Source organism: Bifidobacterium anseris, from assembly GCF_002860345.1.
Taxonomy (GTDB): Bacteria; Actinomycetota; Actinomycetes; order Actinomycetales; family Bifidobacteriaceae; genus Bifidobacterium; species Bifidobacterium anseris.
In genome coordinates this window covers 1-57,671 of the sequence record NZ_NMYC01000006.1, presented here as the reverse complement: position 1 = coordinate 57,671, position 57,671 = coordinate 1, and the positions used below count along the sequence as shown (strand labels likewise).

Sequence of the window (57,671 nt, the reverse complement as noted above, 5' to 3'; positions counted from 1 at the left end):
CCAACAGCGACGTGACGTCGATGACGGCAGACGGACGGCTGCCGTGGACGATTGACGTCGATTACGCGCTCAACGGACCGAACGTCGACGCTTCCGCGCTCACGAACGCCAAAGGCACCGTGCAGATCCATGTGCGCGTCGCGCCGGACATGCGCGTCGACGAGGCCGCGCGCCGCTATGCGCGGCGGCTGCGGCCATTCGTGACCTTCACGTTGCCGGCGCAAGGCGTCAAGGACGTGAGCGCCGACGAAGGCGTCGCGATCAGTCGGCACGGCGACGCGATCGTCGTCTCGGCGACGGCCGCGCCCGGCACAACGCTCGATACGCGAGTCTTCGTTGAGGCGACGAAATTCTCGATGGGCGACATCGCCGTCGCCGCATTGTCCGCTGATTCGACGGCCGCCTACGGCGACGGCCTGCGCGCGCTCGGTGCACAGTCGGCGACGCTCACCGCGGCAATCAACAATGATGACGACCGCGACGACGACAATGCGAACGCTGCGTTCCTCGCGACGCTGACGCAGCTGCGCGATCAGGAACGCACGCTCGCCAAGCAGCAGATCGCCAAACTCAAGAAGGCACATCAACAGGCCTTCCACGACTACATGGCCGCCTACGTCGGCTCGTACACGAATCATCTATCCGGATCGATCGGCACGAAGACGCAGATGACGGCGCTGATGGGCACGGCCGGCGAACTCAAAGGGGACACGCCGCTCGCGCACGCTGTCACCGGGCTGGCGGCGGCCGTCAACAACGTCTCCGACGCCTATCAGCACATCGGTGCCGCCGACGAAGTCGACAGGATCATCACGCGCATCCGGCAGCAGGGCACCGGCGGATTGGTCGACGAACTCAAGCGGACGGCCGGCGAACAGGCGCGCATCGGCGCGCAGATGTACGCGGACGGCCAAGGGCAGCTGTCGCGCGCGATGATTCCGTATTCGATGGCGTACACCGATGTCTATACCTCCGAACTCAACGACCTGACCGGCGGCGACCTCGCGCGCGCAGGCACGGCGTCCGCCGAGGCGATCGCGGCGACGAACGCGCGCAACGGCTCCGGCACGCTCGGCGACGACATGGCCGGCGTCGACGCGGCGATGGCGACGCTCGCCTCGGCGCGCGAACACACCGGCGCGGCGAACGCGGCCGAGCAGATACTGCAGCGGTTCCCCGACGAACTCGCCGACGGCGGCAGCTCCGGCGGCGTCGCGGACGTGCGCATGCAGCTGCAGCCGGTTTTGCGCGATTCACCGCTGATGCAGGCGGCTTATGAACAGTGGCTGCGCAATCCACTCGGCGGTCAGGCGCGTGCGCGGCGCGCGGCGCGCATCGCCGACGCCGAAAAACGGCAGCAGGCGGCACACGGCGCGAAGGACATGTCGACGCTTGTGACGCCGTCGGCCAACGATGCGTCGGCAGAGATCTCGAAATACGCCGGATCGGTGACCTCGTCGCTTGGCGGTGACGGCGGCGGCGATAAATTCGCTGGCGGCGACGGCGACGCATCGCACAAGCAGGCGGCGTCGAAGGCGATCTCCGCGGACGGGTGGATGGCGCTCGTCGACGCGAATCCGTGGGAGCGCGAGTTCCTCGCCGCCGACACGCAGCCGGTCATCGACGAGACGGTGCGCATCGCGTCGGTCAGGTCGGCGCTCGACGCAACGGCCGACGACCTCGCGAAGGGCGGCGCGCTCGCCGGCGAAGTCACGGGAACGCCCGATGCGCTCGGCACGCGCTTCCTGATCGTGCACGCGGCGAGCTGATGGCGAACGTCCCCGCTGCGGTTGGTGACTGAGCGCACAGGCGGACCGCATCAGCGGCACAACAACGGGAAAGCCCCGGACCTGTTGGGTCCGGGGCTTTCTGCATGCGGCTGATCGGAATCGTCACTGCTTCGGCTTCTTGGCCGGCGGTTCGCCGAGCTCGCTGTCGGCGACGACGATCGTCTCCTCCTCGGTCGTTGCGGCCGGGGCGTCGGCGTTCTCAGCGGGCTGCTTCGGGCGTGCGTACTTTTCCATCAGGTCGCCCGCCTTGCGCAGCGTGATCCGTCCGGTCACGCGCGCCGCTTCAGCAATGTCGCCGAGCGCCGGCGTGAGCGCGTCGCGCATCTCGTCGCTGACATTGAGCATGACGGACAGGATCGGCGTCTTCATCGAGACCTTCGCCTTCGACTTGATGCCGCGCAGCGCCGTGAGCGCATGGCCCGCCTGCGCGAGCAGATCCGGCGATGCCTTGAACGCGGCGGCCGCATAGGGCAGCGGCTTCGGCCACGGCGCGCGGTGCACCGAACCTTCGCCGGCATGCATCCAGCTCCACACTTCTTCGGTCGTGTACGGCAGGAACGGCGCCAGCAGACGCGTGAAGGCGTCCAGACCGAGGCCGAGCGTCGTACGCGCCGACTTGACGGCCTGTGGGCTCGGCGTGTTGCCGGTCGATTCGGCGGTGCCGTAGGCGCGGTTCTTGACGAGTTCGATGTAGTCGTCGCAGAACTGCCAGAAGAAGTCCTCGATCGTTTCGAGCGCTTTCGAATGCTCGTAGTTCTCGAGCGATTCGGTCGCGTCCAGCACGACCTTCGCCATCTTCGCCATTGCGGCGCGATCGAGCGGTTCGGTGACGTCCTGCGGATTCCACGTGGCCGTCGCCGCCTCGCCGACATGATGCTGCTCGTCCTCGCGACCGATCGCGAGCGCGAACTTCGTTGCGTTGAGCAGCTTGATCGCGAGCCTGCGGCCGATTTTCATCTGGCCTTCGTCGTAGGTCGCGTCGAGGCCGAGGCGTGCCGAGGCCGCCCAGTAGCGCACGGCGTCGGCGCCGAACTTCTTGATCGGTTCGTTCGGGACGACGACGTTGCCCTTCGACTTCGACATCTTCTTGTGGTCGGGGTCGAGGATCCATCCGGAGAGCGTCGCGTTCGCCCACGGCAGGCAATGGTTTTCAAGGTCGGCGCGGTCGATTGTGCTGAACAGCCACGTGCGGATGATGTCCTGTCCCTGCGGGCGCAGATCCATCGGGAACGTCGACTTGAAGAACGATTCATTCTCTTCGCCCGGTTCCGCCCACTTCGTGACGATCTGCGGCGTCAGCGACGAGGTCGCCCACGTGTCCATGATGTCCGGCTCGGCCATGAAGCCGTTCGGCTGGTTGCGCTGTTCCTCGCTGTAGCCTTCCGGCACGTCGATCGACGGGTCGATCGGCAGACGGTCCTCGCTCGGTGTCAGCGGGTTCGCATAGTCGGGCTCGCCGTTCTCGTCGAGCGCGTACCACAGCGGGAACGGGACGCCGAAGAAGCGCTGACGCGAGATCAGCCAGTCGCCGTTGAGGCCGTGCACCCAGTTCTCGTAGCGCACGCGCATGAAGTCGGGGTAGAAGTTGAGTTCCTTGCCACGTTCGATGAGTTCGGCGTTGAGACGCTTGTTCGTGCCGCCGTTCTCGAGGTACCACTGGCGCGAGGTGACGATTTCGAGCGGCTTGTCGCCCTTCTCGTAGAAGTTCGTCATACGCATCGTCGGCTTCGGCTCGCCGTCCATGTCGCCGGCGGCCTGCAGCTGTTCGACGACCTCCTTGCGCGCCGAGAACGTCGTCTTTCCTTCGATCGCCTCGAAGTAGGCGCGGCCCTGCTCGTCGCGGATCCAGTCCGGCGTGTCCATGATGATGCGGCCGTTGCGCTGGATGATCGAACGGGTCGGCAGATGCAGGTCACGCCACCATTCGACGTCGGTCATGTCGCCGAAGGTGCAGCACATCGCGATGCCGGCGCCCTTGTCCATTTCGGCGGCCGGGTGCGCGAGGATCGGCACTTCGACGTGGTAGAGCGGCGACGTCACCATCTTGCCGAAGTACGGCTTGTAGCGTTCGTCGTCCGGGTGCGCGATGAGCGCGACGCATGCGGAGAGCAGTTCGGGGCGCGTCGTCTCGATGTAGATCGGCGTGCCGTCCTCGAAGCGGAACGCGATGCGGTGGTAGAAGCCCGGGTATTCGCGCGATTCGAGCTCGGCCTGTGCGACGGCCGTCTGGAACGTGACGTCCCACAGGCCCGGCGCGTCCTTCTGATAGGCTTCGCCGCGCGCGAGGTTGCGCAGGAACGCTTTCTGCGCGACACGGCGCGGATGCTCGCCGATCGTGTGGTAGGTCTGCGACCAGTCGATTGACAGGCCGAGGCTGCGCCACAGGTCTTCGAAGAGCTTTTCGTCCTGCGCGGTGAGCTTCTCGCACAGTTCGATGAAGTTGCGCCGCGAGCACGGCACCTGATCCTTCGCCTGCAGCTTCTTGCCTTCGGTGCCTTCGAACGGCGGCTTGAAATCGGGGTCGTAGGGCAGCGATGTGTCGACGCGCACGCCGTAGTAGTTCTGCACGCGGCGTTCGGTCGGCAGGCCGTTGTCGTCCCAACCCATCGGGTAGAGGACTTCGAAGCCGTTCATGCGCTTGTAGCGTGCGATGATGTCGGTGTGCGTGTACGAGAACACGTGGCCGACGTGCAGATGGCCGGAGACGGTGGGCGGCGGCGTGTCGATCGAATAGACGGCGCTGCGCTCGCCGGGATTGTGGAAGGTGTAGGTGCCGTCTTCGTCCCAGACGGCGCGCCACTTGTCCTCAAGACCGTCCACGCCTACGCGGTCGGGGAGGGGGGTGAGATTGGCGCTGATGGAGATGTCTTCGCTATCAGTCATAACCGTCAGTGTAAAAAGCGTCTATGACATCATCGCCGCCGCGCATACGGCTCGCCGCTTGCGTTTCGCGGTGTGCTGAACCGTGCGGCGAGACGTGTGATTTCGTCGATGTTTCCGGCTGTGCCGGCGGCTGTCTCGTCAGCCGCGCGACGTCAGCCCGGCGAGCGGCAGCCGCCACGACGAATTCTGCGCCGCGACGCCGCTGACCGCGCGTTTCGCGACGACGAAATCCTTGTTCTCGTACAGCCATGCGCTCGCCGCGTCCTGGCTGACGACGCGGTCGAAGTCGCGCATGCGCTCGCGGTACTCGTTGTAGTCGGTCTTGGCGAGCGCATCCTCGTAGATGCGCTGCGCCTCGCCGTTCTGATAATGGAACATCGGCGATCCGTCGACGAAGTTGCGGTAGTCGTCGATTCCCTCAAGCGTGACGAGCGCGCAGTCGTAGTCGCCGCCGGCGACGCGTTTCGTCAGCTCGTCCGTATCGACGACCTCAAGCGTCGCCGGCATCGACAGCACATCGTTGAAGGTCGCCGTGATCTGTTCGCCGACCGCGCGATGCGTCTCATCGGTGAGCACGGTGAACTCATGGAAATACGCGTAGGGGAAGTAGGCGCGCATCGACGCTGCCTTCGCCTCGTCGTAGGGGAACAGGTCGTTCAGATCGACGTAACCCGGCTGCAGCTGCCCGATCGGCCCCGACAGCTGCGCCGCCGACTCCGGCTGCGTTTTCGCGATGCCGGCCGCGTCGATCGCGTAGCGCGTGAGCTGCCGCACCTGCACATCAGAGAACGGGCTCTCCTGCGCGCTGTTGAGCGCGAGCAGCGTCTGGCGCATCCCCAACCCGTCGTCGACGCGCAGCCCGTCGTGCTTCGCGAGCCGCCGCGCCGTCGCCGCCTCACGCGGCAGCGCGACGTCGAGATTGCCCGCCTCAGCCGCGTCGGCGAGCGCCGCCTCGTCCTTGTAATACGCGAGGCGGATGCGCGCCGCCGCCGCCTTGCGCCCCCAGTAGTGGTCGTTACGCGTCAGCGTAATCGACGATCCGTCGCTGGTCGCGACGTCGAAGGGGCCCGAACCGTAGGCGTGGCGCGCGTAGTCGTCGCCGGCGCGCTGCGCCGCGCGCACGTTGTAGACGATGCCGGCGCGTCCGGTGAGCGCCCACAGCAGCCGCGGATTCGGCTTGTGCAGATCGATTGTGAACTGCGAGTCGCTCGTGTTGCGCACGGTGGCGACGTCGCCGAGTTCCTCGTAGCCGACATGCTGATCGGTGATCGTGCGCTGCAGCGACGCGACGACGGCGCTCGCGTCGAGCGCGCTGCCGTCGGCGAAGGTCAGTCCGTCGCGCAGGATGAATGAATAATGCAGCCCGTCGGTCGACGGCACCCAGCGCGCGACGAGGTTCGAGGCGATGGAGACGTCGTCGCCTGTCGTCAGCAGTGTCTCGTAGACGTTGCCGACGAGCGCCTGCTCGACGCCGCGCTCGTCGTTCGTGCGGATGTCGAGCGATGTCGGCTGGTCGGTCAGGCCGACCGTGTATTCGCGTGAGCGGCCGCTCCATGGCGTCGCGCCGCCGTCGCGTCCTCGCATGAAGAAGAACGCTGCGACGATGGCTGCGACGGCGATGATCGCGGCGAACACGATCCATGGCGCGACGCGCGCGCCGCGGGATTCCCGGGTATGCATGAGTGTGCAGTATATCGGTAGACGACTACTGTGGTATGGGTTTGTCCGTGGCGGCTTTGCGTGTGGCGGTCGACGACGTTCGTTTCGTCGATGACGATGATTTGCGTGTCGTCGATTTCGTCGTGCGCTTCGTCGATTTCGCCGATGTCGTCGTGCGCTTCGCCGGCCGCCGTGTGCCGGTGCGCGCCGCGGGCATATCGAGGAAGTCTGTGGCACTCGGGCACGAGTCATTGAGCGGGCACCATGCGCATTGCGGCGCGCGCGCCGTGCACAATGTGCGCCCGAAGATGATGAGGCGGTGCGACAGATCGGTCCACTCTTCGGGCGGGAACGCGGCCGTCACATCATGTTCGATGTCCTCGGGGGCGATTTCGTCGCTGTCACGCCAGCCGAGCCGTCCGGTGACGCGAATGACATGCGTGTCCACCGGGAATCCCGGAATGTGGAACGCGTTGCCGAGCACGACGTTCGCGGTCTTGCGGCCAACGCCGGGCAGCGACGTCAGCTCCTCCATCGTATGCGGCACGCCGCCGCCGAAGCGCGTCACAAGCACCTGCGCAAGCTCGATGATGTGTTTGCTTTTCATTCGGTAGAAGCCCAGCGTGCGGATGATCGATTCTACATCGGCGATGTTCGCCTGCGCGAGTGCATCCGCGTTTGGATACTGCGCGAACAGTGCCGGCGTGACGCTGTTGACGCGCCGGTCGGTCGTCTGTGCGCTGAGCACCGTCGCGACGATCAGTTCGAAGGGCGTCGTGTAGTCGAGCTGGCATTTCGTGACCGGAATGAATTCGCACAGCTGATCGTATTCGCGGTGCATGCGCGTGACGCGTGCACGTTTCGATTCCCGTTTCGCGACCATCGCCGCACCTCCCGTCCAACGCGTCGCCGGCGGCGGCGCCGATAGTCCCGAGCCTACACTGGCTGTGGACGCGGAGCGAAGAAATCAAAAAAATAAAATGTGGCGGGGGAGCGCTGCTCGGCGTTGCTGCGGCGCTCAGTGTCGCCTCGACGAGCCGTGGCCGGCGGCTTCCTGCGCCTGCTCGCGTTCCTCGTCCTCCTCGGGCGGGTCGAAGCGGTAGCCGACGTTGCGCACGGTGCCGATGACGTGCTCGTATTCGCCGCCGAGCTTGGCGCGCAGGCGACGGATGTGCACGTCGACGGTGCGCGTGCCGCCGTAATAGTCGTAGCCCCACACCTCCTGCAGCAACTGCGCGCGTGTGAATACGCGCCCCGGGTGCTGCACGAGATACTTGAGCAGCTCGAACTCCTTGTAGGCGAGATCAATCGGGATACCGCGCAGGTTCGCCGTGTAGCCGTTCGTATCGACGACGAGGTCGCCGGAACGGATCAGGCCGTCCTCCTGCTCATCGGAGGCCTGCGCGGCGCCGATGGCGGTGACGACGGTCGCGGCGCCGCGTTCGGCGACGAGCCGCAGTCGTCCTTCGACCTCGGCGGGCGAGGCGGTGGAGACGACGACGTCGGTGACGCCCCATTCAGCCGTGACGACGGTGAAGCCGCCTTCGGTGAGAATCAGGACGATCGGCGTCGACAGTCCGGAAGCGTGAATGAGACGGCACAGCGTCTTCGCGGTGGCGAGGTCGTCGCGGCCGTCGAGGAACAGAATCGTGTTCTCCGGCATCTTGACGAGGCTCGCGGCGTCCATCGGCAGCACGCGCACACGGTGGGAGAGCAACGCAAGCGAGGGCAGCACGGAAGCCGGATCGTGCGAGAAGGTCATCAGTGTCAGATCCGTCACAATGTGCCCCTTATTTCGGATGGTCTCATGTGGTCGTGCGCCTTCGGCGCGCTGCCTCATATTGTAACGACAGGCACCGTACCAACGGGTGAAGCGTTCCAGCATGAGAGCGGCGCGCGGCCATAAGCGCGTGTGCGAGGCGAACGCGGGGCGAATGTGCGCGGCGGCGACTAGATTGGTCATCGATTGACGACAGCTGTGCGTCCGTCGCGCCGAAGCGACCGCGGCGCGCGTACAAGACGACTCGAGGTGAGAAGCCATGACCGATCTGAACAACGTCGACGTCCCACAGGGCGGCGCGCCGCTGACGCGGCCCGTCGTCCGGCCGCTGCTGGTGCAGGTGGCCGCGTACGTCGTCCTCGTGGCCGTCTCCTGCCTGCCCGGCAGCGAGAATGTCGGCTCCGTCGCCTATTCGCTGCTGCTGTTTGTCGTCGGCGTCCTCATCATGCTGTCGGCGTTCTTCACGCCGCTGCGCGACGGCTTGCCCGGCCGCATCACGGCGTGCGCGCTTGGCTGTTGTTCGATGATCTGCGCGGCGACGCCGTTCCTCGGCGAACTCGTCTTCGGCGTGCACCCCGACGTCATCGAAGGATCGATCTATCTGTCCGCCTCCGCATGGCTCGCCGGCTGCGCGACGCTGCTCGTCGTACTGCTCGTCGTCTCCTTCGCCCGTCAGATGGCGCGCAATCCGCGCACGAACATGATCGTGCAGATGTCGCATATGGTCATGGACGGCGTGTGCTGCATCGCCGCTGCTGGCTGGTGCTTCCTGCCGATGCTGATGCACGCCGGCGACGTGCGGCCGCTCGCGCGCGCCCTGGCGCTCGCCGCTGTGGCCGTCGTCGCCATCGCGCTCGGCGCCGTGTCGTGCCTGTGGTCGCGCGATGTGCGCCCGTTCGACGACGCGCGTTCGCCGTGGATCGGCATGGGCATGATGCCGGTGATGCTCACCGGAGCCGCCGTTGGTATCGCGGTCTTGGTACTGTTGCTCGTGTGATGGCGGCACAGGGCGCCGTCGCTCTCTCTAGAATAAGAACGATGAACCCCCGCCGTGGATGGCGGGGGTTCACCTTTTACTGATCATTGACGCGGTTGCGGTGCCGTCATGTGTCGCTCAGGGCGGCACGCGGACGGCGGAAAATCAGCGAATCAGGAAATCAGTTGTTGAGATCGGCGTCGTGCTCGGCCTTCTCCTTGGCGGCGAGGCGTTCGCGCGCAGCCTTGATTTCCTTGTCCGCGGTCGCAGCGTCCGCCCAGTAGTCGCCCGGCATGACTTCCTTGCCCGGTTCGAGCGCCTTGTACTGCTCGAAGAAGTGCTTGATCTCGGCCTTGTGGAACTCGGAGACGTCGGAGATGTCCTTGATGCTGTCGTAGCGCACGTCGTTCGGCACGCACAGCACCTTGTCGTCGCCGCCTTCTTCGTCCACCATGTGGTACAGGCCGACGGCGCGGCACTCGATGACGCAGCCCGGGAACACCGAATCCGGGATCATGACGAGCGCGTCGAGCGGATCGCCGTCCTCGCCGAGCGTGCCGTCGATGTAGCCGTAGTCATCCGGATAGCCCATCGCCGTGAACAGCGTGCGGTCGAGGAAGACGCGGCCCGAGGCCTGGTCGACTTCGTACTTGTTCTTCGAGCCGCGCGGGATCTCCACAACGACGTTGAAAGTTTCTGCCATGGTAGTTCTCCTTGGTTGATGAGTGTTGAAACCCGCTACCACCATACACCGCGCGCGTCCGAGCGGCGCATGTGCACGCCGTGCACGAACAGCGGCGACGACGTTGCGCCGATGTCCCGCGGCGGCGGCGAAAACGACGATGAGAGACCGCTGCGGCGATCTCCCATCAGTATTGATATTGATTGTCGACTCAATCATCCGTTATCGGTATCGCATCCGCCGGCGTGCATGTGACGCCGGCGGCGACGCTCAGTATTCGACGCTGAGGATGTGCGCGACGTCCGCCCACGGCGCGAGCGCGACGAAGTTGTCCCAGCTCCAGTCGAATTCGCGGCCAGTCAGCTGGTCCTTGACGCGGTACGTGCCGTCGGTCGGCAGGCCGAGTGCCGTGAGATCGACGTGCACGCTCGACTGCTGCTCGTGGTAGCCGTCGAGGTTGACGACGACGATGAGCGTGTCCGGCTTGCCGGTGCCGGTGTATTCGGCCGGCGTCTGGCGTGCGAAGGCGAGGATGCTCGGGTTCGCGCTCGGCAGTACCGTGAGGTTGTGGTAGCTGCGCGTCGCTGGATGCGTGCGGCGGATCGCGTTGAGCGATGTGACGAGTTCGGCGATGCCGTAGTCGTCGCTCTTGTCCCAGTCGCGCACGCGGATCGCGTCGAATTCGCTGACGGCCGGCTGTTCGGCGCCGTCGCGCTGCGTGTTCTCGACGAGTTCGTAGCCGTTGTACACGCCCCACGTCGGCGAGCCCATCGCGGCGAGCACGGCGCGCACCGCGTAGCCGGCGATGCCGTTGTCGCGCAAATAGTTGCTCAGCGAATCCGGCGTCGTCGGCCAGAACGCGTTGTGCTGCCAGAACGCGTCGTCCGAGTTCGTGGCCGTCAGGAAGGCGTCCACTTCCTCCTTCGTGTTGCGCCACGCGAAGGTGCCGTAGGACTGCGTGAAACCGGCGCAGGCGAGCGCGCGCGTCATCGACGGGCGGTCGCCATCCTCGGCGAGGAACAGCACCTGCGGATGCGCCTTGACGACATCGGCGATGACGTCCTGCCAGAAGCGTGTCGGCGTCGCTTCGGGCGCGCCGACGCGGAAGGCGGTGACGCCGAGGGTGATCCAGAAGTCGAGCACTTCGGCGGCCGCCTTCTCGATGCCGGTGAAGTCGTTGTCGTAGTCGATCGTGCCGTCGGCGCGGAACCACTGCGGATGCTCGGCCTTCCACGCATGGTCGGCGGCGAAGGCGAGCGTGAAGTCGAGCGCGACCTCGAGGCCGAGCTCATGGGCGCGGTTGATGAAGGCGCGCAGGTCGTCGACGGTGCCGAGGGCCGGGTCGATGGCCGCGTGGTCGGTGACGATGCCGGCGGCGTCGGTCGGCAGGATCTGCGGCAGATAGACGATGCCGAAGCCTTCCGCCTTTGCGCGTTCGAGACCCTGCGCCGCCGTATGCAGATCGCCCGGCGTGACGGTGCCGTCCTCATGCTTGACGGCGCCTTCGGAACGCGGGAAGAACTGGTACCACGAGCTGAAGCTCGACTTCGGACGTTCGACGCGCAGCGGACGGTCGGCGCTCGCCGTCAGGCCGTCGCGCAGCGGATTCGTGCGGTGCAGCGTGAGGATCTCGTCGGCGTGTGCGATCGCGATGCGGTCGGCGGCGTCGACGGTCGTGTCGAGCATCTCCTTGGCGGTGTCGCGCAGCATCTTGCGCTGCTGCGCGTCGAGCGCGGCGTCGCGGGTTCCAGCCCAACGGTTCAGGATCTCGGCACCGTCCTGCGCGAGGGCGTTCGAAGCCGGCTCCTCGTCAGCGCGCTCGAGCCAGTCGGCGAAGGTGTCGGCCCATCCTTCGACGGCGAACTTCCAGTTACCGAGCTGCTTGGCCATCTCGGCGAAGCTCTCGTCCCACGGTGCGATGTCGGTGTACTCGCCGGCCTGCAGCGTGACGGCATACGATTCGAGGTCGGCGTTCGCGAGCGCCATCGGCTTGCGCGCCATGATGCGGCCGCGCTGGCTCTTGAGGACGCCGGTGGCGCCGACATGGCCGGTGCCTTCCATGAAAACGCGGGCCGTCACCGTGAACGGCTCGCCGAGTTCGACGCGTGGCGCGAAGGCGCCGTCGGCGCTCGCGGGGGTGATGTTCGTGATCGCGATGCGGCCGAACTGGCCGGGTTCCTTGGTCGCGATCGGAAGTGCAGGCGCATCCCCCGTGAACTGCGGCTGCTTCTTCGTCGCGCGCGGCTTGCGCGTGCGGGAGGTCGTGCTGGTCGTTGTTTCCTGAGTGTGTTGTGCTTCTCTCATGCCCCTCATTGTATGGACATGCTGTGAACAGGGGGCGGATTTGGTCACATCGGTGAAACATCCTGTATCACGGGCGTCCAAAGCACAATCACGGCGCATTGTCATATCGGGCGTGATCCGATGTGGGAATGTGGATGGATTCGCGCGCGCATGCACTGATGTGGATGGCATGTGGATAAAGCACAGTGTGGATAACAGTCCGTGTCGTCCCCAAATGGCCGCCGAGCCTGCCTTCCGGTCACAACGCCCGGTTGTGCTTGCGCCTCCGAAGCGGCCGGTGCCAAGCTCGAGCCAGCCGTCGCAACGGCGGCGATCAGCATGCACCAACGGAAGGAACTGCAATGACGCGATTCACATCGATCCTGCATCGCGCGGCCGCCACCGTGGCGGCCTGCGCGGCGGTCCTCGCGCCGGTCGCGGTCGCTGACGCGGCCGAAGGCGAGAAGCTCACCGAGGCGAGCCCCTACAACTTCACGTATTTCAACGGAGGCGTCCTGTACGAGATCGGCCCCGTGGGCCATGACGGCGCGGGACTCGACTACTACTGCATCCAGCAGGACAAGAACACGAACTACACGGTCGGCGCGGCGACGACGATGCAGGATTCGCTCAACGCGCGCAAGGCGGCCGTGCTCATCAGCCGCTACCCGCACACCGAGGTCAAGCAGGACGTCACGCACGCGGCGATCGCCGTCATCCTGCATGATTTCTTCGACACGAGCACCGGACCGCAGGGGTGGCCGTCGTCGCGCGCGAGCCTCAAAAAGCGCTATCCGCAGATCTTCACGCGCGTCGACGAACTGCTTGCTGAAGCCGACGCGCTGACGCCGGCGAAGCTCAACACGAAGCTGTCCTATGACGAAGGACGGCGCAACGGCGACGTGACCGTCTCAATCGACAACGCGCGCGGCGCGCCGGTGTCCGGCATCGGCTACACGCTGACGCTCGACGGGCCGGCCGTGTTCGCCGACGGCTCGCGCACCTGGCGTGGCGTCTCCAGCGACAAGGCCGCCGTCATCCGATGGGTGTCGACCGGCGACGGCGACGTGCGCGTCTCCGGATCGGCGAAGGCGCCGTCGGTCGACGTCATCACGTCGTCGCAGCGACTCGTCCGCGTCGGCGAAGGACAGGCGAAGGCCTTCGACGGAATCCGATTCCCGGCGAAGAAGACCTTCACGCCGACGATCCGCACCGTGACGACGCCGACGCTCATCGAAGCGGGCGTTCGCGTCACCGACGCCGTCGCCGTCGGCATGGCCGGCCCCGACGACGTCTGGCCGCGCGGCGAGACGCTCACCGTCGACGGCTGGTACTTCGACGGCCTGAACGCCGACGCCGTCACGCGGCGCATCGAACGGCACGACGGCGAGCGCGCCGACGACTTCGTCAAGCGCGTCGCGACGACGCTCGGCCATCAACCCGTCGCGACCGCGCGGCTGAGCTTCGACGCCCCCGGCGAACAGACGGCCGTCGCGCGCGACGCCGACGGCGACTACCATGCGACGGCCACGAGCGGCTTCGGCACATGGCTGTGGGCGGCGCGCCGCGACAGGCAGCACGGCTCGATGGGCGAATACCTCGCGCAGGACATCGTCACCGCGATCGTCGACGGCACCGAAACGAACGTCACGCGCCGCGACACCGTCGAAGTGCGCTCCGAAGCACATGAACACACGGCGCACATCGGCTCGCAGCTCATGGACACGATCTGGGTCAGTGGATTCCCCGACGACCACGGCAGCTGGAAGGGCGACGAGACGATCGGCGTCGGTGCCGACGAGGAACACGCGCAGGTGAGCGTCTGGTGGGCCGGCGACGGCGATGGTGGCGACGACGAGCAGTGGCGTCCGGCAGGGGACAAGCAGCCGCAGCCCGACGAGCACCACCGCCTCATCGGCGTCTGGGACTACGCGGCCGTCAACGGCGAACTGCGCGTCGGCGGGGGTGCGCCCGACGCGCACGGCGAGCCGGTCGACATCGTCGCCGAAGAGCCGGGCTGGTACGTCTTCGTCTGGAACTTCGCCGGCGACGATCGCGTCGCGCCCGCGGCGAGCTCGTACGCGGACAGCTGGGAACGCGTGCGCGTGCACGCGGAACCGGAGCCGGCGCTGACGCTGACGACGCAGGTCGACCATGCGAAGGTCAAGGTCGGCGAGCCGTTCCACGACGTCGCGACCGTACACGGCAACGTGCCCGAAGGCGCCGTCGTCGTCTTCGAGGCCTACGAGGCTGTCGACGAGGATGCGCAGCCCGGTAGGAACCGGCTGCTGCTCTCCGGTGCGCGGCAGCCGCTCGACCCGACGCTCGAGACGCAGCAGGCGACGAGCGATGAGGCGCGTTCGCCGACGGCCGGCCTCGTGTACTGGAAGGCGACGTTGCTCAGCCTCGACGGCGACATCCTCGCGACGCACGAGATCGGCGCGCCCGGAGAGGTCGTCGAGGTCGTCGAAGAGCCGCCGGCGTCCAGCCGCGCGCAGCCAAAGGAGCAGCATACGCGCAATCCGAGGCCGGCGCTCGCGGCGACCGGCGCGTCCGCGGCGGCGCCGTTGACGGTGACATGCATCCTGTGCGCGGCCGCGGGCGTCGCCGCAATCAGGATGCGCCATGATGCGAAGTGGCCGCCGCGCAAGCATTGAGCACAAGCGCCGAGCGCGCAGCCCGATGGCGGCCGCGGCTTCATACCGCGGCCGTCACGGCGCCTGCACGCTGTCGGATGGAATCGCCACCGGCACTCGCCGCAGGCTGTACGATACCGATGTACAACGGCGGCCGCGCCGGACGCGGCCAACGGCGTGGAGGAGATCAGGCAGTGAGCACAGGGCATCCGCAGCGCAAGACGGACAGCGACGCGCAGCTGGCGCCCACGTCGAAGTGGGTCCTGCGGTTCAACGTTGGGCAGGCGGCCCGACATCTGCTCTATGCGCTCGTGTGCGGCATACTGTGCGGATTCGGATCGATCACGCTGTGCATCGTCGTCGACGGCGCGCGGCATGTCTTCGAACGCCTGCCGTGGCTCATCTGGCTGCTGCCGGTCATCGGCATCGCGCAACTGCTGCTGTACCGCTGGTGGAAGCTGCCGCTCGATCTGACGACGGACGCCGTCATCGAACGGATGCGCGGCGGCCACGAGATCAGCGGACTGCTCGCGCCGGGCATCCTCATCGCGAACGCGATGACAATCCTCGCCGGCGGCACCGTCGGCAAGGAGGCCGGCGCGATGCAGATGGGCGCGAGCCTCGGCACAACGATCGCGCGGCCCCTCAGGCTGCACAACGTCGTGCGTCGACCCAACCACGACGATACGCAGGACATGCATCTGTACGTCGCGGCGACCGGCATGGCCGCGACCTTCTCCGCGCTGTTCTTCGCGCCGCTCGGCTCGTGCATGCTCGTCCTCGAGCTCATGCGCTTCGCCGGGCTGCGCTACGTGTGCTCGATGCTCGTCGCATGCTTCGCCGGATTCGTCGTCGCGCGCCACTTCGGCATCGGCGATGTCATCACGAAGGTCGGCGTGCCACAACTGAACTGGCACGGCGTCGGCATGTGCGTCGTCATCGGCGTGGCGGCGGCGCTGTTCGGCAGTCTGTTCGCGATCGCAATCCGCCTCGTACAGGGCGTCACGAAGCGGATCCGGCGCAACTGCTATCTGTGGGTAGTCGTCGGAGGCTTGCTCGTCGCCGTGCTCGTGACGGCGTGCGGATGGACGCGCTTCACCGGTTCGGGAGGCACGCTGCTCAACGACGTGCTCCGGAGCCCGAACGTCTCCTTCGACTTCCTCATCAAGATGCTGCTGACGATCTTGTGCCTCGGATTCTGGTTCAAGGGCGGCGAGATCATGCCGTCGCTGTGCATCGGCGGCATGATCGGCTCGGCGTCGTTCGCGATGACCGGCGGCGACGCGCTGTTCGGCGCGGCGGTCGGCTCGATCTGCTTCCTCGCCGCATTCAACCGCTGCCCGCTCTCCGCGTTCCTGCTCGGCTGCGAGATCTTCGGATGGGCGGCGGCGCCGTTCCTCGCGATCGGTGTGTGCGTCGCATTCATGTTCGGCTATCCGGTCGGCATCTACGGTTCGGGCATCGACCTGCTCGCCCGCTCCGGCTGGAAGCAGTTCTTCCACGGCATGCGCCAAAGCGCATTGCGCAATGAGCATGAGAAGGACGCCGGATTCATCGACTTCGCGGTCGCGGCGGGATCGCAGATCCAACAGGTCGCGTCGACGGCGCAGCAGGCGGCGCGCAGGGAGGGCGAACAGTGGCGTCATGAGGTCAGCACGTGGCGCGGCAAAGGCCGCGCGGGCCGCCGACGGCGGGGATCGGACGGTACGGCAAGCGGCCGGGGAGGGACACACAAATAGCGATGAGCGAATAAATACGCTGAGCGCAAGCCTTCTCAGTATATGAGATACGCGACCTTAGAATCGGTGGTAATCATATCGCGATAACCACATCCCGATTGGAGGAAGACATGACAGATTCCACAGCTCAGGCCGCGGTCGCGCCAACGCAGAACCTGACGGATTCGCCTCACTACCTTGCTGAGGCGCTTATAAAGAACGGCATCAAGAACATGTACGGCGTCGTCGGCATCCCGGTCACCGATTTCGCGCGCATCGCGCAGGGCATGGGCATGCGCTTCATCGGCATGCGCCACGAGGAGGACGCGGTGAACGCGGCCGCCGCGGAAGGATTCCTGACCGGCCGTCCGGCCGTCGCGCTGACCGTCTCGGCGCCGGGCTTCCTCAACGGCCTCGCCGCGCTGCTCGAGGCCACCGAGAACGGCTACCCGGTCATCATGATCGGCGGCTCCTCGACGCGTCACGTCGTGGACATGCACGAGGGCGAATACGAAGGCCTCGACCAGATGAACTACGCGAAGGCGTTCTGCAAGGAATCGTTCCGCATCGACAAGATCGAGGACATCCCGCTCGCCGTCGCGCGCGCGATGCACATCGCATGCTCGGGCCGTCCGGGCGCCGTCTACATCGACTTCCCGGACGATGCGGTCGCCCAGACGATGGACAAGGACGATGCCGCGGCCAAGCTGTGGGTCGCGAACAACCCGGCTCCGGCGATGCCGCCGGCGCAGTCGTCGATCGACGACGCGCTCAAGCTGCTGAGCGAGGCGAAGAACCCGCTGATGATCGTCGGCAAGGGCGCCGCGCTCGCGCAGGCCGAGGACGAGATCCGCGCGTTCGTCGACAAGACCGACATCCCGTTCCAGCCGATGTCGATGGCCAAGGGCCTCATCCCGGACGACGATCCGCACTGCACGGCAAGCTGCCGCGGCCTCGCGCTGCGCACGGCCGACGTCGTGCTCGTCGTCGGCGCGCGCCTCAACTGGATGCTCAACTTCGGCCAGGGCAAGGAATGGAACCCGGACGTCAAGTTCATCCAGATCGACATCGATCCGGCCGAGATGGAGAACGCGCGTTCGATCGCCTGCCCGATCGTCGGCGACATCAAGTCCGCGATGACGATGCTCAACGCGGGCCTCGACAAGACCCCGTTCAAGGCCACCTCCGCATGGCTCGGCATGCTGCAGGCCGATGCGCAGAAGAACGACGAGAAGTTCGCCGCGCGCGTCAACTCCGGCAAGGTGCCGATGGGCCACTACGACGCGCTCGGCGCGATCAAGAAGGTCTACGACAAGAACAAGGACCTCATCCTGACGAACGAGGGCGCGAACACGCTCGACGACTGCCGCAACATCATCGACATCTACGAGCCGCGCCACCGTCTCGATTGCGGCACGTGGGGCGTCATGGGCTGCGCGGTCGGCTATTCGATCGGCGCCGCCGTCGCCACCGGCAAGCAGGTCCTGTACATTGGCGGCGACTCCGGATTCGGCTTCGACGGTATGGAGGTCGAGGTCGCCTGCCGTTACCACCTGCCGATCACCTTCGTCGTGCTCAACAACGGCGGCATCTACCGCGGCGACTTCGAGAACCTCGGCGCCGACGGCGATCCGTCGCCGCTGACGCTCACCTACGACGCGCACTACGAGAAGATGATCGAGGCCTTCGGCGGCACCGGCTACTACGCCACGACGCCGGACGAGGTTGAGCAGATGGTCGGCGAGGCCGTCGCCTCCGGCAAGCCGAGTTTCGTCCATGTGCAACTCGCTGACTACGCGGGCAAGGAATCGGGCCACATCGGCAACCTGAATCCGAAGCCGGTCGTCGGACCGCTCGCGACCTCCGAAGTGACGGCGAACCCGTACATCGAAGGTGCCCGTATGTGACGATGACGTCACCGCCGGCCAGGGCCGCCGGCCGCCGACCCCATGAGGGAGGACGGCGGCCCGCCGACCTGGCCGGCACCCGTCGTCCCCACCAGTCATGGCCGGTGCACGCCGCGCGACGCATCGGCATACCAAGAGAAGAAAGCATCCATCATGGGAAAAATACTCATCGATGACATCGTCCCGATCATCGTCATCATGGCGTTGGGCTATGTCTGCGGCAAATTCAGCTACTTCGACGATGATCAGCGTCAGGGCCTCAACAAGCTCGTGCTGAACATCGCGCTGCCGGCCGCGTTGTTCATCTCGATCGTCAAGGCAACGCGCGAAATGCTCGCGCAGGACGTCGTCCTGACCGTGCTCGGCTTCGTGGGCATCATCGTGATGTTCATGCTCAGCTACTATCTGTGCCGTCTGATGTTCCATCGCAGCATCCAGGAGGCGGCCGTCTGCGCGTTGATCGCCGGCTCGCCGACGATCGGCTTCCTCGGATTCGCCGTGCTCGATCCGATCTACGGCGACACCGTCTCGACGAACCTCGTCATCGCGATCATCTCGATCGTCGTCAACGCCGTCACGATCCCGATCGGCATGTATCTGATCAACGTCGGACAGGCGAAGGACCGCGCGCGCCTGTCGGCCGCGACCGTCGCCAACTCGAAGGGCGACGTCAAGGTCGCCTCCGCGTCCGCGAAGACGCCGGCCATCGTCGCCACGAAGGACGACGAGGCCGTCGATCCGGCGAAGGACGCGACGAAGGACCGCAACGCCGAGGTCATGGTCTCGAAGTCCTCGAACAAGGGCAAGAAGAAGAACCAGAACCTCGAGGCGCTCATCAACGCGCTCAAGCAGCCGGTCTGCTGGGCCCCGCTGCTCGCCATCGTCATCGTGCTCGTCGGCATCCGCATCCCGGATGCGGCCGCGCCGACTTTCGACCTCATCGCGAAGGCCAACTCCGGCGTCGCGGTGCTCGCCGCCGGCCTCGCGCTGTCCACCGTGAAGTTCTCGCTCGGCTGGGAGACGATCTGGAACACGTTCTACCGCCTCATCCTGACCCCTGCCGCGTTCCTCGGCGTGGGCCTGCTGTGCGGCATGGGCTCCAATGTGAACAAGCTCTCGATGCTCGTGCTCGCCGTCGCGCTGCCGCCGGCGTTCTCCGGCATCATCATCTCGAGCCGCTACAACATCTACGTCAAGGAAGGCGCCTCGACGACCGCGGTCTCCACCGTCGTCTTCGCCGTCACCTGCCTGCTGTGGATCTGGCTCGTGCCGCTGTGCTGCCACTGATGCGTTGCCGTTTCTGACGGCTTCGCGCACGTGCACTGCAAGGGAATCCGCTTCGGCGGGTTCCCTCTTTTTATGTATGTATTCTATTCTTCGTCGACCGCCATGTATGTTCGCCGTTGATTGGCGTTCGTCGTTGATTGACGACAGCTGATTGGTACGCAGTTGACGCAAACAGAAGGAGCCCCGGAAGCGTTCGCTTCCGGGGCTCCTTCTAGGACCGGGCGTTCTGCCCGGCGTGGGACTCAGGCCTGCGCCGGTGCGGCGGTCAGGTCGGCCTTGACGCCGTCGTTGGAGCCGATGACGCCCTTGGCGGCGAGGTCCTTGATCTGGTCCTCGGTATAGCCGAGGGCGGTGAGGATCTCCTCGTTGTTCTCGCCGAGCTTCGGTGCGCGCTGGTAGTCAGGCGCGTAGTTGCTCATCGTGAACGGCAGGCCGATCGTCTTGAACTTGCCGCGGGCATCGCCCTGATCGATCGTGATCAGCGTGCCGTCCTCGTTGAGGTCCGGATCGTTCTCGAGCTCGTTCCAGTCGAGCACCGGGCCGACCGGGACGCCCTTGGCGCCGAGTTCCTTGGTGAGCGTGTACTTGTCGTACTGCATCGTGTACTCTTCGACGCGCTTGTACACCTCCTGCTTATGCTCGTCGCGCGCGTTCGGCGTGCTGAACTTCGGATCGGTGAGCCAATCCTGGAAGCCCAGCGCGTTGCAGAAGTTCTCGAAGCCCTTCTGCGACTGCTGGATGACGATGTAGACGTAGGCGTTCGGGTCGGTCTCCCAGCCCTTCGCGCGGTAGCACCAGCCGAGCACGAGGCCGCCCTCGGCGTTGGCCGCACGCGGAATCGCCTTGCCGAACTTGTAGCCCGGATAGCAGTCGTAGTAGGAGAGCTGATGCAGATGGTCGAGGATGAGCTGGTCGCGCAGCTTGATGCGGCACAGGTTGAGCACGGCGTTCTGCATCGACTGATAGACGAAGACGCCTTCGCCGGTGCGTTCGCGCTGCAGCAGCGCGGTGAGGATCGCGATCGTCAGATGCATGCCAGTGTTCGAATCGCCGAGTGCGGCGCCGGACTGCGTCGGGATGTTCTTGTCGCCTTCCCACCAGCCGGTCGTCGAGGCGGCGCCGCCCGCGCACTGCGCGACCGGCTCGAAGGCCTTGACATGCTCGAAGCGGCTGCCCTGATTGAAGCCTTTGAGGGAGGCCATGATGCATTTCGGGTTAATCTGATGGACCTCGTCCCAGCCGAAGCCGAGCTTCTCGACATCGCCCGGGCCGATGTTCTCGACGAAGACGTCGGCGTCCTTGAGCAGGTCGGTGAGGATCTGCTTGCCTTCCGGCGTCTTCATGTCGAGCGTGATCGACTTCTTGTTGGCATTGAGCTGCAGGAAGTACAGCGAATAGGAGCCGTCAACATCGTTCATCTCGTTACGGGTCGGGTCGCCGCCGTGGACCTTCTCCAGCTTGATGACCTCTGCGCCGAGCCACGCAAGGATCTGCGTGCAGGACGGGCCCGACTGCACCTGCGTCCAATCGATGACCTTGATGCCTGCAAGCGGCGCGGTATTGGTTGCCTCTGTCATATGGCCTCCTTTGTTATATAGCCAATCGTGCATTCAATATACGCATCTGTGCTTGCACGTTTTCTCTGATTCAGCTACTGGTCGTAAGGGTTCCGCCAGAGGACGATTTTGCTATGGGCCTGTTGCGGTGACGGCGCCGACGGCTGTGCCGGCATAATGCAAAAGACCGGAGATCCGTGGATCTCCGGTCTTGTCAGTAGCGGGGCAAGGATTTGAACCTTGGACCTCTGGGTTATGAGCCCAGCGAGCTACCGAGCTGCTCCACCCCGCGTCGGCTGTTTTGCACAGCTCTCACCAATATACACGCATGAATCCGCATGTCAATCATCGGCGTGTCGCAGCGGTTGCGCGGTGGTGATCGGCGTTTTGTTATGCCGTGCGCACATAATAGGAAACTATGCCTATCAAAATTCCCGAAGGCCTTCCGGCGCGCGACATTCTCGACTCCGAACGCATTTTCGCGCTCGAGAAACCTGAGGCGGAGCGCCAGCGTGTGCGTCCGCTCAAGATGGTCATCCTCAATCTGATGCCGAAGAAGATCGAGACGGAGACGCAGCTGCTGCGGCTGATTTCGAAGTCGCCGCTGCAGGTGGACATCGATTTCATGAAGACGGGCACGCACGAGTCGACGCATGTGAGCGCCGACCATCTCGTCAAATTCTACGAACCGCCGGAGTCCTTCGCCGACAACTACTATGACGGTCTCATCGTCACCGGCGCGCCGGTCGAGCATCTGCCCTTCGAACAGGTCGACTACTGGGATGAGTTCAAGCGGATCCTCGACTGGGCCGCGAGTCACGTGTTCTCGACGATGTATCTGTGCTGGGGTGCGATGGGTGCGCTCAACCATCGCTACGGCGTACGCAAGATCGACCTTCCGGAGAAGATCTTCGGCGTCTTCCCGCAGTATCTGCAAGACGAATACTGCTTCCTGACGAACGGTTTCGACGAGATCGCGCTGCAGCCGCATTCGCGTGTCGCCGCCGTCGACGAGCGCGATGTGGCCGCCAATCCTGAGCTGCAGGTGCTCACATGGGGGCCCCAGACCGGCCCCGGCCTCATCGCGACGCGCGACTTCTCCGAGGTGTTCGCGCTCGGCCACTGGGAGTACGGCAAATACACGCTCGCTGAGGAGTACCGCCGCGACATGGATCGCGGCCTCGACAACGTGCCGTTTCCGACCAACTACTTCCCGAACGACGACCCGACGATCGAACCGTTGTTCTCGTGGCGCGCGCACGCGAATCTGCTGTGGCGCAACTGGCTCAACTGGGTCTACCAGATGACGCCGTACGACCTGACCGAGGTGCCGCAGCTGCGTGCGCAGCGGCGCCCCGGCACCGACCACGTCGTGCGTCACGCGCCGAGCTCGCCGCGTCAGGACGGGTTCCGGCCGTTCCTCGACGACGGCTACGGCCTCATCGTGCCACGCGATTGAGCCGGTGCGCGTCGGCTGCCACTGTGATGTGTGATACAGATCGGGCCCCGCGTGTCGCGACGCTGAGGGCTGGGAGGACTGCGACCCCATAAACCCTATGAAACGACGGCGTTTTGACGCGAAGGGGACGTGAGGGCGCATGAATCGTCGATGTCCACTATCAGGCCAATAATCGCCGTCAGTGGAAAGAAAGTTCCGAATACGCTTCACGGCGCCGAGGTGGCCATCACCCCGGCGCATGAGCACCGGCGCATAAGGAAGACGAGGGAAGAGGACGTCGTAGAGCGCGCGCGTGATAGCGCATGACGCGCATGTTCGCACGCTGCTGAAACGACGTCGGCATATCGGCGCAACGCCGCCGATGCGGTAATCTCGCCGTCACATACGCGGTACGTAGTGGACATTAGTCGGACTACACTGTCATCAGACAATTCGTAACATCAGGAGGCATGAATGGTTGATGCATTCGCCGCAGGCGCCGTCACGCTCGCAGAGTCGTCGATGCATATGCCGAGCATCGACGACTTCCTTCCTCCGGAGATCCTGTTCCAGGGCACTCCGTTCGCGATCAACCGCATCATCCTTGTGCGCATCCTCGCCACGATCATCCTGATGCTCGTGCTGGGCATCACGGCGGCGCGCGCGAAGCTTGTGCCGGGACGTTGGCAGAGCGCCGTCGAATGGATCGTCAACTTCACGAAGACGGACATCGTCTATCAGGTCATGGGCGAGGCGCGCGGCAAGCGCTACGTGCCGATGATCACGACCGTGTTTCTTACGCTGCTCGTCTTCAACCTGTGCGGCGAGGTCCCCGGCATGAACATCGCGGCAAGCGCGACGATCACGTTGCCGCTCGTGTTCGCGATGTGGTGCTTCGTCCAGTATTGGATCGCCGGCATCCGCGAGAAGGGGCTCGGTCACTTCCTGCGCGACGAGCTGTTCCCGAAGGGCGTCCCGTGGCCGATCTACATCCTGCTTTCGCCGATTCAGCTGCTTGAGCTGCTCGTCATCCGTCCGTTCTCGCTGACGATTCGACTCTTCGCGAACATGGTCTCCGGCCACCTCATCCTCGCACTGTGCCTTTCGGCGACGCAGTACTTCCTCATCGACGTTGTGAATAAGGTGATGATGCCCTTCGGCGTCGTGACCTTCGCCGCAGGCATGTTCATGTACCTGTTCGAGGTGTTGGTGAGCTGCCTGCAGGCCTACATCTTCGCGATCCTGACGACCGCGTACATCAATATGAGCTATCCGGAGATCGACTGACCGCCGGCATGATTTTGTTGCATTAAGCAATGAACCAGAAAGGAAACAACCATGGATATCGTTACCCTCGCTGAGGTTGCGGGCAACCTGAACGTCGTCGGCTACGGTCTTGCCGCCATCGGACCTGGCATCGGTCTGGGCATCCTGATTGGCAAGACGATCGAGAGCACCGCGCGCCAGCCCGAGCTGGGTGGCCGTCTGCAGACGCTGATGTTCCTGGGTCTGGCGTTCGTCGAGGTCCTCGCGCTGCTCGGCTTCGTCGCGGCGTTCATCTTCCAGTGATCCGAGTCGAGTAGCAACCCGAATCATCACTCGAGGACATGAAAGGAGGAGAACGAATCATGGACATGGCGGAAAACGACGGCATCCAGCTGTTCCTTCCCGAAACCTATGACATCGTCTGGTCACTGATCATCCTGATCATCGTGGCCGCGTTCTTCTACAAGTTCTTCCTGCCGAAGTTCCAGTCCATATTCGATGAGCGCGCCGCCAAGATCGAAGGTGGCCTCGCCAAGGCGGAACAGGCTCAGAAAGACGCCGAGGAAGCCAAGAAGAAGTACCAGGCGCAGCTGAGCACCGCCCGCGTCGAGGCATCGAAGATCCGCGACGACGCGCGCGCCGAGGCGTCGCACATCATCTCCGATGCACGTTCGCGCGCCGAGACCGAGGCCGCGCAGATCACCGCCAACGCCGAGCGTTCGCTCGAATCGCAGCAGCAGAAGGCGATGGTCAGTCTCAAGGGCGAAGTCGGCACGATCGCCACGTCGCTCGCGGGCAAGATCCTGCAGACACAGCTTCAGGATCCAACGGTCCAGTCGGACATGCTCGACAAGATGATCGCCGATCTGGAACAGTCCGAAGACAACAAGTAGCACGTATCTGCAAGGAGGGAGGTGACAGTTGCAAGGAGAAGCATCACGAGTGGCCGATCGCGAATCGCGCGACTCATTCGCCAAGAGGCTCAGCGCCTCGGGCGATGACGCGTGGGAGATCGGCAACGAACTGTTCACGATCACGTTCGTGCTCGACAAGAACCCGCGCCTGCAGCGCGCGCTGACCGATCCGGGCCGTCCGACCGAGGACAAGGTCCGCCTGCTCAACGAGCTGTTCGGCGGCAAGGTCCTTGACATGACGATGGCGATCCTCGTCGATCTCGTCGGCCGCAGCTGGAGCCGCGCCCATGACATCGACAACGCCGTGGAGGACTTCGCGGTGGACGCGATGATGTATCAGGCGGACAAGGACGGCAAGACGCTGCAGGTGTCGATCCAGCTCGCGCAGCTGCAGTCGGCACTGCTCAACCTGCCTGTCGTGCGTGCGGACCTTTCCGACGACGACGGACCGCTTGAGGCGCGCTACGACCTGCTGCACGCCCTCATCGACGACGCCCACTTCGACCGCATCACCGTGCGTCTCGCCGAGCACAGCACGCGCAATCCGCGCAACCGCCGGTATCTCGAGACGATCCAGTGGCTCATCAACAAGTTCTCTCGCCATATGGGGGAGTCGATGGTCACGGTGACGGCAGCGACCGAGCTGAGTGACGCGCAGATCGAACGGCTCGTGAAGATCTACACGAAGAAGGTCGGCCGTCCGGTGCACATCCACCTTGTCGTGGACAGGAACGTCATCGGCGGCATGCGCGTGCAGGTCGGCGACGAGGTGACCGACAACACCGTCGTCGCGCAGCTGCAGGCGCTCAGGCGCAAAGTGAAGGCGGGCACCGCCGAGTGACATGGACGGCGCAAGCCCCATGTCCCACGGGTCCGTACGCAGGACCCACACGAATGTATACACAACAATAAGGAGTGATCATGGCAGAACTGACCATTGATCCCGCCACGATACGCAAGGCGCTCGATGATTTCGTCGAGGCGTACACGCCGTCGGAGACGCCGACCCAGGAGGTCGGCCATGTCGCGACGGCCGGCGACGGCATTGCGCATGTGACGGGACTGCCTGGTTGCATGGCCAACGAGCTGCTGACCTTTGAGGACGGCACCCTTGGTCTGGCGTTCAACCTTGACGCCCGCGAGATCGGCGTGGTTATCCTCGGCGATTTCGTCGGCATCGAGGAAGGCCAGGAGGTCCGCCGTACCGGAGAGGTGCTTTCCGTGCCGGTCGGTGACGGATTCCTCGGCCGCGTCGTGGACCCGCTGGGCAACCCGATTGACGGCCTGGGCGAGATCAAGAGCGAAGGACGCCGCATTCTCGAGGCGCAGGCCCCCGACGTCATGCACCGCCACCCGGTCGACGAGCCGATGTCCACCGGCCTTAAGGCGATCGACGCGATGACGCCGATTGGCCGCGGCCAGCGTCAGCTCATCATCGGCGACCGCCAGACCGGCAAGACAGCCATCGCAATCGACACGATCATCAACCAGAAGGCGAACTGGGAATCCGGCGACCCGAAGAAGCAGGTGCGCTGCATCTACGTGGCCATCGGCCAGAAGGGCTCGACGATCGCCTCCGTCAAGCAGAGCCTCGAAGAGGCCGGCGCGATGGAGTACACGACGATCGTCGCGTCCCCGGCATCGGATTCCGCGGGCTTCAAGTACATCGCGCCGTACACCGGTTCGGCCATCGGCCAGCACTGGATGTACAACGGCAAGGACGTCCTCATCGTCTTCGACGACCTGTCGAAGCAGGCTGAGGCGTACCGTTCGATCTCGCTGCTGCTGCGTCGCCCGCCGGGACGTGAAGCGTACCCTGGCGACGTCTTCTACCTGCACTCCCGCCTGCTGGAACGCTGCGCACGCGTCTCCGACGATCTGGGTGGCGGTTCGATGACTGGTCTGCCGATCGTCGAGACGAAGGCGAACGACGTCTCCGCGTACATTCCGACGAACGTGATTTCGATCACCGACGGACAGATCTTCCTGCAGTCCGATCTCTTCAACGCCGGCCAGCGTCCCGCTGTGGACGTCGGCATCTCCGTCTCCCGTGTCGGCGGCGCGGCGCAGACGAAGGCGCTCAAGAAGGTCTCCGGCACGCTGAAGATCTCGCTGGCGCGCTACCGTTCGCTCGAGTCCTTCGCGATGTTCGCGTCCGATCTGGACGCCGCGTCGAAGGCCCAGCTCAACCGTGGCGCACGCCTGACCGAGCTGCTCAAGCAGCCGCAGTTCTCCCCGTTCTCGATGGAGCAGGAGGTCGTCTCCGTGTGGGCCGGCACCCATGGCAAGCTCGACGATCTCGAGGTCGTCGACGTGCTGCCCTTCGAGAAGGGACTGCTCGAGTACCTCGACCGCAACACCGACATCCTCAAGACGATCCACGACACCGGCGATTTCACCTCGGAGACCGAGGCGGCGCTCGATAAGGCAGTGGACGCCTTCCGTGAGACCTATGTGACGAAGGCCGGCAAGCCGCTCGTCGACAAGAAGCCGACGCCGAAGGGCGTCACTCCGGTCGATCAGGAGCAGATCAAGGCCCAGGGCCGCAAGGCCAAGGACGCCGAAGCGCAGGAAAAGAAGTAACCTATGGGATCGCAACTCGCATTAAAGGGCAGGATCGCCTCCACGGGTTCGTTGGAGAAGATCTTCAACGCCCAGGAGATGATCGCGGCTTCGCATATCGCGCAGGCCCGTGAGGTGGCGCTCAACGCGAAGCCATACACCGATGCGATTTTCGATGCCGTCCAGACACTGGTATCCCACTCCCATATCTCACATCCGATCGTCAAGAAGGAGGGCGACAACCCCCGCGTTGCCGTCCTCGCCCTGACGGCGGACCGTGGCATGGCCGGAGCGTACACTTCATCGATCATCCGCGAAACCGAGGATCTGCTGGCACGTCTCGACGAGGCCGGCAAGGAGCCGGAACTGTTCGTCTATGGTCGCCGCGGTGTTTCGTACTACAAGTACCGCAACCGCCCGCTCGCACAGACCTGGGAAGGCGATACCGAGAGGCCTGGCGTCGAAGTCGCCGACGCGATCTCCCGCGCGCTGTTGGACGCGTATATGCTTCCCGCCGACCAGGGCGGCGTATCCGAGCTGTACATCGTCTACACCGAGTTCATCAACATGGTCGTGCAGAAAGTGCGCGTGCTGCGCATGCTGCCGGTCGAGATCATCGAGGACAAGGACGCGCAGCGTCCCGATCCGACAGCGACGACGGCGATGCCGCTGTACGCCTTCGAACCGAGCCTCGACGAGGTGCTCGACGCCGTGCTGCCGAAGTATGTGCGCTCGCGCATCCACGAGTGCCTGCTCGAGGCGGCCGCCTCCGAGGTGGCCTGCCGACAGAACGCCATGCACACGGCCACCGAGAACGCGCGCGAACTGATTAACGACCTGACCCGCAAGCTCAACGCATCGCGCCAGGCATCGATCACCCAGGAACTTACCGAAATCATCGGCAGCGCCGATGCATTGAACAAGAAGGAAGAGTAGGAACGCGAAATGGCTGAGAAACAGACCACTGCGGCCGCCGATACCGCCGCGGAGCCAATCGTCGGTCATGTGACGCGTATTCAGGGATCGGTCATCGACGTTGAGTTCCCTGTCGGTCACATGCCGGACATCTACAACGCGCTGAAGGTCGAGATCAAGCAGATGGGCCAGCAGGAGGAGGGCGAGGTCAAGGACGTCGTCATCACCCTCGAGGTCGAGCAGCATCTGGGCGATTCGACGGCGCGCTGCGTGGCCCTCAAGTCGACCGACGGCCTCGTGCGCGGCGCTGAGGTGCGTGACACCGGCGGCCCGATCGAGGTGCCGGTCGGCGATGTGACGAAGGGCCATGTCTTCGACGTCGCCGGCAACATCCTCAACAAGAAGCCGGGCGAGAAGATCGTCATCAAGGAACGTTGGCCGATCCACCGCAATCCGCCGGCCTTCGACCAGCTGGAATCGAAGACGCAGATGTTCGAAACGGGCATCAAGGTCATCGATCTGCTCACGCCGTATGTGCAGGGCGGCAAGATCGGCCTGTTCGGCGGCGCGGGCGTCGGCAAGACCGTCCTCATCCAGGAGATGATCCAGCGCGTGGCGCAGAACCACGGCGGCGTCTCCGTATTCGCCGGCGTCGGCGAACGCACCCGTGAGGGCAACGATCTGATCGGCGAGATGGACGAGGCAGGCGTGCTCGAGAAGACCGCGCTCGTCTTCGGCCAGATGGATGAGCAGCCGGGCACCCGTCTGCGCGTCCCGCTGACCGCACTGACGATGGCGGAGTACTTCCGCGACGTCGAAAACCAGGACGTGCTGCTGTTCATCGACAACATCTTCCGCTTCACGCAGGCGGGTTCCGAGGTCTCGACGCTGCTCGGCCGTATGCCTTCCGCAGTCGGCTACCAGCCGAACCTCGCCGATGAGATGGGCGCGCTCCAGGAGCGCATCACGTCGACGCGCGGCCACTCGATCACGTCGCTGCAGGCGATTTACGTCCCTGCTGACGATTACACCGACCCGGCGCCGGCGACGACCTTCGCCCACCTCGACGCGACGACCGAGCTTTCACGTGACATCGCGTCGAAGGGCATCTACCCGGCCGTCGACCCGCTGTCCTCGACCTCGCGAATCCTCGACCCGCGCTACGTCGGCCAGGCGCACTACGACTGCGCGAACCGTGTCAAGGCGATCCTGCAGCGCAACAAGGAACTGCAGGACATCATCGCCCTGATTGGCATCGACGAGCTCGGCGAAGAGGACAAGATGATCGTCAACCGCGCGCGCAAGATCGAGCAGTTCCTCGGCCAGAACTTCTATGTCGCTGAAAAGTTCACCGGCGTCCCGGGTTCCTACGTGCCGGCGGAGGAGACGATCGAGGCGTTCACGCGCATCTGCGACGGCGTCTACGACAACGTTCCGGAGCAGGCATTCTCGGGCATCGGCGGCATCGACGACCTCGAGAAGAAGTGGCACAAGATGCAGAAGGAATACGGTGAGTGATCATGGCCGGCGCGACGATGGACGTGAATATCGTCTCCGCTGACCATCCGGTCTGGAGCGGCGTGGCGAAGTCCGTGCTCGTGCCCGCCTACGCGGGCGGCATGGGCATCCTGCCGGGCCACGAGCCGGTGCTCTCCGTCATCCAGGAGGGCCCGCTCGTCATCACCGAGCCGGACGGCACGAAGCATTCCTTCGAGGTGACCGACGGATTCATCTCCTTCGACTCGAACAGGCTGACCGTCGTCGTCGAGCATGGCCGTACGATGGCGAACCAGCCGATCGACGAGACCGGCATCCAGTGACCGTCAGCGACCTTCACGTCGCGAAGGGCCCCGGATTCCACGTTTGTACGTGGAATCCGGGGCCCTTCACTGTTTGTTGTAGTGCCGCTGCCGTTGTGCGCTTCGGTGGCGCGCGGTATCGTGGTGCCTCATGCGAATCATTGTTGCCGACTGCAGTGCGGAATACACCGGACGACTTCAGGCGACGCTGCCGCTCGCGCGCCGCGTCCTGCTGATCAAAGCGGACAACAGCCTGCTCATCTTCTCCGAACTCGGCTCATACAAGCCGCTCAACTGGATGGCGGCGCCGTGCACAATCAAGGACATCACGCCGAAGGACGCCGACGATGATGCCATGACGCCGGCACCTCAGAAGGTCATCCGCGCGTGCGCGACGAAATCGAACGACGTTCTCGAAGTCACGTTGCAGCACATCTACTCCGACGAAACCTACGACCTCGGAGAGGATCCGGGACTGAAGAAGGACGGCGTCGAGGACCATCTGCAGCGTTATCTCGCCGAACAGATCGAACGCATCGGCAAGGGCGCCAAGCTCGTGCGGCGCGAATACCCGACGCCGATCGGCCCTGTCGACATCATGGCGGTCGATGCCGAAGGCATGCACGTCGCGATCGAAATCAAACGGCACGGCGGCATCGACGGCGTCGAGCAGCTCACACGGTATTGCGAACTGCTCAACCGTGACCCGCTCATCGCGCCGGTGCGCGGCATCTTCGCGGCGCAGACGATCGCCCCGCAGGCGCGCACGCTCGCTGCGGACCGCGGATTCGAATGCCTGATTCTCGACTACGACGACATGCGCGGCGCCGACGACGACTCACTGCGGCTGTTCTGAACGCCGTCGCGGCGCACACGCACACCCGTGCAAAAACGGCGGTGGCCGCCATCCCCAGCCCGGGGAGGCGGCCACCGCCGATTTTGCTGTTTCGATGTACGATCGAGCGTCCGTCAGTACTTCGCGAGGATGTCGACGACGAAGACGAGCGTCGAATTCGCCGGGATCTCGCCCTGCTCCTGATCGCCGTAACCGAGGTCCGGCGGCACGACGAGCAGCACCTGCGAGCCGACCGTCTGGCCGACAAGGCCCTCCTGCCAGCCCTTGATCATGTTGGAGAGCACGGCGTCGAAGGTCTGGTTGCGGTCCCACGACGAATCGAACTGCTTGCCGTCGAGCGTCCAGCCGGTGTAGTTGACGACGGCCGCATAGGTGTTCTCATCGATCTTCGGGCCGTCGCCCTTGATGAGCGGCTGCACGACGAGCTTGTCCGAACCCTTGTAGCCGTTCATGTCGATCGACGGCTTGCCGGCGGAGTCCAACGTGACCTTCGGCAGATCGGACGGGATGTCCTTGACCTGCTCGCCCTCGGCCTTCGTATAGTCCTTCGACTGCGAAACCGGCGTCATGATAAGCATGTACGCGTTGTCATCGCCGGAGCCGTCGTTGATGCCGATGCCGATCGTCGTATTGAGCTTCTTGCCCTTGAACGTCGTGTTCGCGATCTGCGCGAGCGTCGCGCTCTCCACACTGGTGACGCCGTTCTCGGGATTGAAGACGAGCGAGCAGTCGGGTACGTTCTGTTCCCACGTCGTGGCGACCTCCTCGCCGGAGCTCGCGCTGTACTGCGTGAGCTGCGCGCAGATGCGGTCGCCGCTCTTCATCGCGTCGCCGTCGCCTTCCTGCAGCACTGCGACGCTGTTGTTCTCGATCTTGAGCCCCTTCTTGAACTCGACCTTCGGCTTCTTGCCCGGAGTGCCCGTCAGCTTGACGCCCTCGAGCTTCGGCAGCTTCGCGCTTGCGGACGAGCTCGACGAGGCGCTCGCCGAACCGTCCGGCGAGCCCGAACCGCAGGCCGCCATGCTTACGCACAAAGCGAGCGCGCCGACGACTGATGCGGCGCGTGTGATAGAAGTTACTAGAGAAGTATGTTGCATAGCCACCACAGTAACGCCTCTGCCCGATTTATCCGTCCGGATGGTAAGGGAGTTGTGAAGGGCCGCGACTTGTAGAATGGATACGTGATGAACGACGGTCAAGAAGAAGAAACGCGTGTGCCGCGCAGGCATCCGGTGCCTTCCCGGCATGCGAAGATCATGCGTGGCATCGTGACGCCGATTTTCGGCCTGCTCGCCGTGACCTGCATCGTGTTCGGCATCCTCAACCAGACGATCTGGAAGCCGAGCAAGGACGTCACGGCCCTCGCGCACGTGGACGGCACGCGCTACGCGGTCATCGACCCGGGTGTGCTCGACCTCGTTGACAAGAGCGTGCAGATCCGCGTCGACGCCGCCTCCGTCGAGCCGCCGGCCGCGACCACCGCAGATGACACGGCCGCGAACAATGACGCGAACGCCAATGACGGCAATACGGACGCGGCCAACGAACCGCAGACGTGCATCGCAATCGGCAGCCCGAAGGACGCCTCCGGATGGCTCGCCGGCGAATCGTACATCCGTGTGACCGGGCTCGACAGCTGGAGCGCGCTGTCGACGGTCGCCGAAAAGGCGCACGGCAACGCCTCCACTTCGCGCCAGCAGGTCGCCTTCGCCGATTCTGACATGTGGGCGGACACGGCGTGCGGCAAGACGAGCGCGGCGCTGCGGCTGCCCGATGCGAAGGCAACGCAGGTCGCGATCATCGATTTTGGCGGCAACGCGTCAGACGCCACGATCAGCATGCACTGGGTGCGCCAGAGCGTGCCGGACTTCGCACTGCCGTGGTATTTCGCCGGCGGCCTGTGCGTCGTTCTGGCGATCCTCTCGGCGTCGGTCTTCGCGATGGATCCGGCCACGCGCCGCAACCGCTTCGCCAAGGTCATCAAGCCGCGCAAGGAGAAGGAGCCGGTCGAGGAGACGACGACGACGATCGCCGCCGCCGTCGCCGGCACCTTCGCCAGCATGAAGCCGCGCAAACGCACGAAGGCCGCGAACGGCAAGCCGCGCGGACGCCACGGGCGCCATGCGGGTGCCGCCGCGGCAGAGACGGACGAAACGCCGCAGATCATCGATCCGACGTCGCGCAACCTCGTCGCCGAACAGGCGCGCCGCGCGGACGCCGAGGACGGCGGCGAGCCGCGCAGCACGACGTCGTCGGCCGCGTCCGACGAGGCGACGTCGGTCATCACGCCGGAGGAGCTGCAGGCCTACTTCGCGCGCCTCGTGCGTGAGGAGACCGGCTCGATTCCGGTCGTATCGGCGGAGACGACGGAGACGACGACTGAATCTGCAGAGAGTGCAGAGCCGGCGGCGGAGTCTGCGGAGACTGCGGAAACTGCAGAGACCACTGAGACGACGACGGAGACCACGGAGTCGGACGATGACGGCACGGGACAGGTCTCGGTGACCGTCGAATCGGCTGAATCGGCTGAATCGGACGGCGATACTGACGCCGAAACGACCGCCGACACGGACAATGAATCGGACGACAATGCGACCGCCGACGACGAAACGGACGCGGACACCGACGCAGACGCCGACGCGGACATGAACAACAAGGAGAACGACTGATGACACGACGTTCACTGACCGCAGCCACGGCTGCCGTGCTGGCGCTCGGCATGACGTGCGCGCTCGGCGCATGCGAGGGAACGGTGCCGACGGTGAACGCGCCCACATCGGCCGCGTCCGCGACGCCCGACCTGACCGAAGCGCAGGAACAGCGCATCCGCGCGGGACTGCTCGCCACGATCAAGGAGTGCAACGACACGAAGGATCCGGCGAACCTCGCGCAGGCGATGAGCGGGCCGGAACTCGAAATCCGCACGAGCGAACTCAAGGTCGCCCAGAAGAACGGCAAGCTCGACCCGAAGACGACGATCCCGGACGATCTGACGCAAACCGTCATCCCGACCGACAACGGCTGGCCGCGCGCCGTGTTCTCGATCACGACGACAACCGAGGACCAGCAGTCGGAGCGTTTGCTCGTGTTCACGCAGGGCGACGCGCGCGAAAACTACCGTCTATGGGGCGTCACACGCTTGTTCCAGGGGGCGAAGATGCCGAAGTTCACGGTGCCGTCAATCGGCTCGCAGATGGGTCATGAGGACGACGGCAACCTCGTCATGACGCCGAAGGAAGCCGTCACGCGCTACGCCGACGTGCTGCAGAACGGCACGAAGAGCCAGTACGCGAACGATTTCGGCGACGACTACTTCCGCGACAACCTCACGCAGCTGTCCGCGACGGTGCAGCAGGGCATGGAACGCAACAAGGGCACGCAGGAGCAGACCTTCACGCCGGTCGACGGACAGATGCAGATCATGCGCTCGTCGGACGGCGGCGACCTCGTCGTCGCGCAGATCGACTCGGTGTGGACACGCGCCGCCGGCGAAGGCCGCGAATCGCAGCCGGCGTCGGACGCCGAACGTGCGATTTTCGCGGACGGCAAGGCGACGAGCACGATGAAGGCGACCTATGTCAACGTCGTCGCCATCTACGTCCCGCCGGCGAAATCGGGACAGAAGGTGCAGGCGGTCGGCGCCGAACGGCAGGTCGTCAAGGTTGAAGCCGTCTGACGGCCGTACGTAAAGACTTACGAAAAGAGGCAAACAATCATGGCACAGGATTTCAAGCCGGGCATCTCCCTCGCGGGAGCCGTCGATCTTGAATCGCTCAAACATCAGACGAAAGCGGAGCCGGGACAGGCGGGCGGCGCACCCGCGGCCGGCGGCTACGTCATCGACGTGACCGAACGCAACTTTCAGGCGACCGTCGAATCGTCGACGACGTTCCCGATCGTGCTGCTGCTGTGGGTCGAGACGGACGACCGCTGCTTCCCGATGGCGCGCGCGCTCGGCGACGCAATCAACGGCATGAACGGCCAGCTGCAGCTCGCGCGCGTCGACGTCGCGAAGGATCCGGCGATCGCACAGGCCTTCGGCGTGCAGGGTGCGCCGGCGCTGTTCGCGCTCATCGCAGGACGTCCGATGCCGATCATCGAGGGACTGCCGACCGATGACGAACTCCAGCAGATCACGACGCATGTGCTGCCGCAGCTCGTGCAGGTCGCCGCGCAGGCTGGCGTGACCGGCACCGCACCGTACGTCGAGCCGGCCGCCGCCGACGACGCGAAGCCCGCGGAGACGCAGGTGCCGCCGGCACACGCCGAAGCGCACCGCCTCGCGCAGGAAGGCGACTACGCCGGCGCGGCCGCCGCCTACGAGCAGGTGCTCGAAGCCGACCCGTCCGACGAACTCGCGCGCCGCGAACGCGCGAAGGCGCTGCTGCTCGCCCGTTCCGCCAACGCCGACGTGCGCACCGTGCGCAAGGCGGCCGCCGACAATCCGGACGATCTCGACGCGCAGCTCGCCGTCGCCGACGTCGACATGATCGGCGGCCAGATCGACGACGCCTTCGGCCGTTTGCTCGACTTCGCCGCCGCCCACCGCGATCAGATGGATCCGGCGCGCGAACGGATGCTCGAATACTTCCTCATCCCCGACGCCGGTGACGAACGCGTCGTGCGTGCGCGCCGCCGCCTCGCGACGCTGATGTACTGATCGACGCTGCAGCGCCGACCGTGCGGGCCGTCATTCCATCGTGTTTCTGCCGAAGGACTGTTGGAATGACGGCCCTTCGCGTTCGAGTTCGCGCGCGAAATCGTCGGCCCACTGTGAGAACGGACGCCGCGACAGCTCGTCATTGCTGAAACGCGCTTCATCGGTGATTTCGGTGACGCACAAGCGCGGGATGATCAGGTTCGTCACCGGTGTGCTGCGCTGCGCGGCGGCGATGACGAGCGGGGCGTTCAGGCCGCCGAAGACGTCGATGTTCCAGCCGTCGGCGCCGATCCACGCGGTATAGCGGTTCTTGATGACGACGTCGCCGCCGCGCAGGACGAGCGAGGCGGCGATCTGCGCGTCGATGTCGCGCGATGCCTCGTAGCGCGTGCCACCCACCGACGGACCCTTGACGACAAGCGTGGCCGTGCGGAACGCGTCGCGATGCTCACGGAGCACGTCGCGCGCGTCGAGGTCGGCGCTCATCGCGATGCGCAGCGCCCACGTCGACAGGCGCACACGCAGCGCGTAACCGTCGGCATGCACGAAATGGCTTTGGATGATGAGCGCGGGCGCGTCGCCGTCGTCGAGCTCCGCAGGCATGCTCGTGCAGAAGAAGCGGCGCTCGTACTGATACTCGTCGAGCAGCGGCATGCCATCCATCGTCATATCCATAATCCCAGTGTAGTGCGCGGGTTTCGCTACGTCAGGCTTTCGTGTACAGTAGGGGAAGTGCGAACGGGCTTGTAGCTCAGTGGATAGAGCGTTCGCCTCCGGAGCGAAAGGTCGTGGGTTCGAACCCCATTAAGCCCACCGATGCCCCGTCCTGTCATCCACAGGGTGGGGCTTTCGTCGTCTTACGTCCCCTGCGAGCATCGTGGGTGCGCGGTGCAGCGGCCGTGATTGCAGGAATCCTGGTCCGCGAACATCGCAGACGCATTCCACATACTTGGCATGTTCGCGAACCCCTCACTATGCCAGCATGACGGGCGTGCAGCATAGTCGGGATGTTCGCAATCGGGTGGGGTGGCGAACCATTGGTGTGACAACTGCGACGGTCATGTTCACAAAGTCGACGGCACATGGGGCACGGCTGCCCACAACGTGACCGTTGGGGGTCGGATGCGTCGTCGACGCCGTTATGATGCCGAATAATCGAATAGTCGTTCCCGCACGCGCGACCGACGCGCAGGAATCCATCGATGAAAGGACCACATATGTACGAAAATCTCAAGGCGATCGCGACGACGGAGGCTCCGGCCGCGCTCGGCGCATACAGCCAGGCCGTGCAGGCGAACGGATTCATCTTCGTCTCCGGTCAGCTCGGTATCGACCCGGCGACCGGCGAACTCGACGGCGTCGAGGCTGCCGACCAGGCCGCCCGCGCGCTCAAGAACATCACGAACATCCTCGCCGCAGCCGGCTGCGGCGTCGAACACGTCTGCCGCGCGACGATCTATCTGCGCAACGTTGAGGATTTCGCCGCTGTCGACGCCGTCTACGCGAAGACCTTCACCGGAACCGTCAAGCCGGCGCGCGTCGCGTTCGGCAACAACATGATCCCGAAGGGTGCGCTCGTCGAGATCGACGTCATCGCCGCCTGCCCGGACGCCGCCTGAGCGAACCGGCTGCTGTCTAAGCGATACCCGCTGAGCGCACTGTACTCTTCGCGAGCCGATTGCGCGATACAGTGTGCTCATGCGGATGTTCACCAGCTACGCCAACGGCGACGATACGGCGCTCGCCGCCGCATTGCACGCGGTCCCGCCGTCCGAATTCCTGTTACCCGACGCGGGTGATGGCTCCTTGCCGACGATCAACCCGTCGCTGACGATCGACACCGCCCATCCGCGTCAGCGCATCGACGGCTTCGGCGCGTCGCTGACGCAGGCCTCGGCCGCTCTGATCTCCCGACTGCCGGCCGCCACGCGTCGCGCCGTGATGACCGAGCTGTTCAGCGTGCGCGATGGCATCGGCATCTCGATGCTGCGTCAGCCGATCGGGCCATCCGACCATGTGACCGGCCCGTACCGTTTCACGCGTCGCCGCGCCGATCCGCGGCTCGAATCCCTTGATTTTTCGCCCGAATCGCGCATGATCATCCCGCTGCTCACACAAGCGCAATCGATTCGTGCGCATAGCCGTCTCGCAGATCCCGCAGCCGATTCGCTCAATATCATCGCCTCGTCGTGGAGCGCGCCGGCGTGGATGAAGACGAACCGCTGCATCCTCGGCAAACGTCCGTTCACGCAGATGACCGGCTATCTGCGCCCGAGCATGTACGCCGCCTATGCCGAATACCTCGCGCGTTTCATCACGCATTACCGTGACGCCGGTCTGCACGTCTTCGGCGTCACGCCGACGAACGAACCCGACTATCCGCAATCGCGCTGGCCATCGATGGCGATGACGCCGGCGCATCAGGCGCGTTTCATCGCCGATTTCCTCGCGCCGTGCCTGCGCGCGCACGGGCTTGGGGATGTGCGCGTCCTGTGCTGGGACCACAACTATTCGACCGACCATTATCCCGACGGCCGATTCGTGCGCGAACTGTACGCATGGCCGCGCGCACTGCGGGCCGTTGCCGGCTCGGCATGGCACTACTACGGCGGTGCATCCCGCACGATGAGCGACATCCACCGCATCTGGCCAGACAAAGGCATCTGGGTGACCGAGGCCTCGGGCGGCGACTGGGGGCCGCGCAACTGGGACGCCGCGCTCGTGCAGACCTCGGCGCGCGTCATCGCGATGCTGAACAATTGGGCGCAGTCGGTCGTGTTGTGGAACATCGCGCTCGACGGGCGCGGAGGCCCCGACTACTACTATCTGCGTCACGACCACCGGCATTCGAGCAACCGCGGGCTGCTGACAATCGACGCGCGGACACGCACCATCACGCGCAACGCCGACTATTACGTGCTTGCGCACTGTTCGCGCTTCGTGCAACCTGGCTCGGTCGTGCTCGAACACCGGCTGGAACATGCCGACGGCCTCCATGCGGTCGCGTTCCGCACGGCCGACGGGTCGATTGCCGCCGTCGTCACGAACGAGCATAGCTCGCCGACGAAGCTGCGCATCGGAAGCGCGACCGTGCAGCTGCCGCCGCGCTCATTGACGACGCTCACCGATCTGCAGGACGCCATCCGCACGCCGTGAGATGCCGCAAGCCGTTGTTCTGTCTGACTTCACAGTAGACTTGGTGGAATGAGTCCTGAAGCGTTAAGTGAACTTATCTACAACATCGCCCGGCAGCTCGTTGACGACGGTCAGGCGGGCGACCTGACCGCCGATCTGCTCCCCGACGAATCCAAATTCGCGGTCATGCGACCCAAGGACCGCGCGCACGGCGACTGGGCCTCGAACGCGGCGATGCAGCTCGCGAAGAAGGCCGGCATGAAGCCCCGCGATCTGGCTGAACTCTTCGCCGCGCGTCTCAACGAGGCCGATGGCGTCGACACCGTCGAGGTCGCCGGACCGGGCTTTATCAACATCACGCTTGATTCCGCCTCGGCCGCGCAGATCGTCGATCAGGCGCTCGCCGAAGGCGCCGATTTCGGCCGCAACAAGCATCTGAGCGGCCGCACGCTCAACCTCGAATTCGTTTCGGCGAACCCGACCGGTCCGATCCACATCGGCGGTACGCGCTGGGCGGCCGTCGGCGATTCGATGGCCCGCATCCTCGAGGCGAACGGCGCCGACGTCGTTCGTGAATACTACTTCAACGACCATGGCGAGCAGATCAACCGCTTCGCCAAGTCGCTCGTCGCGGCCGCCCATGACGAGCCGACGCCGATCGACGGCTACAAGGGCGCCTACATCGACGAGATCGCGCGTCGTGTCATCGCCGAGGCGAACGCCGAAGGCGTCGACATCCTCAACCTGCCGCGCGTCGACGGCGGCGTCGACGAGAAGGGCGAACCGCTCGGCGAGGGCGACTCCGAGCAGCGCGAGGAGTTCCGCAAGCGCGCCGTGCCGATGATGTTCGACGAGATCCAGCAGTCGATGAAGGAGTTCCGCGTCCACTTCGATGTCTGGTTCCACGAGAACAGCCTCTACGAGGACGGCGAGGTCGAGAAGGCGATCGACGACCTGCGCGCACGCGGCGACATCTACGAAAAGGACGGCGCCACTTGGTTCGCGTCCACGAAGCACGGCGACGACAAGGACCGCGTCATCATCAAGTCCGACGGCAACTACGCGTACTTCGCCGCCGATATCGCCTACTACCGCAATAAGCGCCATCGCAAGGACCATCCGGCCGACGTCGCGATCTACATGCTCGGCGCCGACCACCACGGCTACATCGGCCGCATGATGGCGATGTGCGCGGCCTTCGGCGACAAGCCGGGGGAGAACATGCAGATCCTCATCGGCCAGCTCGTCAACGTCATGAAGGACGGCAAGGCCGTGCGCATGAGCAAGCGCGCCGGCAACGTTGTGACGATTGACGACCTCATCGACGCGATCGGCGTGGATGCCTCCCGCTATTCGCTCGCCCGCACCGACTACAACTCGCCGGTCGACATCGACCTCAACCTGCTTGCGTCGCATTCGAACGAGAACCCGGTGTACTACGTGCAGTACGCGCACGCGCGCTCCTGCAATGTCGACCGCAACGCGGCCGCTGCGAACATCACGCGCGACGGCGCCGACATGGCACTGCTCGACACCGAGGCCGACGGCGAGGTCATCGCGATGCTCGCCCAGTGGCCGTCCGTGCTCGCCCAGGCCGGCGACCTGCGCGCGCCGCACCGCATCGCGCACTACCTCGAAGACCTCGCAGCCGCCTACCACAAGTGGTACAACGTCGAACGCGTCGTGCCGATGGCGCTCACCGAGGCCGAGGAACGCGCCGACGAGGCGACCCGCGAGGCGACGCGCATCGCGAAATGCCCGGAACCCGCGCGCGCCGCGGCACGACTGCGGCTCAACGACGCCGTACAGACCGTCATCGCCAGCGGGCTCGACCTGCTCGGCGTCTCCGCACCGGACAAGATGTGACCCTCCGCACGCCGGCGACCACCACACGGTGGCGCCGGCGTGCCGCATATCGCACGAGACGCTGCGACGACCGCACGCGCAGCACGAGACGACACGACGAAAGGAACCGACATGGCCATCAGCCCGATCTGGCCGCAGGACACGGCGCGCGACGCCGCAGGCGAACTGACCTTCCACGGCATCACGGCGAGCGCGCTCGCCGACGAATACGGCACGCCGCTCTACGTCTACGACCTCGACGAGGTGCGCGCCCGCGCACGCCACTTCGTCAAGGCCGCCGCGCAGGCCTTCCCCACCAGCACGACGCATGTCAGCTACGCGGCGAAGGCGTTCCTGAGCAAGGAGATGGCGCGCATCGTCACCGAGGAGGGCATGTACGTGGACACATGCACGCTCGGCGAGATGCGGATCGCGCTCGCGGCCGGCGTGCCCGGTCGCCGTCTCGTGCTGCACGGCAACAACAAGAGCGACGAGGAGATCGAGCTGGCGATCAATGAGGGTTTCTCGAAGATCGTCGTCGATTCGCCCGACGAGCCGGCGCGCATCGCCGAGATCGCCAAGCGGCTCGGCAAGCGCGCGCGCGTCATGCTGCGCGTGACCTCGGGCATCCACGCCGGCGGCCATGAGTTTGTCTCGACGGCGCATGAGGACCAGAAGTTCGGCGTCGCGCTTCTGCCGGTCGGCGCGGACACGACGATCGTCGACGGCATCGACGCGCTCGAGGACGTCACGCCGGCGGCCGCGAACGCGCTGATGCAGGAGAACGCGCTCGAGGAGTCCGGCGAGACGAAGCGGCAGGCCGATCGCCGGCTGCGCTACGACGTGCGCTACCCGTACGATCTCAATGCGGCGGATGTGACCGAAGGAGACCGTCGCCTCGCCGCGGCGATGGAGCTCGTCGCGAACGGCCCGGCGATCGCCGTGCTGCGCGACATCGCGACGTACGACGATCTCGAGCTCGTCGGCATCCATTCACATATCGGCTCGAACATCCATGACGCCGGGGCCTTCATCCAGGCCGGCCGTCGCATGATGCTGCTGCGCAAGACCTTCTATGCGACGAACGGCTACACGCTGCCCGAGGTCGATCTCGGCGGCGGCTATTCGGTCGCCTACACCGACGACGAGGACCGCATGGACGTGGACAGGGAGCTCGCGCGCCTCGCCGACGCCGTCGCGAAGACGAACCGCCTGCTCGGCATGCCCGCGCCGGTCATCTCCTTCGAGCCCGGTCGTTGGATCGTCGCCCCGGCGGGCGTCACGCTGTACACGGTCGGCGCGATCAAGACCGTGCATCTGGGGGAGGGCTTCACCGACCATGCCGGCGAGCCGATCGACGAACGCAGCTATGTGGCCGTCGATGGCGGCATGAGCGACAACATCCGCCCGGCGCTCTACGGCGCGCAGTACACGGCGGTCCTCGCGAACCGTGTCTCGAACGCCCCTGCGCGGCTGTCGCGCGTCGTCGGCATCCACTGCGAGTCCGGCGACATCGTCGTCGACGAGGTGCGGCTTCCCGGCGATGTGCGCCGCGGCGACCTGATCGCCGTGCCGGTGACCGGAGCCTACGGCCGTGCGATGGCGAGCAACTACAACATGGCGCTCTTCCCGGCCGTCGTCGGCGTCGACGCGCACGGCGCGCATCTAATGATGCGCCGCGAGAGCGTCGACGACCTGCTCTCCTTCGACGTGAGCGAGTGATTCGGCGTCGATTTCATATAGGGGAAGCGTGGCTGTCCCGTTCACGACTTGCCCGTACAATATGGCGGGTAGTGACCGCCGCAAAGAAAGGAACGGACAGTGGCAGAACAGAACGCACCGATTCGAGTCGGCCTGCTTGGCGCAGGAACGGTGGGCTCGCAGACCGCGCGCCTGCTCGTCGAACAGAAGGATGAGCTCGCGCAGCGCATCGGCCGTCCGATCGAGCTGTCCGGCATCGCCTGCCTCGACCCGGAGGAGGTCGACTTCCCGTGGATCGACAAGTCGCTGCTGACGAGCGACACGATGAGCGTCGTCAAGAACGCGGACATCGTCGTCGAACTCATCGGCGGCACCGGCGTCGCGCGCACCTTCGTGCTTGAGGCGATGAACAACGGCGCGTCCGTCGTCACCGCGAACAAGGCGCTGCTCGCGAAGTACGGCCCGGAGCTGTACAAGGCGGCCCAGGACAACGACGTCGACATCTACTTCGAGGCTGCCGTCGGCGGCGCGATCCCGATCGTGCGCCCGCTGCGCGAGTCGCTCGTCGGCGACCAGGTCAAGGACATGCTCGGCATCGTCAACGGCACGACGAACTACATCCTCGACGAGATGACGACGAAGGGTCTCGACTTCGACGTCGCGCTCAAGGACGCGCAGGCGAAGGGCTACGCCGAGGCGGACCCGACCGGCGACATCGAAGGCTATGACGCGGCGAACAAGGCCGCGATCATGGCGACGCTCGGCTTCCATACGAACGTCGGCATCGACGACGTGACCGTCGAGGGCATCACGCACGTCACGGCCGACGACATCGCCGCCGCGACCGCCGAAGGCAAGGTCGTCAAGCTGCTCGCCGTCGTCAGCAAGGACGAGCACGGCGTCTCCGCGCGCGTCTACCCGGCGCTCATACGCAACGAGCATCCGCTCGCGTCGGTGCGCGGCTCCTTCAACGCCGTCTTCGTGCGCGCCGAATACGCCGACGATCTGATGTTCTACGGCCGCGGAGCCGGCGGCGCCCCGACCGCCTCCGCCGTCGTCGGCGACATCGTGACCGTCGCGCGCCACATCGCGTCCGGCTGCACCGGACCGGCGATCCGCATGTACAACGACTATCCGATCGCGCCGCTGAGCACATCGAAGGCCGCGTTCGCCGTGCGCTTCCTGATCCATGACAATCCGGGCGTCCTCGCACAGATCTCGGCGGTCTTCGCGAAGAACGGCGTCTCGATCAACGGCGTCAACCAGGACCTCAAACCGACGCTCAAGGATCCGGGATACGACGGCGAGATCCAGCAGCTGCGCCTCGTGACGCACATGACCGACGAGACCACGCTGCGCGCGACCGTCGCCGAGGTGTGCGAACTCGACTGCGTGACCGGCGATCCGTCGATCATCCGCGTGCTCGACTGATTCCGCAGCCCGGCGTACGACCATGGAGGGCTGGCCGCGTCAACGGACGCGACCAGCCTTCTGTGTATCATGAACGATGATTCGCCGTCCATGCCGTTGGGTGGGGCGGTAGTCCGCGCGCCGACCGTGGCGACGGACCTGGAGAGACGAAGTAAGGCAGGACATATCCGATGGATCCGGTAACGCGTAAGGTGCACGTCCGTGTGCCCGCGACAAGCGCGAATCTCGGCTCTGGTTTCGACACCGTGGGGCTCGCGCTGGACTATCACGACGAACTGGAGTTCACGCTGAGCTCCGATCCGCTCAACATGGCGGCCCAGGTGCTCATCGACGGCGAAGGCGAGGGCACGCTGCCGCGCGACGAATCCCATCTCGTCGTCTCCACGTTCCGTCGCGCATGCTCGCGATTCGGCCTGAGCAAGACCGGTTTCATCCTCGAGGCGCACAACAACATCCCGCAGGCGCGCGGCATGGGATCGTCGGCCGAGGCGATCGTCGCCGGCATCAGCGCGGCCTACGCGTTCAGCCATGAGGGCGAGCTCGACCGTGACGCGATCTTCGCGCTCGCGGCGGAGATCGAAGGCCATCCGGACAATGTGGCGCCAGCCGTCTACGGCGGCATGACCGTGTCCTGGACCGAGGACGGCATGCGACGCACGCTCGAGAACGGCGCCGTCATCAACGCCGGCTACCGCACCGTCAACTACATCGTCGACCCGTCGATCACGACGTCGGTGTTCATCCCCGATTTCGAACTGTCGACGAGCGAGGCGCGCGAGGCGCTTCCGGCGCTTGTGCCGTTCAAGGACGCCGTGTTCAACGTGTCCCGTGCGGCGCTGCTCATCGGCGCGATGAACCCCGGTGCGCTCACCGCCGCGCATGACGCCAACACGTTGCTGATGGATGCGACCGAGGACCGGCTGCACCAGCAGTACCGCGGTCCGTTGATGCAGCCCTCCGCCGACCTCATCGAGAAGTTGCGCCTGAACGGCTATGCTGCGATGGTCTCCGGAGCCGGCCCCTGCGTGCTCGTGCTCCATGCCGGCGACGCCGCCGACGGGATCGACGCCGTGGCGGCCGCCGAACTCGCCTCCGGCCATTGGCGCGTCCTGCACCTCGGCGTCGACACGCTCGGCGTGCAGGTGGCGCGCCTGTGATCGCGTCGAGCGCGACAGATACGATAAAGAAGCTGATTTTACGAGACAGGCCGACGACCGCGTTCCGTGCCGTGAGGGGCGCCCGGTACGGTCTCACCTCTCAGAGGGGAACGAACCTAGATGGCTGAAAACATTATCGAGCAGCAGGCGGCAGGCGCTGTCGCCGCGAAACAGGAAAGCGACGGCATGACGCTGTCCGGCCTGTTCGGCATCATGCGCAAGCACATCATCACGATCATCGTCACCTTCGCCGTCGTGCTTGGCGCCGCGATCGGACTGACGATGATGTCGCCGGTGAAGTACTCGACGACGTCCCAGCTGTTCGCGACCTACAGCGATTCGTCGGACGGCGCCGCGAACTCGTCCGAGCAGAACAGCGGCAGCTCGTACATCATGAGCCAGATCAAGTCGTATCCGGCGCTGACGACGACGCAGTCGGTGCTGCAGCCGGCCATCGAGGACCTCAAGCTGCCTATGTCGGTCGGCCAGCTCAAAGGCGAGATCAGCGTCACCAATCCGACCAACACCGCGTTCGTCAACATCACGGTGACGGACGGCGATCCGGCGCGTGCCGCCGACATCGCCAACGCCGTCGCGAAGTCGCTCAGCTCCGTCGTCGAGAACACGCTGTACGCATCCGGATCGCGTTCGTCGGTCAAGCTCTCGATCGTGCAGCCGGCCACGGCGCCGAGCGCGCCGAGCTCGCCGAAATGGAAACTCAACATCCTCATCGGCATCGTCGGCGGCCTGATCCTCGGCGTTTTCGCCGCGTTGCTCAAGGACGTGCTGTCCAAGCGCGTGCAGGACGATGATGAAGTCGGCGAATACCTCGATGCGCCGATCATCGGCCGCATCCCCGAGGAGGAGCTGCTCAAGGGCACGAAGCCGGCCGTCGTCAGCGAACCGGGCAGCCCGGTCGCCGAGGACTTCCGCCGTGTGCGCACGAACCTGACCTTCATGGCGCCGGTGGACGGCACGAACTGCCGTCTCATCGTCGTCACATCGACCGGCGCGAGCGAAGGCAAGACGACGATGTCGGTCAACGTCGCCGCCGCGCTCGCCGAGAACGGCGCGAAGGTCCTGCTCATCGACGCCGATCTGCGTCATCCGTCGGTCGCGAAGAAACTCGACCTCGACGGTTCGGCGGGCCTTACCCATGTATTGTCCGGTCAGGCTTCGGTCAAGGACGTCGTGCAGCGCTACTGGAAGCCGAACCTGCATGTCATGCCGGCCGGCCCGAAGCCGCCGAACGCGTCGACGCTGCTCAACTCGCCGATCATGGAGGAGCTGCTCAACAACGCGATGGAGCAGTACGATTACGTGCTCATCGATACGGCGCCGATGGTCGTCGCGAACGACGCCGTCATCTTCGTGCGCCGTGGTGGTTCATTGATCATGGTCTGCCGCCGCGACCAGACGCTCAAGCGCGATCTGCGCGACATCTCGGAGGAGCTCACGACGCTCGACCTGTCGACGACCGGCGTCATCTTCAACTGCGCGCGCGATTCGAAGAAGTCGCTCGAACACACCAACTATTACTACTACTATTCGAGCCGCAGCACCGACCACCGCAAGAAGCGCCGCTTCTCGCTCAAGTAACCGATTCCGATTCGTCCCGCGGATTCCTGAACCCCAAGGAATCCGCGCTTTTCATTGTGCCTAAGGAGCGCCATGTCGCACACGCACGCGCAGCCACACCGCCATCATCATCACCATCATCGGCGCCGCAGGATCTGGCCGTGGGTCGTCGGCGTGCTGACGATCCTCGTGCTCGCGCTCGTCGCTTGCGGCGTCGTCGGTTTCCAGCTGTTCCGTCAGGCGAAGCAGGTGCAGGCCCATGAATCGAAGGCCGTCTCGATGCTGTCGCAGCTCGCATCCTCCGACGCCGACAAGCTCGCCGACGCCGGCGACGTGCTGCCGCGGATCGCGCAGGAGACGAAGCAGGCTTCGGCCATCGCCCACGGCGGCCTGTGGAACTTCGCTGCGAAGATGCCGTTCGTCGGCGACGACATCGCCACCGTCCAAGGCATGACGACGACGATCGACGGCATCGTCTCCGAATCGATGCCGCAGTTCGCCGACGTCATGAAGACGCTCAGCGAGGCGCAGATCGCGAACGGCGGCGACGGCGTCAACCTGCAGCCGATCATCGCCGCTGCCGAGCCGCTCGACAAGGCGAACGCATCGTTCCAAAAGCAGGTGCGCGCCTATGACGATCTCAAGGAACCGAGCATCGGCATGATCCGCAGCGCCTATGACGACGGCGCGACGAAGCTCAACGCCGTCGCCGACCGCGTCGACGCGTTGTCGAACGCGTTCCGCATCCTTCCGACGCTGCTGGGCGACGGCCAGTCGCGCACTTACGCCGTCATGGCGATGACTCCTTCCGAAATGCGTTCGTCGGGCGGCCTGATCGGTTCGGTCGGCGAACTGACGACCTCGGACGGCACCGTCCATGTCGGCGACTTCCGCCCGAACGGCGACTATCTGTCCTACGGCATCGGCGACCATTCGCAGGACATGGACGATGTGTTCACGAAGGAAGGGCCGCTGCATATGTCCTTCGATATCCGCGATCTGGCCGTGTTCCCGAACACCGCCGATTCGGCCGTCGCGATGCGTTCGATCTGGGACCGCACGCCGTGGGGGAAGGAGCAGCCGCTCGCCGGCGTCATCATGGTCGATCCGCTGTTCCTGCAGCAGCTCATCGCGATCAACGGCAATGTAACGCTGCCCGACGGCACCGTGCTCACCGGCGACAACACCGCCGAGTTCCTGATGAACACCGTCTACCAGAAGTATCCGGAAAACGAGACCGATGCGTTGTTCGGCGTCGTCGCGAACCAGGCGATGGAGTCGATGTTCTCCGATATGAGCGTCGGCAAGCTGTACCGGACCGGCGAGATGATGGGCACGATGGCGAAGGGTCGCCATTTCACGATGTACGCCTTCGACGAGCGGATCGAGCAGGGCATCGCCGCCGCCGGCTTCACCGGCCAGACGCCGAACAGCGAGACCGAGCCGTCCGTCGGCATCTACCTGACCGAGCAGAACCCGTCGAAGATGGGCTGGTACATCAAGCGTGAGGCGAAGATCCAGCGTGTGAATTGCGACGACGGCGACCTTTACCATGTGGAGTTCACGATCCGCAACACGATGACCGAGGATGAGGCGAAGGCGTTGCCGATGTACATCACCGGCAACAACACAGCCAACACCGGCAAGGCGATGGAGAAGATCCTGTTCTACGCGCCCGAAGGCGGCTCGATAACGAATCTGATGCAGCTCGGCGGCAAGGTCGACGCCGCCCAAGAGACGACGATCGACGGTGTCAAGGCCTATCAGTCCTACGTGCAGGTCAATCCGGGGCAGCTTGCGACCTACACCTTCGACGTACATGTCTCGAAGAAGGCGACGTCGCCGCTGACGATCGACCAGACGCCGATGGGCTGGGGCGACGACGGCATCACCTATCTCGCTCCGAAATGCAAGGCGGACTAAGGGGTTCCATCGATCAGAAGACCGGGGGCGCCGGCGGCATCGCGATATGCCGTCGGCGCCTTCGGCGTGTCGGGAAGTGCGTCCGCATCGTCGGGACGGGACATTCGGCATCGGCGAACTTAATCGGTTAAGTCATTGGTGGATGGGCGAATTGATCGCATATGTCGAACGATGGCATCCGGCATGCAGATGACAGCGTTTGCCATTTGGAAGTCGCGTGTTGGTTCTGTAGAAGTTTTTGCATATAATAGACGTCATGCGAACGGTTGCACAATGATTGTGCCGACTGAAGTGTCTGTTTGCTCAGTGAACATGCCTCATGTTCACGACGAACAGACATGTGCAGTGCCATCCGGCTATGCGGACGGGTGGCCATAAGGAAAGAGAACACCTTATTCTAGAGAAGAAAAGGAGACAGTGGTATGGTTCCTCTGTCTGAAACCGAGCAGCAGCTCGGGAAGACCAAGCGTTCCGGAGGGCGCGGCTTCATCGCCAAGGCGGTCGCCAGCGTCTCGGCGTTCGCGACGCTCGCCGGCGGCATGGCCCTCGGCATGGTCGCCGCGCCGGCGGCGTCCGCGGCGAACGCCCCGACGACGAGCTACGATCGCACGCTCGGCAACCCGCAATTCGAGGCTGCCCGCGAGGCCAATGGCCTGGCCAAGGAAATGAACTACGGCGCGATTCTGCATGCGTGGATGTGGTCGGCCAATACGATCAAGGCTCATATGGACGAGATCGCCGACGCCGGTTATACGTCGATCCAGACGGTCCCGATGAGCACGATCAAGGGACCGGTCGAGGGCATGCAGTTCACCGAGAACTGGTACTACGTCTATCAGCCTTCCGGCACCGGCATCGGCAACAAGGTCATCGGTACCGAGCAGGAAATCAAGGCGATGACCGAAGAGGCGCATAAGCACGGCATCCGCATCATCGCCGACGCCGTCATCAACCACTTCACCGCCGACTGGAACGCCATTCAGGGGGAGTGGAAGGATTCCAGCCGCTTCCACACCCGCTCCGAAGGCGGCTGCGGCGACAACGGCACCGCCATCAATTACAACAACCGTTGGCAGGTCACGCATTGCCATCTGCTGAGCCTGTGGGATCTCAACACCGAGAACCAGACGGTCGCCAACGGCATGAAGGACTATCTCGTGCGCGCCGTCGCGGACGGCGTGGACGGCTTCCGCTATGACGCGGCGAAGCACATCGAGCTTCCGGATGAGTTCGGCACGCATTCCCCCTACTATGACACGATTCTGCCGAACGGCGCCCAGTACCAGTACGGCGAGGTCCTGCAGGGCGATCCGGGCCTGAACGCCCCGGCGTATCCGGCGCTGTTCAACAAGTATTCCACCAATGGCGGCGGCAACACCGGCTCCAAGTACGGCGGTCTCATCCGCGCCGTGGTGCAGGACAAGAACCTCGACGCCGGCCGCGTCGGCAGCCTGCAGGGCGATGGCGTGCGCGACAACCAGCTCGTGACCTGGGTCGAATCGCACGATACCTACGCGAACACGAACGAATACTCCAGCCAGCTGTCCGCATGGCAGATCCGCATGGGCTGGGGCATCGTCGGCTCGCGTGCCGGCGGCGCACCGCTGTTCTTCAACCGTCCGGTCGGCTCCGGCGGCTCCAATCCGCGCTTCGCCGAGCGTTCGCAGCTTGGTGACGCCGGCGATGACGAGTGGAAGCATCCTGAAGTCAAGTGGGTCAACAAGTTCCGCAACGCGATGGAGGGCAACGCCGAATACCTGCGCAACTGCCAGGACAACAACTGCCTGATGATCGAGCGTTACAAGTCCGACGGCAACAGCAACAACGACGGCGTGACCGTCGTGAACATGGACGGCGACAAGAACCTCGCCGGCATGGACACGGTGCTCGATGACGGCGAATACGTCGATCAGGTCTACGGCGGCAAGCTCACCGTCTCCGGCAAGAAGATCACCTCCGGCTCCGTCAAGAGCGGCAAGGTCCACGTGTTCTTCAACGCGTCGAACACGCCGCGCGCCTCGCTGTCGGTCACGGGTTCCAAGACCTTCAAGACGGCCACGACGACGGTGACGCTCAACGCGCGCAACGTCAACAACGCGCGCTACAGCACCTCCGAAGGCGCCTCCGGCTCCTTCACCGACGGCCAGACGATCACGATCGGCGCCAACAGCCCGGTGAACACGCAGATCACCGTCACGCTCACCGGCACCGATCAGGACGGCAACGCCGTTCGGGCCCAGGAGACCTTCACGAAGAAGGATCCGAACGCGGTCGTCTCCTACACGGCTTACGCGAAGAAGCCGGCGGCGTGGAACAAGATCTACGCCTATGTGTATGTGGACAACAACGCCGCCGCCGGTTCCGTCATCGAGAACGCCGCGTGGCCGGGCGAGCTGATGACCGCCGAATCCGGTGCCTGCGACGGCACCGCCGACCAGGTCTATGAGATCCCGGAGGACATCATCGATCAGGCCGGTGACGATCCGATCCGCGTCATCTTCAACAACGGCGGCGCGGGCGAGATCGCCGGCAACAAATTCCCCGGCGATTCCGCGGTTACCGACCCGGACGACCATGTGGACGCCGCGGGCCTGCTCATCGACGGATCCTACGTCTGGGACGGCAACATCACGAGCGGTACCTGGGAAGAGGCCTCCTGCCTCGCCGTGACCGTCGACTCGGTCACGATCAGCCCGGCCGGCACGATCAACCTTGATCTCGCCACCGGCGCCACCGCCCAGCTGACCGCCACCGTGGCCCCGGCCGCGGCCGCCGGCAAGCCGGTCAAGTGGACTTCGTCGAACGAGCGCGTCGCCGCCGTCAAGAACGGCGTCGTGCAGGGCCTGTCCAAGGGCACTGCGACGATCACCGCATCCGTCGGAGGCAAGTCGGACACCGTGACCGTCAACGTCACCGGTGAGGCGCCGGTCGTCCACGACACGACCGTCTACTATCCGGCCTCCAAGTTCGGCGCGAACTCCACCTATCTGCACTACCGTGTGAACAAGGGTGGCGCGGCCGGCACGTGGACGACCGCTCCGGGTGTCAAGATGGAAGCGGCCTGCGACGGCTACGTCAAGTACACGATCGAGGGCACCGAAGGTGACGAGGTCGAGTTCGTGTTCAACAACGGCTCCGGCCAGTGGGACAACAACGGCGAAAAGAACTACAAGGCCAGCGGCGCGAACATCGTCGTCGAGAACGGCACGATCGGATCGGTCGCTCCGTGCGTGACGATCGTGCCGGTGTCGTCGGTGTCGATCTCGGGTGGCGACTTCGAGCTCAAGGAGGGTGCTTCGAAGCAGCTTTCGGCGACCGTCTCCCCGTCGAATGCGACGGATCGCGCGGTCTCCTGGAAGTCGTCGAACACGTCGGTTGCGACGGTAAGCGCGTCGGGTAATGTGACTGCGGTCGCGGCCGGCACGGCGACGATCACGGCGACGGCGGGCGGCAAGTCCGCGAGCGTGACCGTGAAAGTGACCCCGGAGGTCGTTGACATCCCGGTGCAGTCGGTCGCGATTTCGGGCACTGGTGTTGCGGGTGGTAAGGCGACGATCAACGTCGGCGCCGGCCTGAACCTCAACGCCGTCATCACCCCGTCGAACGCCACCGATCAGAACGTGACGTGGATCTCCTCCGATGACTCGATCGCGACCGTCTCCTCGACGGGCGTCGTCCGTGGCGTCAAGGCCGGCATGGCCGTCATCATGGCGACCGTCGGAGGCAAGTCGGCTTCCGTCATCGTGACGGTGCAGGACGCCGGTCCGGCGCTGCAGTCGATTCAGATCACTGGCTCCGGTGTCGCGAACAACAAGCTGACGCTGGCGCAGAGCAAGACCGCGCAGCTGTCGGTGAAGGCGACGCCCGCCAACGCCGAGATCGGCGCCGTGTCGTGGGCTACCTCGGATACCGCGGTGGCGACGGTCGATGGCAACGGCAAGGTCACGGCAAAGGCCGAGGGCATGGCCGTCATCACTGCCACGGCTTCCGGCAAGCACTCCTCGATCGTGCTGACGGTGTCTAAGGGGCAGTCGTCTGATCGGTTCTCTGATGTGCCGGCTGGTGTGTCGTTCCATGATGAGATCGAGTGGCTGGCGGCGCAGGGTATCACGAATGGGTATTCGGATGGTCGTTTTGGTTATGGTGATCATCTGAATCGTCAGGATATGGCGATCTTCCTGTATCGTCTGGCGACGGTGCATGGCGTGGCGGGTGCCGCGTCGTTCACGCCGTCGGATGCGGATTACCAGCGGTTCTCGGATGTGAAGCGTGGTTCGTATGGTGCCAAGGAGATCCTGTGGCTGGCTCGTAATGGCATTTCGCAGGGTTCGAATGGCCGGTTCAAGGGTAATGACAAGCTGACTCGTCAGGATATGGCGGTGTTCCTGTATCGCTATGCGTTGCTGGCGGGTGTGCCCGGTGTGGGTTCGTATGCGCCGTCGGATGCCGAGTATGCCCGGTTCTCGGATGTGAAGCGTGGCACGTTCGCTTCCAAGGAGATCCTGTGGTGCGCGAAGGTGGGTATCACGCGTGGTAACGCGAATGGTACGTTCGGCTATGGTGACAAGCTGACGCGTTCGGCGATGGCCGCGTTCCTGTACCGCCTCGACAAACTCATCTGAACCAAAACATGCGTCCCGTTTCCTAACCTGACGGCACGCTGAGCCAAGGCGGCTCCCCGGAAGACATCTTTCGGGGAGCCGCCTGTTTCTATATTCGTCGAGGATGGAACGCATGGACGACTGCAGTGGGAATGTCTGGAACAGATTGGCTTTCATATGATGCGAACGTTCTCTATATGACCCACTTGTGTTGATGTTGTGCAAGTATTTGGGTATATTAGATGGAATGCGAACGGTTGCACAATGATTGTGTTGACTGTCTGTACTCTTTTGCCGACGGTGTATCCGGCGTCGGGAGGGTGCCGCAGCGGGTTCCCGGCTGTGCTGACGGGGCCGCACCATAAGGAAAGAAAGAACCTATTCCAGAGAAGAAAAGGAGACAGTGGCATGACACCTCTGTCTGAAAAGCACGGGGCCAGCCCCGTCGCGGGCAAGCGTCCTTCGGGCCGCAGGTTCGTGACGAAGGTGATCGCCGGCCTCGCAGCCGCGGCGACGCTTGCAAGCGGCATGATCGTGGGGGCTTCCACGGCGGTCGCCGCCGATCATGTGGGCCCGACGACGAGCTACGACCGTACACTGGGCAACGCGACGTTCGAAGCGGCGCGCAAGCAGTACGGCCTCGCCCAGGAGATGAGCTACGGCGCAATCCTGCATGCATGGATGTGGTCGTTCAACACGATCAAGCAGAAGATGCCGGAGATCGCCGCCGCGGGTTACACGTCCATCCAGACCTCGCCGATCAGTGAGATCAAGGGGCCGGTCAACGGCATGCAGTTCGATGAGAACTGGTATTACGTCTACCAGCCGACCGGCACGAAGATCGGCAACACGGTCGTCGGCACTGAGGACGAGCTCAAGGCGATGACCACCGAAGCGCACAAATACGGCATCCGAGTAATCGTCGACGGCGTCATCAATCATTTCAGCTCCGATTGGAACGCCATTGATTCCGATTGGCGTTCGGAGGGCAACTTCCACCAAGCATGGGGCATCTGCGACAAGCAGGAAAGCACCAGCCACAACGGCGACCGCATCGATTACAGCAACCGTTGGAAGGTCACCCAGTGCCATCTGCTCGGCTTGTGGGATCTGAACACCCAGAGCCAAAGCGTTGCGGACCGAATGCATGATTATCTCGCCCGCGCCGTCGATGATGGTGTGGACGGCTTCCGCTACGATGCCGCGAAGCACATCGAGCTCCCGGATGAGTTCGATACGCATTCGCCGTATTTCGACACGATCCTGTCGAACGGCGCGCAGTACCAGTACGGTGAGGTGCTGCAGGGCGATTCCGGCCTGAACGCCGCGGCGTATCCGGCCCTCTTCGACAAGTATTCGAGCAATGGCGGCGGCAACACCGGTTCGAAGTACGGTGGCGCCGTACGTGCCGCGATCAACTCGGGAAGCATGAACGCCCAGTCGCTGCGCAATCTGCAGGGTGACGGCGTGCGTGACAACCAGCTCGTCACCTGGGTCGAATCGCATGACAACTATGCGAACAAGGAAGTCGATACGGAAATCGGCAAAGTGGGCGTCTCGACGCGCATTTCGGCCGACAGGATCCGCAAGGGATGGGCGATCATCGCGTCCCGCGCCGGCGGCGCGCCGCTGTTCTTCAACCGTCCGGTCGGTTCCGGCGGCACGAACAATAACCAGTTCTCCGAGCGTACGACGCTTGGCATGGCTGGCGATGACGAGTGGAAGCATCCCGAGGTCACCTGGGTCAACAAGTTCCGCAATGCGATGGAGGGCTCGCCCGAAAACATGCAGAACTGCCAGGGCGACAACTCCTGCCTGATGATCGAGCGCGGCATCGATGACGGTTCGCCGGACAACAACGGTGCCGTCGTGGTCAACTCCGGTGGAGACAAGGACCTCAGCGGCATCTCGACGACGCTCGATGACGGCCAGTACAAGGATCAGGTCAACGGCGGCCAGATCACCGTCTCCGGCGGCAAGATCACGTCCGGCCGCGCTCCGGGTGGCAAGGTCGCGGTGTTCTGGAACAACAAGGGCGGCACGACGATCGATGCCGAGACGATCAGCGCCGCGCCGATCAACACGACCTTCACCGGTTCTGGCATCGAAGTCACCGTGCGCGCGCAGAACGCGACGAACCTCAAGTGGTCGACCTCCGACGGCAAGTCCGGCACCTTCGTCTCCGGCGACAAGATTACCGTCGGCGCCAATGCCGAAGTCGGCGATGTCATCACGCTGACGCTCACCGGCAAGGGCACCGGTGCGACCGGCAAGGACCTCAAAGTCGAATACACCTATGAGAAGGTCGAACGCAGCCAGCAGCAGCTCGCCAAGTACTATTCGACGAATACGGCCGGCCAGAAGAAAAAGAAGACGATTTCGGTCGATGGCTCCGCCAGCGATTGGGACAGCTCCATGCTCATCGCGCAGGGTACCGCGAATGATGATCCCCGCGTCTACCGTCCGAATTCGATGTATGAGATGCCCATCGATCTGTATGCCCTCTATGGCACCTATGACGATGACAATCTCTATCTGATGTGGGAGATGACCAACGTCCAGGATGTCGTTGATCCCGGTGACGACTTCCCGCTCAATCGTCCGGTCCATACCGAAAAGGGACCTGCCGCGTGGATTGCGCTTGACACCGGACGTTCCGATAACCGCGTCGGCAAGAACGCCAATCTGCAGACCGGCGGCACGATCTGGGATTCGCGCATCTCATGGGAGCAGAATGTCAACAATGTCATCGGGCTTGCCTTGAAGAAGGGCGAGAATGGTCCCTGGATGTACGGCGGCGATGAGACCGGTCTGAACGCGAACGCGATCTATGGTCCGGGCGCGGCTCCGGCTGTCGGTACGCAGAAGACCAAGATGCAGTATGCGGCTGGAACCGGTCTGCTCAGCAATGAGGTCTGGGGTCTTGACAATGCTTGGGGCGCCAGCAATGGGCGTGTGCCGGGCGATGTGAAGAACGACAACGGCAACTGGGTCAACTTCAAGTCCAAGGGGCACAACCCGGGCGCCCAGGATTCGATCTGCGAGCTGGCCATTCCGCTCGAAGAGCTTGGCATCACGGCGGCCGACGTCGAGAAGACCGGCGTCGGTGTGCAGATTGTCGCCACCTATGGCCTGTCGGGCATGGACTCGCTGCCGTACGACCTCGCCGCGAACGACAACGCCGATCTCCCGGATACGCAGTCGCAGGAGAACAACTCCTACGAGAAGTCCGATGACGACTCGTACTCCGCTCCGCTCGCTCGCATCGGCGCCGCCGGTGGTGTCATCGAAACGATTCCTGTCGAATCGGTGACGATCAACGAAGGCTCCTCGATGTCGATCGACCTCGGCACCTCGCGCACGGCGAAGCTGAGCGCGACGGTCGCCCCGTCGAACGCGTCGAACAAGAAGGTCACGTGGAGCTCCTCCAATGAACAGATCGCGACCGTCGACTCGAAGGGCAACGTCAAGGCGAACAAGGCCGGTACGGTGACGATCACGGCGAAGGCCGGCGACAAGACCTCGACGATCACGATCATCGTGACCGGCGAGCTCAATCTCCCGACAACGACGACCGTCTATTATCCGGCTGCGAAGTTCGGTGCGAGCTCGACGTACCTGCATTACCGCGTCAACAAGGGCGGCACTGCGGGCACGTGGACGACTGCTCCGGGTGTGAAGATGGAAGCGGCCTGCGACGGCTACGTCAAGTACACCGTTGACAACCCGGACCAGGACGAGGTCGAGTTCGTGTTCAACAACGGCTCCGGCCAGTGGGACAACAACGGCGAGGCCAACTACAAGGGCGCCGGTGAGTCGCTGCTCGTCAAGGGCGGTCAGCTCACGGTGGACAATCCTCCGTGCACGGTGACCGTTCCGGTGTCGTCGGTGTCGATCGCCGGCGGTGACTTCGAACTGCCGATCGGTTCCACGAGGCAGCTGTCGGCGACGGTTGCCCCGTCGAACGCGACGGATCGTGCGGTCTCCTGGAAGTCGTCGAACACCTCGGTCGCGACGGTGGACGCTTCGGGCAAGGTCACGGCGGTCAAGGCCGGTACGGCGACGATCACGGCGATGGCCGGCGGTAAGTCGTCGACGGTCAACGTGACGGTTGCGTCTGATTATGTGGCCGTGCAGTCGGTCGCGATTTCGGGTACTGGTGTGTCGGCTGGCAAGGCGTCGATCAACGTCGGTGCCGGACTGAATCTCAATGCGACGGTGCTGCCGAGCAACGCGACGGACCGTACCGTCACGTGGAGCACGTCGAACGCCTCGGTGGCATCGGTGGCCAATGGCACGGTGCGCGGCATCAAGGCCGGCAATGCCGTCATCACGGCGACCGCCGGCAACAAGTCCGCCTCCATCATCGTGACGGTCGAGAACAACGGCGCCGTCCTGCAGTCGATTTCGATCTCAGGCTCCGGTGTCGCGAACAACAAGCTGACGTTGGCGCAGAACAAGTCGGTGCAGCTGTCGGTGAAGGCGACCCCGGCGAACGCGACGGTCGGCGCGGCCTATTGGACGTCGTCGGATCCGTCGGTTGCGACGGTCGATGGCAATGGCAAGGTCACGGCGAAGGCCGAGGGTGTCACGGCGATCACGGTGACGGCTTCCGGTAAGTCGGCTGCGATCGTGGTCACCGTCACCAAGAATGGTGGTTCGTCTGATCGGTTCTCTGATGTGCCGGCTGGTGTGTCGTTCCATGATGAGATCGAGTGGCTGGCGGCGCAGGG

At 64.6% G+C, this 57,671-nt stretch carries 37 protein-coding genes, 2 tRNA genes and 1 pseudogene (1 of these 40 running past the window's edge); 30 read left to right on the top strand and 10 right to left on the bottom strand.

The window, feature by feature from the left end:
• Nucleotides 1–1,769, top strand: partial view of a tubuliform spidroin gene (locus CGZ88_RS08585; protein WP_133120926.1) — the 3' portion only. 226 nt of this gene lie to the left of the window's left edge; the window shows 1,769 of its 1,995 coding nt (coding positions 227–1,995); the start codon falls outside the window, past its left edge; its stop codon occupies nucleotides 1,767–1,769.
• Between the two features lie 123 nt (nucleotides 1,770–1,892).
• Here the strand turns inward: CGZ88_RS08585 and valS are convergent, their stop codons facing one another.
• The 4 genes and pseudogenes from valS to CGZ88_RS08565 all read right to left on the bottom strand — a co-directional run bounded on the left by valS (nucleotide 1,893) and on the right by CGZ88_RS08565 (nucleotide 8,112).
• Entirely contained in the window at nucleotides 1,893–4,673 is a 2,781-nt protein-coding gene (gene valS / locus CGZ88_RS08580; protein ID WP_026645436.1) for a valine--tRNA ligase, read from the bottom strand.
• Between the two features lie 138 nt (nucleotides 4,674–4,811).
• On the bottom strand, nucleotides 4,812–6,353 hold the full coding sequence (locus CGZ88_RS08575) for an ABC transporter substrate-binding protein (RefSeq protein ID WP_101671641.1): 1,542 nt from the start codon (nucleotides 6,351–6,353) through the stop codon (nucleotides 4,812–4,814).
• A 166-nt stretch (nucleotides 6,354–6,519) separates the two neighbouring features.
• Nucleotides 6,520–7,215 (bottom strand): annotated as a pseudogene (nth, locus tag CGZ88_RS08570) (endonuclease III); the annotation flags it as partial.
• Nucleotides 7,216–7,350: 135 nt separating this feature from the next.
• On the bottom strand, nucleotides 7,351–8,112 hold the full coding sequence (locus CGZ88_RS08565) for a winged helix-turn-helix transcriptional regulator (protein ID WP_026645438.1): 762 nt from the start codon (nucleotides 8,110–8,112) through the stop codon (nucleotides 7,351–7,353).
• Between the two features lie 259 nt (nucleotides 8,113–8,371).
• Here CGZ88_RS08565 and CGZ88_RS08560 point away from each other — a divergent pair, with 259 nt between their 5' ends.
• Entirely contained in the window at nucleotides 8,372–9,109 is a 738-nt protein-coding gene (locus CGZ88_RS08560) for a transporter (protein WP_101671639.1), read from the top strand.
• A gap of 160 nt (nucleotides 9,110–9,269) precedes the next feature.
• On the opposite strand, the gene CGZ88_RS08555 is transcribed toward CGZ88_RS08560, so the two are convergent.
• On the bottom strand, nucleotides 9,270–9,791 hold the full coding sequence (locus tag CGZ88_RS08555) for an inorganic diphosphatase (protein WP_101671638.1): 522 nt from the start codon (nucleotides 9,789–9,791) through the stop codon (nucleotides 9,270–9,272).
• Between the two features lie 249 nt (nucleotides 9,792–10,040).
• Complete coding sequence (locus tag CGZ88_RS08550) at nucleotides 10,041–12,074, bottom strand: maltotransferase domain-containing protein (RefSeq protein ID WP_243390121.1); 2,034 nt, start codon at nucleotides 12,072–12,074, stop codon at nucleotides 10,041–10,043.
• Nucleotides 12,075–12,415: 341 nt separating this feature from the next.
• On the opposite strand from CGZ88_RS08550, the gene CGZ88_RS08545 reads away from it, so the two are divergent.
• The 4 genes from CGZ88_RS08545 to CGZ88_RS08530 all read left to right on the top strand — a co-directional run bounded on the left by CGZ88_RS08545 (nucleotide 12,416) and on the right by CGZ88_RS08530 (nucleotide 19,601).
• Nucleotides 12,416–14,710, top strand: coding sequence for a peptidase (locus CGZ88_RS08545; protein WP_101671636.1), 2,295 nt, complete (start codon nucleotides 12,416–12,418; stop codon nucleotides 14,708–14,710).
• A 173-nt stretch (nucleotides 14,711–14,883) separates the two neighbouring features.
• Nucleotides 14,884–16,428 carry a chloride channel protein gene (locus CGZ88_RS08540; protein WP_243390120.1) on the top strand — a complete coding sequence of 515 codons (1,545 nt, stop codon included), beginning with the start codon at nucleotides 14,884–14,886 and terminating at the stop codon, nucleotides 16,426–16,428.
• 110 nt (nucleotides 16,429–16,538) lie between these two features.
• Entirely contained in the window at nucleotides 16,539–18,314 is a 1,776-nt protein-coding gene (oxc, locus tag CGZ88_RS08535) for an oxalyl-CoA decarboxylase (RefSeq protein ID WP_101671634.1), read from the top strand.
• Nucleotides 18,315–18,467: 153 nt separating this feature from the next.
• A complete protein-coding gene (locus tag CGZ88_RS08530; protein WP_095613351.1) occupies nucleotides 18,468–19,601 on the top strand; it encodes an AEC family transporter in 1,134 nt (377 codons plus the stop codon).
• A gap of 242 nt (nucleotides 19,602–19,843) precedes the next feature.
• Here CGZ88_RS08530 and frc read toward each other — a convergent pair whose 3' ends face one another.
• Both frc and CGZ88_RS08520 read right to left on the bottom strand, forming a co-directional pair.
• Nucleotides 19,844–21,178, bottom strand: a complete 1,335-nt coding sequence (frc, locus tag CGZ88_RS08525) for a formyl-CoA transferase (RefSeq protein ID WP_101671633.1) — start codon at nucleotides 21,176–21,178, stop codon at nucleotides 19,844–19,846.
• Between the two features lie 197 nt (nucleotides 21,179–21,375).
• Nucleotides 21,376–21,449: transfer RNA gene (locus CGZ88_RS08520), tRNA-Met, on the bottom strand.
• Nucleotides 21,450–21,575: 126 nt separating this feature from the next.
• On the opposite strand from CGZ88_RS08520, the gene CGZ88_RS08515 reads away from it, so the two are divergent.
• The 10 genes from CGZ88_RS08515 to nucS all read left to right on the top strand — a co-directional run bounded on the left by CGZ88_RS08515 (nucleotide 21,576) and on the right by nucS (nucleotide 30,907).
• On the top strand, nucleotides 21,576–22,616 hold the full coding sequence (locus tag CGZ88_RS08515) for a homoserine O-succinyltransferase (RefSeq protein WP_026645444.1): 1,041 nt from the start codon (nucleotides 21,576–21,578) through the stop codon (nucleotides 22,614–22,616).
• A 453-nt stretch (nucleotides 22,617–23,069) separates the two neighbouring features.
• Complete coding sequence (atpB, locus tag CGZ88_RS08510) at nucleotides 23,070–23,882, top strand: F0F1 ATP synthase subunit A (protein ID WP_026645445.1); 813 nt, start codon at nucleotides 23,070–23,072, stop codon at nucleotides 23,880–23,882.
• 51 nt (nucleotides 23,883–23,933) lie between these two features.
• Nucleotides 23,934–24,164 (top strand): ATP synthase F0 subunit C, encoded by a 231-nt coding sequence (gene atpE, locus CGZ88_RS08505; RefSeq protein WP_004219171.1) that lies wholly within the window; start codon nucleotides 23,934–23,936, stop codon nucleotides 24,162–24,164.
• Nucleotides 24,165–24,223: 59 nt separating this feature from the next.
• A complete protein-coding gene (locus CGZ88_RS08500; protein ID WP_026645446.1) occupies nucleotides 24,224–24,754 on the top strand; it encodes a F0F1 ATP synthase subunit B in 531 nt (176 codons plus the stop codon).
• A gap of 28 nt (nucleotides 24,755–24,782) precedes the next feature.
• A complete protein-coding gene (locus CGZ88_RS08495; protein ID WP_101671632.1) occupies nucleotides 24,783–25,616 on the top strand; it encodes a F0F1 ATP synthase subunit delta in 834 nt (277 codons plus the stop codon).
• 80 nt (nucleotides 25,617–25,696) lie between these two features.
• On the top strand, nucleotides 25,697–27,358 hold the full coding sequence (atpA, locus tag CGZ88_RS08490; RefSeq protein WP_026645448.1) for a F0F1 ATP synthase subunit alpha: 1,662 nt from the start codon (nucleotides 25,697–25,699) through the stop codon (nucleotides 27,356–27,358).
• A 3-nt stretch (nucleotides 27,359–27,361) separates the two neighbouring features.
• Nucleotides 27,362–28,273, top strand: coding sequence for a F0F1 ATP synthase subunit gamma (locus tag CGZ88_RS08485; RefSeq protein WP_026645449.1), 912 nt, complete (start codon nucleotides 27,362–27,364; stop codon nucleotides 28,271–28,273).
• A gap of 9 nt (nucleotides 28,274–28,282) precedes the next feature.
• Nucleotides 28,283–29,770 (top strand): F0F1 ATP synthase subunit beta, encoded by a 1,488-nt coding sequence (gene atpD, locus CGZ88_RS08480; protein ID WP_026645450.1) that lies wholly within the window; start codon nucleotides 28,283–28,285, stop codon nucleotides 29,768–29,770.
• A 2-nt stretch (nucleotides 29,771–29,772) separates the two neighbouring features.
• Complete coding sequence (locus CGZ88_RS08475) at nucleotides 29,773–30,072, top strand: F0F1 ATP synthase subunit epsilon (RefSeq protein ID WP_026645451.1); 300 nt, start codon at nucleotides 29,773–29,775, stop codon at nucleotides 30,070–30,072.
• Between the two features lie 130 nt (nucleotides 30,073–30,202).
• On the top strand, nucleotides 30,203–30,907 hold the full coding sequence (gene nucS / locus CGZ88_RS08470) for an endonuclease NucS (RefSeq protein WP_026645452.1): 705 nt from the start codon (nucleotides 30,203–30,205) through the stop codon (nucleotides 30,905–30,907).
• A 113-nt stretch (nucleotides 30,908–31,020) separates the two neighbouring features.
• On the opposite strand, the gene CGZ88_RS08465 is transcribed toward nucS, so the two are convergent.
• The gene (locus CGZ88_RS08465; RefSeq protein ID WP_101671631.1) at nucleotides 31,021–32,004 is read right to left on the bottom strand and encodes an FKBP-type peptidyl-prolyl cis-trans isomerase; all 984 of its coding nucleotides are present in this window, start codon (nucleotides 32,002–32,004) and stop codon (nucleotides 31,021–31,023) included.
• A gap of 87 nt (nucleotides 32,005–32,091) precedes the next feature.
• Here CGZ88_RS08465 and CGZ88_RS08460 point away from each other — a divergent pair, with 87 nt between their 5' ends.
• The 3 genes from CGZ88_RS08460 to CGZ88_RS08450 are packed head-to-tail and all read left to right on the top strand — an operon-like array spanning nucleotide 32,092 to nucleotide 35,567.
• Complete coding sequence (locus tag CGZ88_RS08460) at nucleotides 32,092–33,576, top strand: GTPase (protein ID WP_243390119.1); 1,485 nt, start codon at nucleotides 32,092–32,094, stop codon at nucleotides 33,574–33,576.
• Nucleotides 33,576–34,583, top strand: a complete 1,008-nt coding sequence (locus CGZ88_RS08455; protein WP_101671630.1) for a DUF8094 domain-containing protein — start codon at nucleotides 33,576–33,578, stop codon at nucleotides 34,581–34,583. The genes CGZ88_RS08460 and CGZ88_RS08455 overlap by 1 nt, the downstream gene beginning before the upstream one ends.
• 39 nt (nucleotides 34,584–34,622) lie before the next feature.
• Nucleotides 34,623–35,567, top strand: a complete 945-nt coding sequence (locus tag CGZ88_RS08450; protein WP_165778743.1) for a tetratricopeptide repeat protein — start codon at nucleotides 34,623–34,625, stop codon at nucleotides 35,565–35,567.
• A 30-nt stretch (nucleotides 35,568–35,597) separates the two neighbouring features.
• Here CGZ88_RS08450 and CGZ88_RS08445 read toward each other — a convergent pair whose 3' ends face one another.
• Nucleotides 35,598–36,242, bottom strand: a complete 645-nt coding sequence (locus CGZ88_RS08445) for a CYTH domain-containing protein (RefSeq protein WP_423734424.1) — start codon at nucleotides 36,240–36,242, stop codon at nucleotides 35,598–35,600.
• Between the two features lie 65 nt (nucleotides 36,243–36,307).
• On the opposite strand from CGZ88_RS08445, the gene CGZ88_RS08440 reads away from it, so the two are divergent.
• The 11 genes from CGZ88_RS08440 to CGZ88_RS08390 all read left to right on the top strand — a co-directional run.
• Nucleotides 36,308–36,380: transfer RNA gene (locus CGZ88_RS08440), tRNA-Arg, on the top strand.
• A gap of 404 nt (nucleotides 36,381–36,784) precedes the next feature.
• Nucleotides 36,785–37,186: a Rid family detoxifying hydrolase gene (locus tag CGZ88_RS08435; RefSeq protein WP_026645457.1), complete on the top strand. Its 402-nt coding sequence runs from the start codon at nucleotides 36,785–36,787 to the stop codon at nucleotides 37,184–37,186.
• 79 nt (nucleotides 37,187–37,265) lie between these two features.
• A complete protein-coding gene (locus CGZ88_RS08430) occupies nucleotides 37,266–38,723 on the top strand; it encodes a glycoside hydrolase family 30 protein (protein WP_133120925.1) in 1,458 nt (485 codons plus the stop codon).
• A gap of 48 nt (nucleotides 38,724–38,771) precedes the next feature.
• Entirely contained in the window at nucleotides 38,772–40,568 is a 1,797-nt protein-coding gene (argS, locus tag CGZ88_RS08425; protein WP_101671627.1) for an arginine--tRNA ligase, read from the top strand.
• 111 nt (nucleotides 40,569–40,679) lie between these two features.
• Nucleotides 40,680–42,269 (top strand): diaminopimelate decarboxylase family protein, encoded by a 1,590-nt coding sequence (locus CGZ88_RS08420; protein WP_101671626.1) that lies wholly within the window; start codon nucleotides 40,680–40,682, stop codon nucleotides 42,267–42,269.
• A gap of 99 nt (nucleotides 42,270–42,368) precedes the next feature.
• Nucleotides 42,369–43,679 carry a homoserine dehydrogenase gene (locus tag CGZ88_RS08415; RefSeq protein ID WP_101671625.1) on the top strand — a complete coding sequence of 437 codons (1,311 nt, stop codon included), beginning with the start codon at nucleotides 42,369–42,371 and terminating at the stop codon, nucleotides 43,677–43,679.
• 170 nt (nucleotides 43,680–43,849) lie between these two features.
• Complete coding sequence (gene thrB / locus CGZ88_RS08410) at nucleotides 43,850–44,836, top strand: homoserine kinase (RefSeq protein WP_101671624.1); 987 nt, start codon at nucleotides 43,850–43,852, stop codon at nucleotides 44,834–44,836.
• Between the two features lie 120 nt (nucleotides 44,837–44,956).
• The gene (locus CGZ88_RS08405; protein WP_101671623.1) at nucleotides 44,957–46,435 is read left to right on the top strand and encodes a tyrosine-protein kinase domain-containing protein; all 1,479 of its coding nucleotides are present in this window, start codon (nucleotides 44,957–44,959) and stop codon (nucleotides 46,433–46,435) included.
• 72 nt (nucleotides 46,436–46,507) lie between these two features.
• Nucleotides 46,508–48,337, top strand: a complete 1,830-nt coding sequence (locus CGZ88_RS08400) for a DUF4012 domain-containing protein (protein WP_101671622.1) — start codon at nucleotides 46,508–46,510, stop codon at nucleotides 48,335–48,337.
• Between the two features lie 422 nt (nucleotides 48,338–48,759).
• Nucleotides 48,760–52,959: an Ig-like domain-containing protein gene (locus CGZ88_RS08395; RefSeq protein ID WP_101671621.1), complete on the top strand. Its 4,200-nt coding sequence runs from the start codon at nucleotides 48,760–48,762 to the stop codon at nucleotides 52,957–52,959.
• 387 nt (nucleotides 52,960–53,346) lie between these two features.
• A partial coding sequence (locus CGZ88_RS08390) for an Ig-like domain-containing protein (protein ID WP_101671620.1) occupies nucleotides 53,347–57,671 on the top strand: 4,325 nt, incomplete at its 3' end.

Coding starts and splice junctions, on each gene's coding strand:
- nucS (WP_026645452.1), top strand. CDS start 30,203: ATGCGAATCATTGTTGCCGACTGCAGTGCGGAATACACCGGACGACTT.
- CGZ88_RS08465 (WP_101671631.1), bottom strand. CDS start 32,004: ATGCAACATACTTCTCTAGTAACTTCTATCACACGCGCCGCATCAGTC.
- CGZ88_RS08550 (WP_243390121.1), bottom strand. CDS start 12,074: ATGAGAGAAGCACAACACACTCAGGAAACAACGACCAGCACGACCTCC.
- CGZ88_RS08450 (WP_165778743.1), top strand. CDS start 34,623: ATGGCACAGGATTTCAAGCCGGGCATCTCCCTCGCGGGAGCCGTCGAT.
- CGZ88_RS08420 (WP_101671626.1), top strand. CDS start 40,680: ATGGCCATCAGCCCGATCTGGCCGCAGGACACGGCGCGCGACGCCGCA.
- CGZ88_RS08445 (WP_423734424.1), bottom strand. CDS start 36,242: ATGGATATGACGATGGATGGCATGCCGCTGCTCGACGAGTATCAGTAC.
- CGZ88_RS08515 (WP_026645444.1), top strand. CDS start 21,576: ATGCCTATCAAAATTCCCGAAGGCCTTCCGGCGCGCGACATTCTCGAC.
- CGZ88_RS08545 (WP_101671636.1), top strand. CDS start 12,416: ATGACGCGATTCACATCGATCCTGCATCGCGCGGCCGCCACCGTGGCG.
- argS (WP_101671627.1), top strand. CDS start 38,772: ATGAGTCCTGAAGCGTTAAGTGAACTTATCTACAACATCGCCCGGCAG.
- thrB (WP_101671624.1), top strand. CDS start 43,850: ATGGATCCGGTAACGCGTAAGGTGCACGTCCGTGTGCCCGCGACAAGC.
- CGZ88_RS08430 (WP_133120925.1), top strand. CDS start 37,266: ATGCGGATGTTCACCAGCTACGCCAACGGCGACGATACGGCGCTCGCC.
- CGZ88_RS08405 (WP_101671623.1), top strand. CDS start 44,957: ATGGCTGAAAACATTATCGAGCAGCAGGCGGCAGGCGCTGTCGCCGCG.
- valS (WP_026645436.1), bottom strand. CDS start 4,673: ATGACTGATAGCGAAGACATCTCCATCAGCGCCAATCTCACCCCCCTC.
- CGZ88_RS08435 (WP_026645457.1), top strand. CDS start 36,785: ATGTACGAAAATCTCAAGGCGATCGCGACGACGGAGGCTCCGGCCGCG.
- CGZ88_RS08530 (WP_095613351.1), top strand. CDS start 18,468: ATGGGAAAAATACTCATCGATGACATCGTCCCGATCATCGTCATCATG.
- CGZ88_RS08400 (WP_101671622.1), top strand. CDS start 46,508: ATGTCGCACACGCACGCGCAGCCACACCGCCATCATCATCACCATCAT.
- CGZ88_RS08555 (WP_101671638.1), bottom strand. CDS start 9,791: ATGGCAGAAACTTTCAACGTCGTTGTGGAGATCCCGCGCGGCTCGAAG.
- oxc (WP_101671634.1), top strand. CDS start 16,539: ATGACAGATTCCACAGCTCAGGCCGCGGTCGCGCCAACGCAGAACCTG.
- CGZ88_RS08475 (WP_026645451.1), top strand. CDS start 29,773: ATGGCCGGCGCGACGATGGACGTGAATATCGTCTCCGCTGACCATCCG.
- CGZ88_RS08460 (WP_243390119.1), top strand. CDS start 32,092: ATGAACGACGGTCAAGAAGAAGAAACGCGTGTGCCGCGCAGGCATCCG.
- CGZ88_RS08485 (WP_026645449.1), top strand. CDS start 27,362: ATGGGATCGCAACTCGCATTAAAGGGCAGGATCGCCTCCACGGGTTCG.
- CGZ88_RS08560 (WP_101671639.1), top strand. CDS start 8,372: ATGACCGATCTGAACAACGTCGACGTCCCACAGGGCGGCGCGCCGCTG.
- atpE (WP_004219171.1), top strand. CDS start 23,934: ATGGATATCGTTACCCTCGCTGAGGTTGCGGGCAACCTGAACGTCGTC.
- atpB (WP_026645445.1), top strand. CDS start 23,070: ATGGTTGATGCATTCGCCGCAGGCGCCGTCACGCTCGCAGAGTCGTCG.
- atpD (WP_026645450.1), top strand. CDS start 28,283: ATGGCTGAGAAACAGACCACTGCGGCCGCCGATACCGCCGCGGAGCCA.
- frc (WP_101671633.1), bottom strand. CDS start 21,178: ATGACAGAGGCAACCAATACCGCGCCGCTTGCAGGCATCAAGGTCATC.
- CGZ88_RS08575 (WP_101671641.1), bottom strand. CDS start 6,353: ATGCATACCCGGGAATCCCGCGGCGCGCGCGTCGCGCCATGGATCGTG.
- CGZ88_RS08395 (WP_101671621.1), top strand. CDS start 48,760: ATGGTTCCTCTGTCTGAAACCGAGCAGCAGCTCGGGAAGACCAAGCGT.
- CGZ88_RS08455 (WP_101671630.1), top strand. CDS start 33,576: ATGACACGACGTTCACTGACCGCAGCCACGGCTGCCGTGCTGGCGCTC.
- CGZ88_RS08500 (WP_026645446.1), top strand. CDS start 24,224: ATGGACATGGCGGAAAACGACGGCATCCAGCTGTTCCTTCCCGAAACC.
- atpA (WP_026645448.1), top strand. CDS start 25,697: ATGGCAGAACTGACCATTGATCCCGCCACGATACGCAAGGCGCTCGAT.